Below are 57671 nucleotides of genomic sequence, written 5' to 3'. Positions count from 1 at the left end.
GGCGCATTGAGTCCCGAAGACAAAGAACCGGAACAAAACGATAGCAACAAGGAAGATACCGATAACTCATGACCGAGGTGCCAGAAGGTCACTTTTCTGATGTCATCGCTCCACTGTTAGCGCAGCATCCGCAGCAAAGTGGTGTGCTGCCATTAATCAACGCTCGCGAAGCTTTTGCGGCCCGCGTGGTGATGGCGCGCCATGTGCAATTCAGTCTAGATATTCAATACTATATTTGGCGCAATGATCGTACCGGTACCTTGCTGTTTGAGGCGCTACATGAAGCGGCGGAGCGGGGCGTTCAAGTGCGGTTGCTACTGGATGACCACAATACTGCGGGCCTCGATGCTGCGCTCATAGGGCTGCAAAGCCACCCTAACATTGACGTTCGGCTGTATAACCCGCTACGACTTCGTTGGCCTCGGTTTATAAATTACCTTGCTGACTTCACGCGCATCAATAAACGCATGCACAATAAAGTATTCATTGCCGATAAGCAGATGTTGATTAGCGGTGGGCGAAATATTGGCGACGAGTATTTTGGCGCCCACGACGATACGATTTTTGCAGATCTTGACGCGTTGATGATTGGCCCGGTAGTTGACGATGCGAATACAGAATTTGAAAACTATTGGAATAGTGTGTCAGCAACGCCCTTGTCGGAATTATTTACGCTGTCAAAGCCGCAAAGTCTTGCAACGCTTGAATACAGAGCCACAGAGCTAGAATCCGATCCGCATGCCCAGCGTTACTTTGATGCCGTGCGTAAATTGCCTTTTGTACAAAACTTCCTAAATCAACAAATCAAATTTGTCTGGGCCGATGTGCAGCTGGTTACCGACAACCCCAATAAAACCTTGGGGCTTGCGCAAGAGAATCAGTTGCTTGGCTACCAGCTGCAGCAAGTTATCGGTGACCCTCAACGTTGCGTGCGGCTTGTTTCGCCTTATTTTGTACCAACTCAGGCTGGTGTTTCGCACTTGTGCGCAATGGCTCAGCGTGGTGTTGCAATCACGATTCTTACCAACGCGCTGGAAGCAACTGATGTGGCTGTTGTGCATGCAGGTTATGCGAAATGGCGGAAAACACTGCTAAAAGCAGGTATTGAGCTCTATGAAGTACAAAAGGTTTCGCCGTTGGCGCGTAAACAAGAACGAAAGTTGCGGCGACAGCGTTTAAAAGGTAAAGAACGATTTGGTGGGGCGGCGTCAAGCTTGCACGCCAAAACCTTCAGTGTGGATAAAGAACGCGTATTTTTCGGCTCATTTAATTTCGACCCGCGGTCGTTAAAGCTAAATACAGAGCTGGGCTTCGTTATTCATAACGAGGCGCTGGCTAAGCAAATTGATCATGCCTTTGAACACACCATCCCAAATTATGCGTATCGCGTGCAGCTTGATGAGAATGACAAGCTATACTGGGAAGAACGATTAGGGCCAAGAATTACCCGATATAACACGGAACCTGGCGTATCGTGGTGGCGACGCTTAAGTATGCGTACGTTAGCGTTACTCCCCATCGATTGGCTGCTTTAATGGACAAAGCACAAGGAGCTGTTCATGCATCTTACCTTTTTAGGCGGCAGTGAAACCGTAACAGGATCAAAATACTTGCTTGAAACTGACACCACGCGTGTTTTGATCGATTGTGGTTTATTCCAGGGCTACAAGTGGTTGCGGCGCCGAAACTGGCAGCCCTTGCCTATGGGCATACAGGATGTTGACGCTGTTGTTTTAACCCATGCTCACCTTGATCATTCAGGGTTTATTCCAGTGTTGTATCGCCATGGGTACCGTGGCCCTGTGTTTACCCATCATGCAACGGCCAGGCTGTGCGGGTTACTGTGGCCGGACAGCGGAAGAATTCAGGAAGAAGACGCGAAATTTTACTACCGGCATAAACTCAGCCGACATGAGAATCCGGAAGCTTTGTATGATGAAGCTACTGCTGTAGCGGCGTTAAAATTGATTCAACCTGTTGATTTCAATAAGCAATTCACCATCGGTGATATTACCTTCTATCTTAATCCGGTTGGCCATATTTTAGGAGCTGCCAGTGTTATTGCTGAACACAAAGGCAAACGTATTGGTTTTAGTGGTGACATTGGTCGGCCCCATGACATATTGATGAAGCCACCGGCGCCATTGCCGGCGGTTGACGTGCTCTTGCTGGAGTCTACCTATGGTGATCGTCGTCACGTTGAAGACGACCCGTGGGAACAATTAGCTGATGTGGTGAATGAAACCGCCGCAGGGGGGGGCGTATTGCTGATACCGAGTTTTGCGGTTGGGCGTGCTCAATTGTTGCAGCATATGCTGGTGACATTAATGGCAGAACGCAAAGTACCGCGAATGCCAATTTTCCTTGATAGCCCTATGGCGATAAAAGCCTCGGACATTTATGGTGACTATCATGAGTTTCATCGGCTTTCAGATGCCCAATGTCAGGCCGCTGAAAAGGCCGTTATCTATACCTCGCATGTTGAAGATTCAAAAGCAATTGCCAAGCAAACTGGGCCGCACATTATTATCGCTGGTAGCGGCATGGCCACAGGCGGGCGTATTTTACACCACTTTAAACACTGGCTGGGTGACCATCGGGCCACAGTATTATTTTCCGGGCATCAGGCTGGCGGTACGCGCGGTGCGAAAATGGAGCAGGGTGTGGAGCATATTAAAGTGCATGGTGAATGGTTACCTGTCAAAGCCCGCATCCGTCGATTAGACGGTCTTTCCGGGCATGCCGACTACAAAGAAATTGGCGATTGGTTAGCGAGTTCTAAGCTACCACCAGACCTTCAAGTGCATTTGGTGCATGGCGAACCTGATGCGCTAGAGGCGATGTCGGACTATTTAAAGCAAACCACCTCGTATGACGTAAATATTGCGGCCTACATGGGCGTGTTGCATTTAGATAACGTGTAAACGACGTTAAACAAACAGCATAACAATCACGGTGGTAACCACTGCCATGAGCAGGTTGAGCATCATGCCCTCACGCACCATGGTTTTGATGGTAATGCGCTCAGCTGCAAAGACGATTGAGTTAGGTGGTGTTGCTACCGGTAGACAGAAAGCACAGCTACAGGCAATAGCTGCTGGTATCATCAGCATTTCCGGTGGCAACTCAAGCGCTCCGGCAGCAGCGGCTAGAACAGGCATCAGCAAGGTTGCTGTTGCCGTGTTCGAGGTCACTTCAGTTAACAGGCTTACTGAGATAGCCAGGCAGAATACCAACAGCCACGTTGGCAAGCCGCCAAGCCCAACCAGCGCGTCGCCGATAATGTTGCTTAAACCGCTACTAACAAAGCCTTGTGCAAGTGCAATGCCGCCAGCAAACAGTAACAGAATGCCCCATGGAATATTTACCGCATCACGCCACTCAAGCAGTGGTGTTCCTTCACGATCATGCCACACAAACAACGCCAGCACGCCCATAAAAGCAACTGTGGCGTCGCCCATATCACCTAAACCTAAGCCACCAGACCAACCGCCAAATGGTGCGGTGCGGGTCATCCACAGCACAATCACCGTACCAAAAACCATCAATACACGTTTTTCAGCGCTGCGTATGGGGCCGCTTTCGGCTATTTCGAGCATTCCTTGGGTTTTAAGGCCACGGGTTAACCACCATGCCATTAATGGAATACCTACCACTACTAACGGCAGCCCCACTTGCATCCAGCGGGTAAAACCAAAGCTTACGCCGGTATAACTTTCATACACCGAAGCGAAGATTAAATTAGGCGGCGTGCCGATTAATGTGGCAATACCGCCAACCGAAGCCGAATAAGCGAGCCCGAGCAGGAGTGCGCGTTGGAATTTTTGATCAGAACTGGCGTCGGCCAAGGCTAGCGCGACGGGTAGTAAGGCTAAAACCGCAGCGGTATTTGAGATCCACATTGACAAAAAAGCAGTAGCAATCATAAAGGCGAAAACCATGCGCCTAGCGCTACTGTTACCAAGTTTTCGCACTAAACCCAACGCAATACGTTTGTGAACGCCGCTCATTTCAACGGCTTTCGCCAACATGAAGGCGGCCATAAACAGCAAGATTATCGGGTTGCCGAGGGCACCGGACACTTCGTTCACACTGGAAATACCGCCTAAAGGTAACAATACGAAGGGCAATAGTGAGGTAGCAGGTAGGGCGATGGTTTCAGAAATCCACCACCATGCAACCCAAACAGTTGTCGCTAATGTCCATGCAGCTGCAGCGGGCATTGCAAAAATAGAATGCGTGAGGAAATAAACAAAAACAGCGGCAGCTGGGCCTGCGATACGGTGAAACATGGGGTTAGTTGCTCCGATTAATTTAAAAATAGGCTACCAGAGTTGCCGCTAATTTGAAATTTTTCCTCTTAACGCATAGGGTTAAATAACAATTTATAAAGGAGCGAGCAAGCATGTCGAGCGAAAAAGCGAAATGGAACTCCGCCATATTGGCACCGGTTTTCTTCCCGGCCGTGGCGGTTATTGCGCTACTTGTTATTGGTACTTTAAGCAATCCTGAGCTAGCTGGGGAGCTATTCAGTCAGGTCTTAGCATGGATAACCAAAGACTTTGGTTGGTTTTATATGTTGGCCGTTGCAATTTTCCTCGTTTTTATTGTCGTTGTTGCGGTATCGAAATGGGGGCGAATAAAGCTGGGGCCTGATCATGCCGAACCTGAATACAGTTTCCCCGCTTGGTTTGCGATGTTATTTTCTGCGGGCTACGGTATCGCGCTGCTATTTTTTGGGGTTGCCGAGCCTGTACTGCATTATGCTAGCCCACCGGTTGGTGCTGCCGAAACGGTCGATTCAGCGAAACAAGCCATGCAGATTGCTTATTTCCATTGGGGCTTCCATATTTGGGCTATTTACGGCTTGGTTGGTTTAGTGCTGGCATATTTCTCATTCCGTCATGGCTTGCCCTTGTCGATGCGTTCAACCTTGTATCCGCTTATTGGTGAGAAAATACATGGGCCAGCTGGGCATGCGGTAGATACCTTTGCTATTTTGGGCACCATGTTTGGTATCGCCACAACGCTTGGGCTGTCAGTTATCCAGATTAACGCCGGCTTGCATTATTTGTGGCCAGAAATACCCATCAGCAGCACGGTTCAGATTATTGCCATTGCCGTGATTACGGTATTTGCCATCATGTCTGTAGTCGCGGGTTTGGATAAGGGTATCAAGCGATTGTCCTATGTAAACATGACGTTGGTGTTGTTGCTGCTGTTCTTCGTGTTCTTCGCGGGCCCAACGGTTCATATACTTGAAACCTTTCTTCAAAATACCGGCTCGTATCTGAATAACATTGTTGAGCGTACGTTTAACTTACAGGCGTATTCACGCAGTGACTGGATTGGTAACTGGACCCTATTCATCTTCGGTTGGACGATTGCTTGGGCACCGTTTGTTGGTCTGTTTATCGCCAAAATAAGCCGTGGACGCACCATTCGCCAGTTCGTATTTGGCGTCATGTTTGTACCCACTATGTTTACATTCTTTTGGTTTAGCGTGTTTGGTGATACAGCATTGAGCCTGATCATGAATGAAGGCTATACCGCGTTAATCAGTGAAGTTCAAAATGATGAAGCCATTGCTTTATTTAAGTTGTACGAGCGTCTGCCATGGACCAACCTCCTTTCCATTGCAACGGTTATCCTGATTGTGACCTTCTTTGTAACCTCGTCAGATTCAGGCTCATTGGTGATTGACTCGTTGGCCTCTGGCGGCGTTGCAGAAACACCCGTGTGGCAGCGTGTGTTTTGGGCTACGGCAGAGGGTGTGGTCGCTGGCGTTCTGTTACTGGCCGGTGGTTTAGGAGCCTTACAGACCGCTTCAATAGCGAGTGCATTGCCGTTCGCGGTGATAATTTTGATTGCCGCATTTGGTATGTGGCGCGCTTTGGTCATTGAAGGGCACCAATATGCCAGCTTAAAAACCGCGATGCGTACGCATCGGCGCGGTGTTCACGCAGGGCCTTCGTATTGGAAAAAACGTTTGGCGGGCGTGGTTGATTTTCCGCGTCAAAAAGAGGTTCGCGACTTCATTGAACACACCGTTATGGACTGTTTAAACGACGTGTCGAAAGAGCTGGGCGGGAATAAATGGGACGCGATAGCAGATTATGAGCCTGACCATGTTCGTGCTGTACTTACTATTCGTCGTCAAGATGAAGTTGAGTTCAGCTATGAAGTTCGCATGCGCGCCTATCAGCGCCCGCAGTTTGCGATAAATGATAAACGCGACAAATCAGATGCGGAATATTATCGTGCGGAAGTTTTCTTGCGCCAGGGCGGTCAAGCTTATGATCTGTACGGTTATGAACCGAATGACATTATCAACGATGTAATTAACCAGTTTGAAAACTACTTGCAGTTCATGCACATATCACCAGGGAGCTTACCGTGGGATCTTGAACAACATGACGAGGATTTAAAACCGTCGAGTTAAAGCAGCGCTTGAACTAAAGGCGAGATTTTAAGAACTGGATTAAATCGGTAAGTGGCATCGGACGGGCGAAGTAAAAGCCTTGTCCGAAGCCACAGCCGAAGTCTTTCAAAAGAGCAAGCTGCTCACGTGTTTCGACCCCTTCAGCGACAACTTTCAAGCCAACCTGGCGAGCCATATTAATAATACCTTGAGTTATTGCACGATCACTTGAAGAATCTGACAGCTCCTTGATAAAAGCGCGGTCTATTTTTAATTTACTTACCGGCAAGGTTTTTAAGTAACTCAGCCCAGAGAAACCCGTACCAAAGTCATCAATGGATACACTAATACCGATTTCACGCATCCGTTCCAGCACGGTGATGGCGTTCGAGGTATTCTCCATCAAGATACTTTCGGTTAACTCGAGTTCAATCATATCGGTGCTGGTGCGGCTTTCAGCTAAAATAGATTCAACTTGTTCAAAAAAGTTAGCACGGTGAAATTGCAACGCTGATAAGTTTACGGCGACACGTTCTATGCCTAAATCATGCAATTCGTGAATATCTTTACAAGCTTGTTTCAACGCCCAGCGACCCGCTGGAATGATTTGTCCGGTTGCCTCGGCTAAAGGAATAAACTCAACCGGTGAAATAGCTGTACCATCTTCCAATGTCCAACGCATAAGTGCTTCAACTGCAACGATTTTATCATTGGATAAATCAACGATGGGCTGGTAATACAATTTGAGGCTTTCGGCATCGATGGCTTGCTGCAGTTGGCTGCGCAATAATATGTCCGATTGCGACATAGATTTACGCTGCTCAGTGTAAAACTGATAATGGTTGCGACCTTGCTGCTTAGCTTGAGACATTGCAATATCAGCTTGCTGAATCAATGACAGGGCATTTTTGACTGTTCGTTTAGATAACGTCACACCAATACTGGCGGTTAAATAAATCTTATGTTCACCAACCGCATAGGGCTCATCAATAGACGCCATAACTTGTTGTATAAAGCCTTCCACCTGCTCTTGGCTGGTTAAATGGGTGACCGCTATGACAAACTCATCGCCGCTAAAGCGCGCCAAGAAGTTTGGTGCCTTGATGCAGGCCTGAAGCCTTGCAGCAACGTGCTGCAAAATCTCGTCGCCAACCTTTAACCCTAAACTGTCGTTAACCGGCTTAAACCCATCCAAATCAACAAATAGAACCGCCAGCAGGTTGTCGTCCTTTAATTGCCGTTGTTGAGCAAGCATAGTACTGAGTTCGCGCTCAAATGCTGCGCGATTATACAGACCTGTTAAACCGTCATGGCTTGCTTGATATGCTAATTGTTCGGCTTGCTGCTGCACTTGAGTAATGTCTTTGCCGATGCCAAAGGTACCGATAACTTCACCACCAATAACGATCGGTAAATTGGTGATATTAAACACTTTTAGTGTGTGAGATGTATGCGTGGTGACAATCGCATCGTAACGTTGACTGCTTAATTCAGTGATAACTTGCTCAAAAATAGGTTGCACGCGGGCAAACTGGTCATCGCTTAAAAATGCATTGAAGTGCATGTTTAGAACGTCTTCTCGAGTTACCTCTAACTGCTCACAGAAAGCATCATTGACGTGCGTAAATCGACCTTCACAATCGAGCGAAAATACCGGATCTGGATGGTGGCTAAACAAACTTCTATAGCGTTGCTCGTTAATCGACAGCTCTTGACGCTGTTTGCGAATTTTACGCTGACTGAGCGCAATGCGCTGACTGTGATGGCGTAATGCTTTATTTTGCTCAAACATCAGCACGAAAGCCAAACTAAATAATAGCCCTAACGCAACAATCGCCGTACGCATGTTGGCGGCCCAGGATAGCTCCGAAAAATCATATAACGTTGCGGTTAATTCTAACCGTGGCCCATGGGATATTTGCAGTTCACTGCTCGCTAGAATTAATTCATTTTCATGTGGCGGCTTATTGATGTCGAAACTGCGTTCGGCATGCTGCGATAACCGGGTATAAACTTTGATTTGATCGTTGGTTAGCCGTGTTGCGGGATTTAGCATCGTGTCTAAGTCGAACACTGCGATTAGGTAGCGAACGTCATCTACCACGTCAGCAATCGGGAGAATCATCAATGCTACAGCGGATAGATCGCTGTGTACAAAATGCAATTCCGGAATAATAAAGTTGGTGTCGATATGATGTTGCTCAAGCCATTGCTGCACTTCGGGGTCAGCCAACACCTGTAAACTCGGCATTTTGCTGTCAGCACGGTGCTCCTGCCAAATCGTACCTTTATTGCCATCCAGAGCAGAGAGGCTGAGTAAATGCGGAATATCGCGTAGGTACGCTCGCACGTCTGCTCGGCGATCAAAATCGAAGTCATTTTCTGCGGCGACTTCCCAGCGTTCTGTCATCCGTTCCATTAATTGAACATTGACCATGGCCATAGTTGCACGCGCCGAAGCGAGCCGTGTTACTTCAACTTCCGCTTGAGCTTGAATGTTTTTAAGGCTTGAATAACCCATCAAGTACCAGACTGAACTGGTAAGAAAGACTGCGACAAAGCCAATGATCATCGCTTGTTTACTTGGCAGTACCGCTACCGGATTATCTTGCTGGGCAAGTAAGCTGTAGCCAACCCCCAGAATGAGAATGAGTACCGCGGCAACGCTGGTTATATCAGGGTGGGGACCCAACCACATGAAGCCGTTCGAGCTGGTATGCACAGCCAGCATGGCAAGCGCCGATAAGGTCACAAGTGCCGCTGTAACGCGTAACCAAATGCGTTGGATAGGGTGTTGTGGATTTAATGCGAGCATAATGCCAAGAACGATAAATAATACGATCATGGCGGGATAAATAGCTGCGTCAAGCTCGGCTAGCCAAGGCATGAAGAGTATTTTGTAAAGATTCGTAGCAACCAACAAACTGTGTAACGCTGCCGCAATAATAACGCCACTACCGATAAATTGTAGCACCCGTTTTTTAAACAAGAGCCCAGCAATAGCAAAGCTTATGGCAATACAGATAAGGGACGAATTGTTGGATAACATTTGGTCGAATAAACTTTGCGGTTCAACCACGGCATTCATCAACAAGCCTAGAACACCAATCGTTAGGGTAGCGACTAGTGCAGTAAAAAGCGTTGCTGACACAACGAGTGGATTAATTCGAACCTTCGACAATTGAGATAGTGCCCTATTAAACTTTTATGAACGTCTGTCGGGTCACTATAGGGGAGATGTATTTACAAGGTCAACATACTTAGTAACGCATGATCAATCTTGGTTCGCCAGGGCCCAAAAAGTCATCGATTTGATTCTGTGTAGAAAACCCCATTTTTTGATACAGCGCTATGGCTGCTAGGTTGGTTGGTGAAACGCTTAGCTTTAGGTGCTTAAACTTACTCGGCGATTGACTGATGTGGTTTATCAGATGCTTGACTAACACAGCGCCGATGCCTTGACCGCGGGCCATTGAGTCAATCAATAATGACATGATCCAAAGTTCACTATTGGTGCCAGGTGCGGCCAACAAATACCCCAATACCCGATTCGACTTGGTTGCAACAATAGTGAACTCGGGCCACTGCGCGATTGCTTGATAAAATAGCGCACTCGGGTAGCCCTCAAGCGCGTATGTATTGCGCTCAAGAGCTTCCAGCTGGGGCACGTCAGCCGCGCGTGCCTGCCGAATCGTCAAATCGGTTTGCATTAACGGCTAAACTGCACACTAAAGGTAACCGGAACGCTATAATCAATCCGCGCTAAACCTGCAATTTCACGTAGCTTGTCAATACCGCTAACTAAGCCGAATGCTTTGGTGTCGATAATAATTGGCTGTGTTGTGGTTGCCAGAAAGCGATTTTCGCTAAGGCGCGTTACCTGCATGTGCGCGCTTACCGTGTCAGAATCGCCAGCAATGTAAACCATCATATCGGCTGATAATGGCAAAGTTCCACCCACAGGCATGTCGAGTAACACGGTGTCTTCAAGTGTCGCTTTAGCACTTACAATAGGGTACTCATTGGAATTAAATAAGTGCTCAAGCATGCGTTCGTTACGAATAGGAATTTGTGTGTCTAGACTAACGACTGGAATTTCGATGGTGACGGTATTGTTTTGCCACTCACCTTGAAGTTCTGTAAAACGATGCACTTCAGCAACATGGTCATTTTTAACTGAAACAAAACTGAGTTCCGAGTTGTCACTGTCGAGCTGCCAAGTGTCAGCATGTGCGACACTCATGAAAAGACCAGCTGAAATAAAACTGCTCACCAAAATATTTCTTAGAGACATACTGTTACTCCTCTTGTTGGGCTATAAAAGATAGCATATACATCAAATTTACTCGAGCAGCTGGCACCATAATTCGTAATCTGATGTATGATGACTAACCACGCATTGAATAGGGAACAAATATAACTATGTATACGGATTCACTCACGAATTTGTTCAGCGAGTTTCAATTTTCGGAGCAATTGTTGCGGCCCGTTATCTCGACTCTGATCTTGATTGCCGCGATTGTTATCGCGCGTGCAATTCTTGCTAAATTTATTCGTAAAAGTGTCCGTTCAACTGACTTGCGTCGGCGTTGGTTTGTCCACACGCGTAATGCACTGTTGTTGCTGATGGTGGTTGGCCTCATGCTCATCTGGGCAGAAGAACTGCGCACATTAGCACTCGGAATTGTTGCCATTGCGGTGGCATTCGTCGTTGCCACGAAAGAACTCATCATGTGTTTAACCGGCAGCCTTGTTAAATCAAGCGGTAGCGCATTCAGTATTGGTGACCGAATACAAATTAAAGACTTCCGTGGCGATGTTATCGATCAAAATCTACTAACAACCACAATATTGGAAGTAGGGCCGGGCAAACATTCGCATCAGCGCACCGGACGGATGATCTCAATACCCAATTCGCTATTTGTTTCCGAGCCGGTGACCAACGAAAGTTATACGCATGACTTTGTGCTGCATGTATTTACCGTGCCGTTTAAGCGTGAAGACAACTGGCATGCAGCGCAACAAGCCCTCCTAGAAGCCGCCAATCGGCACTGTTCCGATTATGTTGAGCAAGCTCGGCGGTACATGCAACGTATGAGTGATCATCGCGGTATTGATGTGCCATCGGCTGATCCTCGCGTGACCATCTCGGTGCCGGCCGCCGGTGAAATTCACTTAATTGTGCGCTTCCCCACAAAATCAGGTACCCGCAGTTTCATGGAACAAACTATTCTTAATGATGTGTTTTTGAATAATGATTTCACCAGCACTGCGATAAAAGAATTGGAACAACAAAATCCAGATAACTGACCCAACCTGACGACGTAAATTTACCTGCGCTAGCGAATGTTATATTGCGTTTTGGCAAGAAGCGTCTTATTCTTGCTTAAAGTCAATAATCATAAGTAAATGTTAATAAAAGATTATCTATCTCCCGATAGATAAGTCAGGGAAAGGTGGTCAGGAAGGGACTCCTCTTTTTATTGAACTGCGGGTGTCACGGAGGTTCTATTGCATCGTTCAGTTGTTGTATTTGCGTGCGCTAACAGTATCTTGCTTGCCGGCTGTGGTGACATACACCCTGCCTGTGAAACGATCCAGGCCCGCTCGGCGCTGATGCAGGCCGTAGGAGCCGGTACAGTGGCAAATAAAGCGATTCACATCGAACATATCAGTACGTTGCGAACCAATTATGTAACTGGTGAGGTGCTCTGTGCTGCAACGGTGATTACCACGGACATATTCGCAAACAAGGAAAAATCAACGATTGGATTTAATGTGCAGTATGACGGCCAAAATCAGCTTCATGTGAGCGTGTACGGCACTAACTGAGACTCTTAAGAAAGTCGCTGGCGGGTGCAGGGCGTCCAAATAAGTAGCCCTGATAAAGGTCGCAGCCATGTGCAGCCAAATAGTCACGTTGCGCCTGAGTTTCGACACCTTCAGCGATAATCTTCAAATCAAGACTATGCGCCAATTGAATCATCGCGCGCACGATCGAAGCCATAGACGGTTGGGTGAGCATTTCACGAATGAAACTCAAGTCAATTTTTAACGTTTCGAATGGAAGTTCCGCCAAGTAAGCCATTGACGAGTAACCGGTACCGAAATCATCAATCGCGAAATGCACCCCAATTTTTTGCAGTTCATTCATTTTATCCGCAACTAAATCAACATCGTGCACCATGACACTCTCTGTGACTTCCAACTTCAGTAACTGTGGTTGAATACCGTGGTACTTGATTTGTGCGAGCAGCCCCTGAACAAAGTCGGGTTGTTGAAATTGGCGTCCGCTAACATTCACCGCCAGGGTAAGCTGCTGAGTTTCTGGTTGCTGTTGCCAGTTATTTAATATTTCGCAGGCTTGTTCAATGATTAAATGCCCCAACGGAATAATTAAGCCAGTTTCTTCGGCTAACGGAATAAATTCCGCTGGCGAAATGAATCCATGCTTGGGGTGTTGCCACCGCAGCAGGGCTTCAGCACCTACCACCTGATCGTCGTTATTCACTTGAGCTTGCACGTAAAGTTGCAGTTCTTGTTTCTCGATAGCCGGCCGAAGATCGTGTTCTAAGTTTATGCGTTGTGTGGCCTGCTCAGCAAATTTAGTGCGGAAAATTTCAATACCACTGTGATGGTGATCGTTTTTTGCGTGGGCCAAGGCTAGGCTAGCTTGGCCTAAAACTGTGTCGGCATCAGAGCCCGCACTAAATCGGGTGATTCCAACTGAAACTGTCGAAAGATGGGTAAAGTGACCTAACTGATAAGATTGTTCCAACTGCTTCTGGATATCTTTTATCAATCGCAAAACTGTATTTTCTGAGGCCGCCACATCAGTTTCATGCGGACACGGCAAAATGACGGCAAATTCATTGCCGCCAAGGCGCGAAGCGAAACTTGATGAGCTGGCTTCGGTGGTTAATATGTCACGCAGGCGTTTTGCGACTTGTTGTAGCATCAAATCGCCATAGCTAGCGCCATAAGTATTATTGAGTGCTTTAAACTTATCGAGATCAAAAATGGCCAACGCGAAATGGTAACCGGTAAGTTGCTGCAATCGGTCGAGCAACATTTGCCGGTTTGCTAAGCCGGTTAAATTGTCTTGGGTTGCCAGATTATGGATTATTTTGTTGGCGGCCTTTTGCGATTTAGCCTGCGTGTATATGCGCTTATCTACTTGGGTTCCAATCACAGCCGCGACTGCCGCCAGCATGGCCGCAAAACCAATGGTGTAGGCTAGCCATTCATCATGCTGATGGACACCGTTAGTGTTGAGGGTGGCATAAAAGCGAGCCGCAAACATCGCGGTATAATGCATAGCACTAATAGCAAGTGCGATAACAGCGGCAGGAAATAGTCTGCTGAACAGTCGCTCAAGCTCTGTGCGTTGTGCCCACTGCGCCATAGCACGATAGGTGAGCATGGCGATGGTGCCAAGCAATAACGCGACAACAATTGACTTCATAAACCAGCGCACATCGTATAACAGCACGCCATTAAATTGCATAGCGGCCATGCCAATATAATGCATGGCGCCAATGCCGAGGCCTAAAACTAAGCCTGCGAAAATTGTCTTGATTAAGCCAGCCTGATAGGGGGCATCCACTTTGACCTGAGTGGCCAAGGCATACCAATTTGCAAAAATAGCAGGCAGCACAGAAACTAGTGTAATGCCAACATGATGTTTCATAGCCACAGGAATCTGAAAGGCAATCATACCAATAAAGTGCATACTCCAGACTGTAATGCCAGCTATGCATGCACTTACAAATATCCAAATTCTTCGAAATTTCGGTTGGCGATAGGAGCTTGCTCGTGTGAGCGTCAGTAACGACGTATAAACGCCCAGTAAAGCAACGAAGTACGAAAGCAGCACTAATGGGAGATTATGTTCGCCTGTTACCAAGCTTTGATTTGCCTGGCCAAAATCGAGAAATGTTTTAAGCAACTCGGTCATACGTGCCTTAGAGATGTTTTTTTATATTACGTAGGATGATGTCAAGTGGTTCATTTATTGATTGTCGACAATAAATTCGATAAGGCGCTTGGAATTTGCTTTTATTCCTCGTAAAATGCGACTTATCATTTAAACATGTCGACAATTATGACAGAAACACTTCAGAGCCCGTTGTGGCGCTCGCCGGTAACATCGTCCGACCGCTTACTGCTTGAAATGCAACGCGCCATTGTTGAAGGCGAGATTGCAGCAGGCAGTAAAATCAGTGAGCCTGAACTTGCGCGAAAATTTGACGTAAGCCGAGCGCCATTGCGTGAAGCTATGGCGCGCCTAGAGCGCTGTCACTTAATTGAGCGTATTCCGAACGCTGGCGCTCGCGTTGTAACCCTGTCCGCTGACGGTTTAAAAGCATTATACCAGATCCGTGAGGAACTGGAGGGATTAGCTTGTCGGTTAGCGGCCGAAAACATGGATGAGCATGAAGTTAATCAGTTGCAAGAATTGTTGGACCAGCATTTAGCGTCACAACGCGTGCGTGAAGGTGAGAGTTATTATCAAGAAGCCGGTGATTTAGATTTCCATTATCGCATCATCTTGGGTAGCAAAAATCCTTATCTGATTAATATGTTGTGCGACGAGCTGTACTTTTTAGTGCGCATGTATCGGGTGCAACTGGGTATGAACGGGCCACGGGTATCGCGGGCATTTGATGAACACAAAGCAATTATTAATGCCATTGCGAGCCGCGATGGTGAATTGGCGGATCTGTTGATGCGCCGTCACATTGCTGCGTCGCGCGGCAATATTGAATTAAAACTGCAACAATTGGGGAAGTAACATGACACAGATTCATAGTGCTGGCGCAAAGTTTCGCCAGGCCATTGCCGACAACAAGCCTCTGCAAATAGTGGGTACAATTAATGCCTACACGGCGATGATGGCTGAGCGCGTGGGTCACCAAGCGCTATACTTATCAGGCGCTGGCGTTGCCAACGCATCGTATGGCCTGCCTGACTTAGGCATGACCTCTTTGAACGACGTTTGTGAAGACATTCGTCGCATCACCGCTGCTACCGATGTACCTTTGTTGGTTGATGCGGATACGGGGTGGGGTGGAGCTTTTAATATTGCGCGCACTGTTAAAGAAATGACCCGTGCTGGCGCTGCAGGTTTTCATATTGAAGATCAAGTCGCTCAAAAACGTTGCGGCCATCGCCCGAACAAAGAAATTGTTTCTCAAGTAGAAATGGTTGACCGTGTTAAAGCTGCAGTTGATGCTCGTATTGATGATAAGTTTTTTATCATGGCGCGTACCGATGCATTTCAACAGGAAGGTTTGGAAGCTGCAATTGCACGCGCTCAAGCTTGTGTTGAAGCCGGTGCTGATGCAATTTTCGCTGAAGCTGTGCATACCCTGGAAGACTATAAAGCATTTACCGATGCCTTGAATGTGCCGGTACTTGCCAACATTACTGAGTTTGGTGCCACGCCACTATTTAGCAAGGATGAGCTGGCGGACGTCGGCATTGAATTGGTGCTGTATCCGCTGAGCGCGTTCCGTGCCATGAATAAAGCAGCACTCAATGTTTATGAAAGCATTCTAACGCAAGGGCATCAAAAAGATGTGGTCGATAGTATGCAAACGCGTGCGGAGTTGTACGATTTTCTGAATTACCACGCATTTGAAGATAAGCTTGATCAATTGTTTAAAAAATAAGAGCGTTTTTCGTTATTCGTTCGCTACGCTGTTCGTGCGTGCTTCGCACTGTTCGAATAGCGCAGCGTACTAACAGCATCGCGGACGAAAGGCGAAGCGCACGAAACACGGGTTTTAATGACTAGGAGTTAATATGTCGGATAAGAAATTAACAGGCGCGGGTTTACGCGGGCAAGTAGCTGGCGAAACAGCATTATGTACAGTAGGTAAAAGCGGTTCGGGCTTAACCTATTCAGGGTATGACATCAAAGAGTTAGCCGACAAAGTAAGCTTTGAAGAAGTTGCATACCTATTAGCGCAAGGCGAATTGCCAACCAAAGATCAGTTAGCGCAATTTAAAGCACGTCTGAAGCAACAACGTGGTTTACCACAAGAATTAAAAGACGTTTTAGAGCGTATTCCGGCTGACGCACACCCAATGGATGTTATGCGTACTGGCTGTTCGTTCTTAGGTAACCTTGAGCCAGAAGAAGACTTTAGCCAAGCGGATGCGAAAATTGAGCGCATGCTTGCTGCATTCCCAAGTATCTTGTTGTACTGGTACCGCTTTAGTCATGACGGTAAGCGCATCGAAACGCAAACTGATGATGATTCAATTGGCGCTCACTTCTTGCATTTGTTGCATGATAAAGCACCGTCTAAGCTACACACTGACGTGATGAATACATCACTGATTTTGTACGCAGAGCACGAGTTCAATGCGTCGACCTTTACTGCACGTGTTTGTGCATCAACGTTGTCAGACATTTTCTCATGTGTAACCGGTGCAATTGGCTCGTTGCGTGGGCCATTGCATGGCGGCGCCAATGAAGCGGCCATGGAATTGATTGAGAATATGAAAGACGCCGACGATGCTGAGCAGACATTAATGGGCATGCTTGAGCGTAAAGAAAAAATCATGGGCTTTGGTCATGCTGTGTATCGTGAATTTGATCCACGCAATGACATTATCAAAGCATGGTCTGAAAAACTTGGTAAAGAATTTGGTGACAGCCGTTTGTATGACGTTTCTGTGCGCTGTGAAGAAGTTATGTGGCGCGAGAAGAAGTTATTCCCGAATGCGGATTTCTTCCATGCATCGGCGTATCACTACATGGGCATTCCGACGAAATTGTTTACCCCAATTTTCGTGATGTCACGTGTTAGCGGTTGGACAGCACACGTTAAAGAGCAACGTGCGAATAATCGTATTATTCGCCCAAGCGCGGATTATACAGGCCCAGAACCGCGTCCTGTACCTGCTTTAGAAGACCGTTAAGCAGATGAAAAAGGGGCACTTCGGTGCCTCTTTGTTAATGAACAGAAGGGGACAGTTATGAATTCTGAATTTCGTAAACAGCTCCCGGGCACCACACTTGAGTATTTTGATACGCGTGCCGCGGTAGAAGCCATTAAACCAGGTGCTTATGACGGCCTGCCATACACATCAAAAGTTCTAGCAGAGCAGCTTGTACGTCGCTGTAACCCTGAAGATTTAACTGCTAGCCTCACGCAAATTATTGAGCGCCGAAGTGACCTTGATTTTCCGTGGTATCCAGCTCGTGTGGTATGCCATGACATCTTAGGCCAAACCGCTTTAGTTGACTTAGCCGGTTTGCGTGACGCCATTGCGGACAAAGGCGGTGACCCTGCCAAAGTAAATCCAGTGGTGCCAACGCAGTTGATCGTTGATCACTCGCTAGCCGTTGAACATGCTGGTTTTGACAAAGATGCGTTCGAAAAAAACCGCGAAATAGAAGACCGTCGCAATGACGACCGGTTTCACTTTATTAATTGGACCAAAACAGCCTTTAAGAACGTGGATGTAATTCCTCCAGGTAACGGCATTATGCACCAAATTAATTTGGAAAAAATGTCGCCGGTGGTGCAGATACGTGACAACGTAGCATTCCCAGATACCTGTGTTGGTACTGATAGCCACACGCCAATGGTTGACGCCTTGGGCGTTATATCAGTGGGCGTAGGCGGTTTAGAAGCTGAAAGCGTCATGTTAGGGCGCGCTTCATACATGCGCTTACCGGACATCATTGGTGTTGAATTGACTGGCAAACTGAAGCCGGGCATTACAAGTACCGATTTAGTGCTCGCTATTACCCACTTCTTGCGTAAAGAGCGCGTTGTTGGTGCTTATCTAGAATTTTATGGTGCTGGCGCTGATGCGTTGTCAGTGGGCGATAGAGCAACCATCTCGAACATGACGCCGGAATATGGCGCAACAGCTGCCATGTTCTACATTGACCAGCAAACCATTGATTATTTGAAACTGACTGGTCGTGATGACAAGCAGGTTGAACTGGTTGAGAAGTATGCGAAGCACACAGGTTTGTGGGCTGACAGCATGACTGAGGCAAAATACGAACGCGTACTGACGTTTGATTTGTCGAAGGTTGAACGCAACCTCGCCGGCCCATCAAACCCGCATGCGTTATTACCAGCTTCGGAGCTTAGCTCACGTGGTATTGCCGCTGATTATGATAAACCTACCGATGGCACCATGCCGGACGGCGCGGTAATCATTGCTGCAATTACCAGCTGCACCAATACCAGTAACCCGCGCAACATGATTGCCGCAGGCCTGATTGCCCGCAACGCGAACAAGCTAGGTTTGACCCGCAAGCCATGGGTGAAAACCTCACTGGCGCCGGGTTCTAAAACGGTAAAAATGTATCTGGAAGATGCCAAGCTATTGCCTGAATTAGAAACCTTAGGTTTTGGTGTTGTTGGCTTTGCCTGTACTACCTGTAACGGCATGAGCGGCGCGTTAGACCCGAAAATTAAAGATGAAATTATTAAACGCGATTTATACGCCACAGCAGTACTTTCGGGTAACCGTAACTTCGATGGCCGTATTCATCCACACGCCAAACAAGCATTCTTAGCGTCACCACCGTTAGTTGTCGCTTATGCGATAGCAGGTTCGATTCGCTTTGATATTGAAAAAGATGTGCTTGGTTTAGACAAAAATGGCAACCCAGTGACGTTAAAAGATATCTGGCCAAGTGATGAAGAAATCGATGCGATTGTGAAAACAGCGGTGAAACCAGAGCAATACCGTACGGTTTACGACCCAATGTTTGATCTGAGCGTGGACTATGGCGAGAAGAACAACCCGCTGTATGAATGGCGCCCACAAAGCACCTACATTCGTCGACCTCCGTATTGGGAAGGTTCATTTGCATCGGCTAATAGCCTGAAGGGGTTACGCCCGTTAGCCGTGCTTGGTGATAACATCACGACTGACCACTTGTCGCCATCGAATGCCATTATGTTAGATAGCGCAGCCGGTGAGTATTTACACAAAATGGGTTTGCCGGAAGAAGACTTCAATTCTTATGCAACTCACCGTGGTGACCACTTAACCGCGCAACGCGCCACCTTTGCCAACCCGAAAATATTTAACGAAATGGTGCGTGACGAACATGGTGAAGTGATTCAAGGCTCGCTAGCGCGAGTTGAGCCAGAAGGCAAAACCATGCGCATGTGGGAAGCGATTGAAACCTATATGGAACGTAAGCAGCCACTGATCATTATTGCCGGAGCGGATTATGGTCAAGGTTCATCGCGCGACTGGGCAGCGAAAGGTGTTCGCCTTGCTGGTGTTGAGTGTATCGTCGCCGAAGGTTTCGAGCGCATTCACCGTACCAACTTAATTGGTATGGGCGTGTTACCGCTGGAATTTGAAGCGGGTACAACGCGTAAAACGCTAAACATTGATGGCAGCGAAACCTACGATGTTGAAGGTGATATCCAGCCGGGTGCGAAGATGACCTTGGTCATCAATCGTGCCGATGGTGAAACTGTCAAAGTGCCGGTGAAATGCCGTTTGGATACCGCTGAAGAAATGTCGATTTACACGGCCGGCGGCGTCTTGCAGCGTTTTGCACAAGACTTCTTAGCCGGTGAGGTTAGTTAGTATGGCGTTTCCTCCGCAATTGAAAATCGCCGCCACCTATATGCGTGGCGGCACTTCAAAAGGTGTCTTCTTTAAATTAGATGACCTGCCTCAAGCGGCTCAAACCGCAGGCCCTGCGCGTGACAAATTATTGCTACGCGTTATTGGTAGTCCCGATCCGTATGGCAAGCACACGGACGGCATGGGTGGGGCGACATCAAGTACCAGTAAAACGGTGATTTTGTCGCGCAGTGAACGTGCAGACCACGATGTCGACTATTTGTTTGGTCAGGTATCCATTGATAAGCCGTTTATTGATTGGAGCGGCAACTGCGGCAATTTAACTGCTGCGGTAGGCTCGTTCGCTATTAGTAACGGTTTGGTTGACGCTGCACGTATTCCTGAAAATGGTGTTGCTGTGGTGCGTATTTGGCAGGCGAACATTCAAAAAACCATTATTGCGCATGTCCCCATTACCAACGGTGAAGTGCAAGAAACAGGTGATTTTGAACTGGACGGCGTGACCTTTCCCGCCGCAGAAGTGCAAGTTGAATTTATGGACCCCGCGTCGGATGAAGACGGCCAGGGCGGCTCCATGTTTCCAACCGGCAATGTGGTTGACGAGTTTGAGGTGCCAGGCTTAGGCACGCTGCAGGCAACCTTTATTGATGCAGGTATCCCAACTATTTTTGTGAATGCAGCTGACATTGGATATACCGGTACCGAACTGCAAGGCGCAATTAATGAGAACGCGGATGCGCTGTTGATGTTTGAAAAATTGCGCGCACATGGCGCCGTTAAAATGGGTTTAATCGACGCCATCGACGAAGCCGCCGCACGTCAACACACGCCGAAAATTGCTTTTGTTGCACCGCCAGCTGACTATGTGTCTTCAAGCGGCAAACCCGTTAACGCATCAGACATCGACGTGTTGGTACGTGCGATGTCGATGGGTAAGTTACACCATGCAATGATGGGCACAGCAGCCGTGGCCATTGCAACCGCAGCAGCGGTTCCTGGAACCTTGGTGAATTTAGCTGCCGGTGGTGGTGATCGTAATGCTGTTGTGTTTGGCCACCCGTCAGGTACGTTACGCGTTGGCGCAGAAGCGAAAAAATTAAATGGTGAATGGACAGTGACGAAAGCCATTATGAGCCGCAGCGCGCGGGTGCTCATGGAAGGCTGGGTGCGTGTACCACAAAGCTAAACGTCTAGGACCATGATGCAAGAACGTGAATCAGTTCGGTTAAATAAGTTCATCAGTGAAAGCGGTATCTGCTCGCGGCGCGAAGCAGACCGCTTTATTGAACAAGGCGTGGTGACCTTAAATGGGCGCACCGCGGTGGTTGGCGATAAAGTTGGCGCCGGCGATAAAGTAACGGTGAATGGCCGTTTAATTGAAGCGCAGAACAAAGAAAAGTTTGTTTTCATTGCGCTGAACAAACCGGTTGGGGTGGTGTGCACAACCGACTCAGCCGAGCGTAACAACATTACTAACTTTGTTCGTCACCGCGAGCGTATTTTCCCAATTGGGCGGTTGGATAAAGATTCCGAAGGGTTGATTTTCCTTACCAGCAACGGCGACTTGGTGAATAAAATTCTTCGTGCTGGTAATCAGCATGAAAAAGAATATGTGGTTACTGTGCATCGGCCCATTACGCCTGACTTTATCTCAGGCATGGCGAGCGGCGTGCCCATTTTGGGCACGCGGACCAAACGCTGCAAAGTGGAGCAACTGTCCACCTTTGTGTTTCGGTTAACCTTAGTTGAAGGTATGAATCGCCAAATTCGACGCATGTGCGAATATTTTGATTATGAGGTTCGCAAGCTTGAGCGCACCCGTATTATGAACATACGGCTTGGCAATTTGCAGGTCGGGCAATGGCGAAATCTAACTGAACAAGAGTTGTCGCAGCTAATGAAGTCTATTGAAGGTTCCTCTGGTTTAGCGCCAGAAGGGCACCGCAGCCGTCGGCCAAAGCCCGGAACAGCTAAGCCTGGTGTAGCGAAAATAGGTGCGAAGCGTCGTCCGCCGGTGAAGGCTAAAAAAGGCTGGCCGTATGACTAAGCCAGTTTCAAAAAAGTGCCCCTGTGGTGGCGGTAAATATGCGAAATGCTGTGAGCCATTTCATGCTGGAACGAAGCATGCTCGAACCCCGGAAGAGCTTATGCGATCGCGTTATAGCGCCTATGCCCGAGGCCGCGAACAGTACCTGCGTGACACGTGGCATGCCAGCAGTCTGCCGAGTGATTTTAACTTATCCGATGATAATCCAACATGGTTGCAGCTGCAGATTCTAGCGACCGGTACCCATGGCAATCGTGGCTATGTGCATTTCAAAGCTTATTTTCAGATTGATGATGATATCGGTGTGATGGAAGAGCAGTCGCATTTCGTCCGTGAGAATGGGCGCTGGTACTACCTTGACGGCGAAGCAGTCGAATGAAGTCAGTTAATTTTTGATCAATGCGGAATCCCGACTAAAGTTAAAACAACTTAATTTTGAAGGGGTAACGCAATGACAGTCGTAAAAATTGGATCTATTGCTGTGCTAGTTTCCTTGCTTACGGGTTGCAGCAGTTGGATGGAAGAACACGAACGCGCAATGGACCGCGCCCGAGCGCACCAATGGAATGAGATGATGGACAAGCATCATAACGAACCGGGTGCGACTGGACCGAAATGGCAAATCCCCAACGCCAAAAGTCAGAGTTACCTCACCTATTTAGAACAACTTACGCAGCAAAATATCGATGGCTTGATGCAGGCGAGTGATGGCTTGAATTGTCAACTCGACGACGTGACTTCAAGTTTTGTTATGCATCAAATGACACCAGAAGCGATTGCTCGTGTGCGCCAGAGTACGGCGGATTTAGTGCAAACGGAGCAGCGCGGTCAGTCGATTACTGTGCTTTCCGGAGATTGTGCGCAAGGTAAGTTAAATGGACCAGTTAGCGCGGTGTATACGGATAATTCGTATTCGCGCACTGAGTTTTTCTCTGGCGAAACCCAAATAACAGGTCGTATTGATGGCCACTTCAAAGACGGTGTGCTGCACGGTGAAGCCCGCGTTATCACCATTGATAGGTCAAACTTTAATGGGTCATGGCGTGAGCTACGTTACTTTAATATTGGCGTTTATGACAATGGCAAGCCGGTTGGTGATCATGTGAATGTTGCTGGCAATGACGACGGACGATCCGTGACAGTAACTCAGCATTTAGAGCAAAACCGTGCATTAATAAATAGTTGGATGAATGGCCGACCGAATACGCGTTATCATACCTTGAATGGCCAAATTGATGGCTGGATGGAATTCGCCAGTGCCGTGTTGAAAGACTCCCCGTCATGCTACCGCGCGGGCAAGCAGCTGCCGGTTACTGCATATTGCCATCAAATAGCTCCAAGTTTGGTGCAACTTAAGCGCGTAGAAGCACCAGCTGACTATGCGCGGGTAGAATCGCACGGAGAAGTTGCCACAGCACCTGTTTCGAGAACGCCTGACGCTAACACAACCGCGGCCTCATCAGCATCCGCTGAGTCTTTCACTGGCGGAACATGGAACGTGCCAGCCGTCGGTTTTTATTCGTGGCTGAAGCCACCTTCAAACGCAACCTTGGCTAGTGCCAACGCGGCCTCTTATATGCCTAAGCTCACCACAATGCTTGCAGGGGATGTTGCTGCGCAATTGACCCCAGGCAGTCAACAAGAGTGTGTACTCGATGCCGATACTAAGAGCTACATTTTGTTTCAATTGACCGCTGATGAACATGCCGCGCAACGTACTGCACAGCGAAAACACAATTTTGATTACGACGATGGTGCCGCGGATATTATCGTTAGCCAGGGGCAATGCACGGACGGAACAATACAGGGCCGATTCGTGGCACATTATACGCATCCGCATCGGTTCAGTACGGGCGCCTACCAACAAATATCTGACATATATGGTCGTGTTGAAGGGCAGTTCATTGATGGGCGTTTGCACGGTGAGTTAAAACGTATTTGGCTGCAACAAGCCAAGTCAGGCTCCATGGCTGCCACCGATGTTGGCGCAAGTTTGGTGCAGTTTAACAGTGGCCAGCGGGTGCAAGATGAGCTGCAGTTGTTAGCGATACCGAATTCTCGTTCCACGCGGGTGATCAAAACCACCTATCGTTCAGATGGACGTGAGAAATTAGAAATCTGGCTTAACGGTAAGCGCCAAATTTCGTCGGTGATGCGCAATGGGCTCAACGACGGCTTTATTAAATACCATGACCCAGCACTGAACAACTTGGAGCAATGTTATCGCGATGGTGTTGTGCAGCAAAGTAATAGCTATTGCCAACAGGTTGGCTTCTAGCTGGTGGTGTGTTTGCTCGCTCGGCTAGGTGCCGCAAAAGGTTTGCGTTACAGCTTGCTCTTTGGCAGCCGGTTGCATTAGGTCGGCAAACTCGCTGCGTTCTAAATAGGGCTTACTGAGGGCTTTGTTCAATCGGTTAAACTCGATTAATGAGCCCTGCTCGGTTGCAGCATCAATAACGTGCTGCACCAAGTGATTGCGAGGAATGTACGCCGGATTGACGGTATTCAGTTTGGTTTTCAACGCTGTAATATCGCGCTCGCCAATCGCCGTCAGCCAATCTGCATGCCATACCTGCCAATCTGCGCTGTTGTTAAATAGTTTCTGTAAACGTTCCTGGTTGGCATCACCGAGATAACGAAACGCAAGGGTGAAATCAATGTGTTGTTGCTGCAACAGCGTTAAGTAGCGGGTAACTAACGGTTGTGCGGTTTCAACAGGTAACCCAATCTTAGCGCTCATATTTTGCCAGTAGTATTGCTCATAGATGTCCTGAAAACCTTCTATTTCTGCGGTACCGATAGCGACAGCCTGATCCGGGTCGTCTGCTAACAACGGCAACAAAGTTTCAGCGAATCGTGCAATATTCCAGAGCCCAATAGCGGGTTGATTCTGGTAGGCATAGCGCCCGCGTTTGTCGATGAAACTGAACTTGGTGGCCGGGTCATAAGCTTCCATAAATGCGCAGGGGCCGTAATCAATGGTTTCACCGCTTAGTGTCATATTGTCAGTGTTCATGACGCCGTGAATAAAGCCAATACTCATCCACTTCGCAATTAATTTCGCCTGGTTGTTCATGACCTGACGCAGCAGTGCCAGATAGGGCTGCTCGTCTGATACCGCATCAGGGTAATGGCGTTGCAGCACATAATCAGCAAACTTTTTTAGCAACTCAAAGTCTTTTAAAGCCAACACGTATTGTGCAGTACCAACACGCAGATGACTGGCAGCGACACGGGTCAAAATGGCGCCTGGTTCGGCTTGTTCACGCTGTACCAGTTCACCGGTCGCTACTGCAGCTAGTGCGCGTGTGGTTGGCACACCAAGCGCATGCATCGCTTCACTGACGATGTACTCGCGTAGCACAGGGCCAATTGGAGAGCGACCATCACCGCCGCGTGAGAATGGCGTGCGACCGGAGCCTTTTAGCTGAATGTCGAAGCGTTGTTGGTGTTTATCGACCACTTCAGTCAATAGCAGCGCGCGCCCATCACCTAGTTGAGGAACAAAATTTCCAAATTGATGGCCCGCATAGGCAAGCGCTGCCGGCTTTGCCCAGTCGGGCACTTGGTTACCAGAAAATATCTGCAAACCGTGTTCGGACAACCAAAGATTATCTGGCAGTTCGAGTTCCGCTGCCAAGGCTTCATTAAACGCTATCCATTGCGGTGCTTGCACTGGCGTTGGCTCACAAGGTGCAAATAGCTGATCGGAGATTTCTTGGTAACTGTGCTCTGGACGAAACGGCATAACAACAACCTTGGTGATTACGTACTTGCCGTTAGTTTATCATGCGTAAGAGGAGGGTGCAGTCCTTGGACTGCACCCTGCGTTTTAACATGGAGTTACCAATGATATGAGGCAGTTATGAAGCTGTGATCTTCTTCGCTGCTTACAATGCTGTAGCCAAGGCCAACACTGATATTCGATGTGACAAAGTAACGTCCGCTCAGGCTAATTTCCTGACTGTCTAGATTGCCGATATCATAATGGCGAATACTGGCATCCACTTCAAAGGCATCGACAAAACGATGGCGCACACCAACTTTTAAGTTCCAGCCTGAGTCATCTGCAGAAATATCAGGAAACGAAGTGTTTCTTACAACGATTTCGATCCAAGCAAGCCCTCCTGAAACATAAGCTGTGGTATTGCCTTCGTTATAAAATTTGTAACCGACGTTTCCGTATATTCTTGAAATATCGCTTTTTTCAACATAAATAACGTCGGTAGATTGTACAAAATTGTAATCTGAGGAGACTTTTGTGTAATCGGCGGTCAAGAACCAACTCTCGGCGAAAGTTTGGCTGAATGAAGCAGTAAATCCGTCAAGCGATTCATCCACATAATCAGCTTTTAAAGAACCGCCGCTGATAAAGTCAAAGCTTGGCGAAGATTCTGTTTGTGCAAAAACTGAGCTTGATGTGGCAGCTAGAGCGATTGCTAGCGCGCAATTTGTCCATATATTCACGGGATTTTCCTTGTGTTTTAGTCATCCCACTCAGTTTATGCCGCCCACGTATTCGCTACAACAGTTCCATTTGTAACTATTTGTAATAAAAGGGTTAAGAAGGGCGCAAGTCGCCGTGAAGGAACTTGCAAACAAATACGACTTTACCGTATTTATTGAATGACCATTTAATACAAACTTGTAGTGCTTCCATAACATCATCGTAATCACCAAACAGCTGCGTGCTGAGTGTATTGGTGATGATATGAACCTTATCGAATGTCGCCAGTTCATCAATAAAGCCGCGAATGGGCTCAATGTAATTTTCTGTTAGCGGGTACTTGCTGATATCTACGGTTAATTTCATCTGCGTATTCCTCCTGAAGACTTTCGCTAATTATATCACCTTGTAGGTAGTTCCCTTTATTCAAATTACCCATGATTTTCTTGTGGTTAAGTTTGTTGATCAGGATCAATTTTTTTAACCAGTGACCCTATAAAATGTGCGGAAATTACTAAGGAGAGCTGTATGAAAAAGTCATTATTGGTTTGTAGTTTACTTGCGGCAATTGGCGCAGCACCAGCATACGCGGACACATTTAGTGTGAATGTGGGTGCCATTGGTGTCATGCCAAACGATAGCAGTTCTAATCTACCTGTGGTTGAAACTGTTGCTGGCCTGGCAAATGGCAGCACCGGTGTTACCGTAGATAACAACACGCAACTAGGCCTTACTTTTGATTACAAAGTTACCGACAATTGGACGTTAGAGTTGGTTGCGGCAACGCCATTTAGCCATGAAATTCACGGTACAGGTGCTTTAGCGGGATTGAAAATTGGCGAAACCAAGCACTTGCCACCTACGTTATTAGCGCAATATCACTTTGATATCGGTTCAGATAACGTGAAGCCATTTGTTGGCTTTGGCTTAAATTACACCACGTTTTTTGAAGACAACGTATCGAATGAATTGGTTGATACGCTCGGCGCTTTAGGCGTTGCAACAGCTGGTGATCATGTTGACTTAGCTTTATCAGATAGCTTTGGTTATGCGTTGCAAGCCGGTGTGAACTGGAAGCTAACTGACAAATGGGGTGTTCATTTCATGGTGTCGAAGATGGATATCGATACTGACGCTGACGTGCGCCTGAATGGCACGACCATAGAATCGGTGGCTGTTGAAGTTGATCCCACCGTGGCCATGTTGGGCTTACGCTATACCTTCTAACTATGTATTGTACGAAAAGAGGAGGGGTGCAGTCCTAGGACTGCACCCCTTTTTTATTAAAGCTTCTGGGCGAGTCGTTCGCTTAACGCACGAATACGCTGGCCATCAAGCAAAACTAACAGCCCGGCGATAGGCCAGGCAATGTAAAATGCCGTGAACCAACGTCCCCAAAAACCTGAGTCAAAGCCCGTGTTTATCCACGTGATCAAACAGGTCATCAAAAGCGCCATGTAACAGCTCATTAATGCAGGGAAAATTAGCTTCTTCATAGTCATTTGCTACCGTAATTTAGTAATACCTTAAATACACTGGCGCAGATTCTATGAATAACCCTACTTAAAGTCAAAAGTTAATCGGTGATCGGCGCGAACAATAACGGCGTATACTAAAGCGAGCATTAAATCACTTCGAGGTAGCATTTGTGTCGACACAGCTGGTTTTATTTTTCGATGGCGGTTGTCCGCTTTGCGTGAAAGAAATGCGTCATTTAAAAGCAAAGGACAAGCAAAAAAAGCTGCGCTTTGAGAATATTTGGGCGTCTGACTTTGCCGAGCGTTATCCGCAGGTTGATATTGCTGAAGCGAATCGTATTTTGCATGGCCAAAAAGCAAATGGCGAAATGATTTATGGGTTAGACGTTACCCATGCCGCTTGGTCAGCCGTAGGGCGAGGTTGGATGACAGCTATGTTACGTTGGCCATTGATTCGATGGTTTGCCGATAAAGGCTATTTGTATTTCGCGCGTAACCGAAACGGCATCTCGAAACTTATTACCGGTAAAGAACGCTGCATGCAGTGTTCACTCGACGAATAGGTGAATTTCAGGCACAAAAAAAGGAGCGAATACGCTCCTTTTTATCAAACTAACAACGGCGATTAAATCGCTACGATGTTCTCAGCTTGTGGGCCTTTAGGACCTTGAGTGATCGAGAACGATACACGTTGGCCTTCGGCTAAGGTTTTGAAACCGGTGCTGGCGATTGCGCTAAAGTGAGCAAATACGTCTGCGCCACCTTGTTGCTCAATAAAACCAAAACCTTTCGCTTCGTTAAACCACTTTACAACGCCATTTACTGTATTAGACATAATATTATCCTGAAAATTTTAATTAATTAGCCGCCATAGCCAATGCCATGAACGGGATCATGCGGGGTAAAAAATGAAACTTAAAACTACAGGACGAAGATATACTGCTAATAATGCGACGTAGAGGAGATTTAACTTGCTGTTTCTTAACCAACGAGGGCCACTGTACGCCTATTCACAGCTAAGTCAAACTTTATTTTGGGCGAGTTACATATTAATAGATAAATTACTGTACAAAAATTGCACAATTCAAAATGTTGGACTAAACATAATGCTCCTAAAATTTTCGCGGAAGAGCGAAGGAGCACTGACATGAAATGTTCACATGGATTTGCAGTTTTGGCTTTGGTTGTTGGGTTTTTCTCAGGTTCGGCGATAGCGGGTAACGGTGTTGTTATTACTTGGCAGAACTCATCCGGTTATTGGTTTGCATGCGGCCCAGTGCAATGCAGTAGTTCGGGTTCGCGCAGCGAAGAAGAGGCGATGTCTTACGTTATCCACGAAGATAGACACGGTGTAAGCTTCCGCAATAAAAGCGGTCGTTGTTATCTTTACGATGCTTCAAATGTTGAGTCGTATGAAAATTCATCTGAAAAAGTTTATCGCTTAGCGAAGTGTTGATTCCTGGTATTAAAATTAATCCCCAAGGGCAGTTGGTGACTATGCCGCGTTAATTGCTTTTGGGGATTAGTTCATTAAACGATCGATTTCTGTTTTAGCGACCGTATAGCATTCGCAGCAAAGCTGTTCCAATTTGCGGCGGTTGGTAACCCATATATGGCCGCGATTATAATTAATAGCGCCGTGTTTATGAAGGCGCCTAGCAGCTTCCGTGACACTTTGACGACGTACGCCCAACGTATTAGCGATTAGCGCTTGAGTCATGGCTAGGTGGTTGTCTTTGACGAGGTCTAACGACAGCAACAGCCAGCGGCATAATTGTTGCTCAATATTATGATGCCTATTGCATACAGCAGTTTGCGACATTTGGGTTAACAGCGTTTGAATATATCGCAATACTAAGAGCATCAATTCACCATGACGATGAAATTCCTGCGCAATATGCTCCGTTGCCAAACGATAAGCAAAGCCAGAACCCTGTACCACGGCGCGGAGCGTGGTGGTACCGCCACTCATAAATAATGAGACCCCAACTAAACCATCATGTCCAACAACCGAAACCTCGGTAGAAGCACTGTCTTTCAAAACATGTACCAAAGAGACAATGCAACTGGTAGGGAAGTATACGTAGCGGATTAATTCACCGGACTCATGAAGCACTTTACCTAGCGGCATCTCAATAACTTCCAAATGCGGGAAAAGACGCTGTTGTACTTCTAAGGATAGGCTGTACAACAATTTGTTTTGGTTCGGTAAGTGAGTGCCCATCAGTGTAGTTGGATCTTTCACGGGCGTGATAATCGTCGCTGGCATGTAGGTAACCCGTCGGGAAGTTTAGCTGCGGTCATGACTTGTAATCCTAAGGTACTCAATTGTAACGGCTGAATCGATGAGATTACCCGCATTAAACACATCGCACTGTGCGATAACACACAGAGCGCACCCTAATTGAAAATATACGACACAGAGTGTCGCTAGCGTCAGGTATAGTATTGTTGTTTAAAAAATATTAAAAAATAATTAAAAAGAACATTAATGAAAGCAACCTCTGTTTACCAAATCATTCATCAGCTCATGCGCTTGCACACGCTACCTTGCGTTAGCTCAAGTGCAATGGACGATCGCCAAGGGCGAGTTGATGCATTACACGTCGCACTCGATGGACGCGGCTATAAAGGGCCGCGTCCGTCACGCCAATTGACGCGTATGACTGCTGATGTCATCAATGCTGCGCTCTATGCGACAGACCCCATGGAAACATGCTGCAAAGAGAATGATCGTATAACTGAGTATCAGGTAATCGCGTTGACAGTGCTTCAGAACATACAAAACGGAATGGTCATGGAGGCGGCTCTTGACCAAGCTTTGTGTGAAATTTTTGGAGACCACCTGGTAAACGGCGAGCAAATAGAACGCGTGATGCATGAACTCGTTGGAATGTCACAAGGGTGACAATGGATACAATCATTCCAACACGTCGTGGTTTTACAGCAAAGCTCCAGTGCCTTTAAGGCACTGGAGCTTTTAAAACTTAAAAATGATAACTAACACCAAAGTCAAAGCTACTCGCGTCGCTATCTAAACGGCTATAGCCGGCGAAAAAGCTTAAGTTTTGTTGTCCGTAATATCGGCCGCGAAGACTAAATTCTTGATCTGTTTCGTCGGCAATATCAATGTGGCGTACAGCAATATCGAATTCAACGTTCGATGCAAAACGTGAGCGCAAGCCTAACTGAGCGTTCACGCCAGAATCACTCTCGCTCATTTCACCAAGAAAAGTACCTGTTGAATCGGTGGCGTCGCCCGAAACCTTTCCACGTGTATAACCAACACTGCCGTATACGACGGTAGAACCGTTATTAAAAAACTTATAACCAAGATTACCGTGAGTTAACAAAGCTGATATTTCAGCGTTAACCGTACCTTGGTTGGTTACTAACGCGATCTCTTCTGAAACATCAGTGTGTTTTGCGCTGAAGAATACGTGCTCGTTAAACGATTTCTCAATGTGAATTCCGAATCCACTTAATGATGCGTCAGCAATGTCGTAATTCACATAACTTGCGCCGACATGGTCGAAACTAGGGGTTGTGTCTTCGTTGGCGAAGGCTAATGGAGAGATAACGAGTGATGAGATTGCTACGAGTTGAACAACTTTTTTATTGAATAACATGTAATGTCCTTATTAAAACTTCAATTAAGCTTTAAATAAGAACAACTTAGCTCTATTAAGTCAACCATAAATTCGACTGAGGGTAATGATTGCTACTGCGGGATATGAATTCTAGAAAAGTGGTGCGTCCGAGTAGACTCGAACTACCGACCCCTACCATGTCAAGGTAGTCTGGGGTGATTTTTATCTTTATACCTTAATGTACATTGCTTTACAACCATTGGTACATAAGGGCTGCAGCTATCCGTCATCTCAGCGTCGCTTAAAACCCATTAAGGTAAATTAGCATGGTCACCGCCAACTTGGTCACATGGTCTTGGCATGAAATCATGCTATTTTGAGCGGCAAAAAAGCATGATTTCATGCTATTTGGGATTTTGGTGTGTGCATAGATATGCATTTTAGTGAGTTTTTAGAGGGCGTTTGGTTCGTTGTGAAGTGCTATAATTAGCGCAAGCCTAAACGATGAGAAGGAGGATTTTGTCATGTTTAGTCGGTTGCTAAAACCGAGAACAACTTATAATTCGAACCTGTCAGAATTCGTGCGAAATGCAAAATCGCGCGAAAAGAAGCGTGTGTATGCTCGGGTAATTGATAAAGCAATTGAGGCGCAAAACGAAGTGATTGAACGCCAAAATGCAACGTCAAAGCATCGTTGATGAATTTAATACAAAACGGAGGCAACTGCCTCCGTTTTTGGTCTAGCTCTCTCCACTTACAAGTGATGTTGATCAGCGCTCCGCAAAGCCAAAAATGGTCCTGAGTCGCTTTGTTTCCTCGTCAAGTACTTCAGAAAATAAATCGAATATTACCCCACGTTTAATAATATACATTGGCGCGAAGAAAGCGGCGTTATTCAATTCCTTCATAAACAGCTCTACCGATTCATCAGTTACTGGTGTCACTGATGGAAAAACAGCAACAGGGGAGGATGCTTCGGCGAAATCTTCAAAGGAGATATCAAGGTTTCCTTCATCATCCAAATCGTATGTTGGCGGGTTTTCGCAATAATGCCGATATAGCTTAGGCAACAGGTATTGCCCAAACCATTCTGATGATTGCCACCAATCCAAGTCTAATGCCGATTCTGCAAAACTCATATAGTCTTTTATATCAAATATTGCGATAACCGGGAGCTGAGATAGCTGCTTGAAAGCCACATCAACGTCAGTATGTTTATGTAATACTTTCCAATGACTAAAGCCATAGCTTTTTGCAATCAAATCTAACGATTGTGTATGTGTAAGGTGTGGCTTGGCTTTCTTGAGCTCCTTGGCTTTTCGTTTTAGCTGCTCAATATCGCGCTCAGAAAAGTAAGGCACTGGCTGGTGTATTGGGGGATTACGTTCGTACATACTAATATCCTCAAATAGCGCTCAAGCACTGCCTGCGAATACTTTTGCTAAATGAAGTATCAGTTTATATTTGATTGAATGAATACGTCTTCCCTTGGGGTTTGCCGAAGCAGGCTGCTGGCGCAGACGAACGCCACTCGTAATAATTTAGAGCATCTTTATGGCCATGTCCACCATGTTATCCCTATGTATGGTTAAGCATGAACTACCTTAGCGGCCTTCAACCTCTAGGTCTTATTCTGAGAAGTTCAAATCTTTATTAGTAAAATGAAAGCCGCTCATTAAAAATGAGCGGCTTTGGGGTTTGTATCGGCCATGCCAATTTAGATTCACAATTAGTGCCGTTAGCTGTAGCACTTGCACTTAATCGTCCGACTTATCTTTATCCTTATGATGGTGCCATTTAAACGCGATCAAATAGCCGATAAAGAGCGCCAAAATCGGTGCGAGCAACACAAAAAAACCTTGAAGATTAGTCATCAATCACTCCCTTCAGGCCGCCTGTGCCGAACTTACGAGTTGTCCGGGCGCTGGAAACGACACGCCTTGTCGCAGAATATCGGCGGCGGGCGCTCCAAGGTTTTCATAATCCAAACTTAAACAATTATTCAAAGCGTCGATCTGTGCTGCAGTAAACACGTATGGCGTTACCGTTTTAGCAATGTGTGCGCGTCGTTGTACTGGCAGCGTAAAGGATACATTCGATGGATGCGGATTCAATTCACCAGATTTTACATGGGTGTAAATATCATCGGTGATTTCCCAAGCCCGCCATTGCTCACAAATAATATCGGGGTTAAGGCCGGCCAGTTCGTGAGAGTAGGTGGCATCAAATTCAAATCGATAATGTTTGGTGCCGTTTAATGATGTCTTGATGATATCGGGCTCCATGTAAAACTTGTACCAAATATCCAAACAAACATCACTATCTTGGCAAGCTTGAGGAATAAGCTGCATGCCAGGGCCAAGAGCTGCAAGCGCAGTTAGATACAACCGGTAGCCATAACCCTTTTTCTCGGCGGCAGTGGCTAGGGTTTCGATTTGCGCCTAATTATCGTCGCGCAGCTCGAACTGAAGAGCACCTAAAATTTGCTGGTGGTTGTCGATCAAAGCAATCAGTTGATGCTGCATATCAAACAGGCATTCGGTGTGTTCAGCATGCGCGAACGCCTTATCGAAAACGGTTTTTGAGTGGTGCATCGTTGTGGCTCCTTGTTGGTTGATTTAACTAATGCGTAACCACGCTAGCATGTTTCGAATTTGGCGCTACTGATTGGCAGAGCATGAAAATAGGGCGCTTCAGGGCTGTTAATCAAATGGGTTATGTGAGTCAAATGAGCTGAGTGAGTCGTTATGGATACTACTGTTAAAGAAATCGTCATCGCTCAAACTGCGGGTGAAATTGTCGTCATCGAACACTGAATGACTATTTGCTGGATTTAACGGCGAGAGCAGATTAGTTGGGTCGAGTAATTTGTCGTGCAGCATTGAGTGGTGACATGAGTGATGAAAAATGCGGTGACTTCTCAAACAAAATTGGCAACGGTGCGATGTTGGCTCATCATCACAATCGTGCAAATCCCGCAGCTCAGAGCTTAAGGGGCGTGTGTTCTTATCTTTAATCTGCTCACTAGCTTTTTTGATAGGTTCAGGAGTAAGCAAGTCTGGTGAGCGTTTTGCAGCAACGTCGCCCTTACCAAGTAGATAGCCAATAACCATGACGGCAAACGCAACCGAGATGATAATTCCCATGTGATTTCTCCATTTGAAACTCAGTGAATTTAGTCGCAAAATCTGATGCTATGGTTAACATGAGTAACATATTTTGAAATTGGCGCTACAATCTTGCAGAAGATAGGTTGAGGGATTTGAATGAACAATGCATCAACGGAAGAAAACACGAGTTCATTGAGCGAATGGATTATTGAACTTGCTCAAGGCCATTCTTGCGCAAGTATCGAGATTCCGGTACCCAAGGTGCAGCAAGAGTTGCGAAAGGGGATTAATGCTTGCGTGATTGACTCGCTACAACACTTCATTCCTATGCCGCTCATTATCGGTGCGCTTGGTTTGACTGAGCGTACAGTTAAGCTAAAAGTGGCAAATTAGATAAAATTGAACGCCTAGCAATCAGATACGTTGCTTCATCTTGTGCGAACGTGGTGTAAATTACTGTCATTTTTTGATGGCCATTGCGATTTATTGCTCATGTGGTTAGATAGTGAGGCGAGAGCGTTAGAGCAAACACAACCTCGGCTTTTAATGCAAACAGCCTATGGCCGCAATGTATTGCTTAAGTTAATCGATGAAATGCGTGTTTGTGGGATAGCCTGATGAGTTGTGAAGATTGACAGTTAACATGCCGTCAATCAAGGTGTTTAACCGTGCTTTTAAACTCTGACAAAGCGACTGGCTTAACGCAAGTGCATACTGCAAAGAATAACTATATGATTGGCTTACAGGACCACAGAGAGGGATCTATGACAACAACCCAAGCAATTATTATGACAATCACACCAGTGCTATTTGTAGCCATTGGTTTGGCAATGATTTATTGGCCTAAGAAAGATAAATAGGCTAGTAAATTTTCAATTTGAAAGGTTGCATATTAGGTGGGGTGATTTGAATAGGCGCCCATTTAGAGCGCCTATTCGATGACTAATAGTTTGACGGGCTATTAATCGAAACGTTCTTAATCCGTACTTGGTTATTCTTACTGGAAATCGACTCAAATGCAAGGAAACATCTGAAGGGATATTCATGTTAGCGATTTACACAGCAATACAAGAGAAACTCAGGGCTATTTAGAAATGTTGCGGATATTGCTGTTAGTCAGCTATGAGCGAAAACCAGTCATTGGTAGTTCGAGCAATTTTACTTCGTATTGATATACTAATGTCATGATTAAAGTTGATTTTGTGGTTAGACGATGAAAACAATAGGCAAGTTGGCTAAAGAACTTGGTTTAGGCGTAGAAACTATACGCTTTTATGAGCGAGAAGGCTTGATAAAACAACCTCAAAAACCTCAAAATGGTTATCGTGTGTATGACGACTCAATCACCAAACAATTACAATTCATTTGTAGGGCCAAAGCACTTGGCTTCACTCTAAAAGAAGTGGCTTCATTAATGTCAATGGGTGGCGATTGTGCCAGAGTTGAATCTTTAGGCTTGCAGAAGCTGAGAATAATTCAAAGTAAAATAAATGACCTTCAAGGCTTAGAAGTGGTCATAAAAGAAATGACTAATTCATGCCGCAACAATAACGACCAATCTCACTGCCCAATAATCGATTCGATAAAGTAGTATTGACTCCGTACTTACCTACGGAGTTTACACTCAAATCATTCAAATAATGTTAGGCGTTAAAAATGATTAATAAGATTTTAGATAAAGTTGGCTCAGGTGGCGTTTGGCTTGCAGCCCTAAGTTGTACGGGGTGTTTTCCAGCACTTGGTTCATTAGCATCAGCATTGGGGTTAGGCTTTCTCTCTCACTTTGAGGGGATTGCTGTAAATACCTTGTTACCTACATTTGCTACTCTGGCGTTGTTGGTAAATTTGTATAACTGGTATAAAAACCAAAATCATGCGAGAGGCACTCTTGGGGTTATTGGCCCTATAACGGTTTTGTTAACCCTCTATCCACTATGGCAATACGACTGGAGCACTTATTTGTTCTATGTAGGTATTTGTTTGATGATTGTAATGTCAGCGCTTGACATAGCTAAACCAGTGAAGGAGCAAACATGCAAGGTATAGAGCTAAAATCTACTATTACTTGCCCCGAATGTGGCTTCATTAAAACTGAAGAAATGTCAACCAACTCTTGCCAGTGGTATTATGAATGTGAATCTTGCAAAGTTCTTCTAAAGCCTTTGAAAGGCGATTGTTGCGTATATTGCTCTTACGGAACAGTAAAATGCCCACCAATTCAAGAAGGCCAAAGTTGTTGTAAGAGCTAAGTGACTGTCTCTTAAAGACACAGATAAATTTCAAGAACTAAATATTGAAATGTCAGCAATCATATCAAAGCGGTCTTGATCTAGTCACTGTATGAAGGGCTGCAATTGGCACACAGCGGACATAGCTTCGTCGAATTTTAACTATTAAGTTTTTATCCTACACAATATTACGTTTGCCACTTTTACCAACTAACCATACTCTTCAAACCTCGTGTCAACGCACAGGTTGTTAACTGCAGTTGACAAACCCCGGGGTAGTTACATACACACAACACCTCGATAATGACGAAGCCATTCAAGCATACTTGGATGCATGCGTGGAGGAATCTGATGGAGATCCGACATTATCAACTATCGCTAAGGTGGCATCTGCACTTGGTTTAACGTTAACCTTGCAGCCTAAATCAACGAGCACATACTAAGCTAACTTTATCCGTAATCTTTTTCCTACAGCCAATGAAGCACAACGTTTATTGAATGAGTTACCTAAGCATCTGCGGTTGATGGCTCAATTTTCACTGGCTACAGGTTTGCGTCAGTCGAATGTGAGTTATCTACGGTGGGATCAAGTGGACTTAGAACGTGGTTTTGCGTGGATTCATCCTGATCAATCAAAATCAGGAAAGGCGATAAACGTGCCACTCAATAACGATGCTTTATCGGTGTTGCAAGAAGTGCAGGGCGACGATGTTCACTATTGTTTTGTGTATCAAGGCAAACCAATTGAGCGCACATCAACCAAAGCATGGCATGCAGCGTTAAAACGAGCGGGTATTGAAAATTTTCGTTGGCACGATTTACGCCATACATGGGCAAGCTGGCATGTTCAACGCGGCACAAGCTTACAAGAGTTGCAGGAGCTTGGCGGTTGGTCATCGTATGAGATGGTACTGCGGTACGCTCACCTTGCGAGTCATCATTTGAAACGGGTGGCGGGCAATGTGGATGGTACAACTGGTACAAATCTGGTACAAAGCCAGAAAAAGAAAAGCCCCGCTATTTCTAGCGAGGCCTTATCAATAATGGTGCCGGAGGCGGAATCGATAAGATCTAATAACTTATTGTTTTATAGTGGATAAAAAATATTAAGATTCAAGCGTGTTACTTACCTTGTTACTAAAACTTCAGCTTTAGTTTTTTGATTGAAAGCTTTTTCACAAATGAATCTTTTAACTTTTTGGCTATGCCCAATACTCGCTTAACACGTTGAACATAGCTATAGTGGTCTGCAACTTGTGAACGTGTAGTGGCAAATAAATTCGTGCTTCTGATCAGAGATGAAAAGCTATACTTGTTGCTTTGGTTAAAGTGAATTAGCTATTTATCAACATTTTTCCATGGGCCGAACGCTATAAAGTAAAGAAGAATGATATTTGCGATAGGGATAACAATCAGAAGACCCAATGGACCAGGGTAGCCAACTCGTTGGCAGATACGCCATGCGGGAACAATAAAAATAGCTCCCACAATCAGCATCCATAGAAAGCCCATACCTGCGAACATTTCGTGATTCATCATTATTATTTGACATGCGCTAAAATGACGTTAGACTGAAGTTTATTAAATTGCAAAAAGCAGGGTGCTCGTGCTAATTCGAATTCTGTTATTAATGACAGTGCTATCGGTGTCGATGTCGTTTTCGCAAACGGCAGAAGCTCACGCATGTCATGATAACAGCCAAATGCAGCACAGCATGATGTACGAAGCCGACACAAACGATTGCGAGCATGAGACGCAAAAGCACAACTCGTGCTGTGCTGACATGACCATTCGGCATTGCTCCGGCGGCTCGGTTTTATTTGTCGGACAGTCTTCTTCGGTTAATGCCGCTGCAGTTAACCTCTCTGCCAAAGTCGATGCGACCATCGACACCTCAATTCGTGCTAAACACGCGTCTAATTTATTCCGTCCCCCAATAATTACCGCTTAATAAGTTACTAGAAATTTAACACACGCTCGGCGTGTTTCCTTAAAACTTATTAATCGGTGAATAATTATGTCTATCAAACGCAATATCGCTGTTTTGGCGATGCTGTTTTCCGTGTCTGTATCTGCAACCGATGTAGAAGAGCAGCAACTAACCGTTCTAAAAGATCCCAACTGCGGTTGCTGTGAAAAGTGGTTACAAGCTTTACCCGATAGCTTTAGTGTGTCCGTACAACATCCGAACAACCTGACCCAACGAAAACGTGACTCCGGTATTAGTGCCGAGGTCCAATCCTGTCATACCGCTATTTCTAGTAATGGCTATGTCTTTGAGGGGCACGTTCCTCCTACATTGGTTTCTCATTATTTAGCTGGGAAAAAGTCAGAAAATGGCATTGGATTAACTGTTCCTGGCATGCCGGTAGGGTCTGTTGGTATGGAAATGGGTACTCGGTTTCAACCGTATACGGTCTATGAAATCAAAAAGGACGGTTCAATTACACCTTATAAGCAGATAGCAAGTTTAGAGCAGCAGCAAGCACTCTCAAATGGAGGGCTTTAGATATGGGTTTTGGCGGCTTGAGTATGGTTCAGCTAGGAATTATACTAGTTATTGTCATTCTTCTTTTTGGTAGCAAAAAGCTACGAACCCTGGGCTCCGATCTTGGTAGTGCGATTAAAGGGTTTAAATCATCGGTTTCTGATGAGCCGTCTGGTAAGGAACAGGACGTTCAACGTTATCAAAATTTAACCTCAAAAGAGGAGCGTCATAATGAGCAATGAGTTTAACAAAGGGCGTCGAAAGTTTATTAAATCTGCATTCACTGTGGCGTCTGCTTTAGCAATCGCCAAAGTAGCCCCAACTTGGGCTGCTCCTCAGGGACGCAGTTTTAAAGATCAGATCCTGACAAACGATGAGATTGATCTGACCATTGCAAAGTCCCCACTGCTCGTGGGAAATAAAGTAGGAGCACCAATAACCATCAATGGCCAAATGCCGGGCCCTTTGATTCGTTTAAAAGAAGGGCAGCGAGCAAAGCTAAATGTGACTAACCGGTTGTCGGAAGACACGTCAATTCACTGGCACGGAATTATATTGCCGGAGAATATGGATGGCGTGCCTGGCGTATCTTTCGAAGGGATAAAGCCAGGACGAACGTTCAAATACCGCTACGATGTCGAGCAAAACGGAACTTATTGGTATCACAGCCATTCCGGTTTGCAGGAGCAATTGGGACACCTGGGGCCGTTAGTGATTGAACCGAAAGACGGAGACATTGGTGCTGATCGAGAACATACCATTATTCTCAGCGACTGGACATTCGAAGATCCGGATACCGTGTTTCGTAATTTGAAAGTAGCGGAAGGCTACTATAACTACCAAAAGCGTACGATATTTGAGACGTTCGAGGACGTGCGCCAGCATGGGTTAGAGAAAACCTGGAAGCAAAGAGAAATGTGGGGACAAATGCGGATGAGTCCTCGCGATATCGCTGATGTGACAGGGAGTACATACACCTACCTGATGAATGGTCGCGATTCAGCAATGAACTGGTCAGCATTATTTAAACCAGGTGAGAAAGTGCGACTTCGTATTATCAACGGCTCTGCGATGAGCTATTTCGATGTACGTATTCCTGGTCTAGAGATGACTGTAGTGGCGGCAGATGGTCAACCGGTGAAGCCTGTGTCTATTGATGAGTTTCGTATCGGAGTGGCTGAAACCTATGATGTCATTGTTCAGCCAAAGCATAACAAGGCTTATACGATTTTTGCGGAGAGCTTTGACCGTAGTGGCTATGTCAGAGGCACATTAACACCAGAAATTGGCCTTGAAGCAGAAGTTCCTGAGTTACGCGCGGTGCCTGAACGTGGTATGGCCGCGATGGGAATGGGGGCCATGGCGATGTCAGGAAATAAGGAAGAGAAAGGTATGATGAATATGAGCGGCACAGACGGTCATATGAATCATGAAATGATGCATAAAAAAGAGCTTCCTGTGGAAAACATTAAAATTGAGCACAGTGAAGGTGGTCACGGAGCTGCTGCCGCCATGATAGCTATGAATCCGACCAGTCGTCTCCATGAACCGGGCATAGGTTTGGATAATGTTGACCATAGAGTCTTAGTGTATAGCGATCTTATTGGCGCCCAAGAATGGCCAGATAAGCGGGAACCAGAGCGCCAGATTGAACTGCATTTGACCGGTAATATGGAACGGTATATGTGGTCGTTTGACGGGAAGAACTACACCGAAGTTGACGGCCCTGTGCAGTTCCGTCACGGCGAGCGCTTAAGGTTGGTGATGGTTAATGACACCATGATGGATCATCCAATCCACTTACACGGTATGTGGATGGAACTTGAAAATGGACAGTATCCTCGTCCTCGTAAGCACACCATTAGTTTAAAACCAAGCGAGAAAGTATCACTACTTATATCCGCTGATGCACCGGGAAGCTGGGCATTTCATTGTCATCTGCTTTATCACATGAAAGCGGGCATGTTTCGTGTGGTAAATGTGGCATAAGGAGGAAGGCTATGTACGCTAAATCATTGTTGTTCACTACAGCACTTTTACCCGTAGTGGCAATGGCGGGACATGCAGAGGAAGGCTGGCCTGAACCCGTCAAAGAATATTACACCGGGCAAGTACTGTTCGATCGGTTGGAATTAACGCGAACAGACGAGGAAGAGAACCTAGCCGTCTGGGACATGATTGCTTGGTATGGCGGTGACTATCACCGAGCTGTTTTCAAGAGTGAAGGGGAGAATGTTCAAGACGACGGTGAGCCCACTGACTTAGAACGTGCCGAACTGCTGTATGGGTATCTGGTGTCTCCGTATTGGTCGTTTCAGGCCGGTATTGGTACGCGAGGTACCTTATCGTCGGACGCGTCTATGGAAAATTATGCTGTCGTGAGTTTTATGGGGTTGGCGCCCTATTGGTTCGAAATGGATAACTCGCTGATGGTGAATGAAGAAGGCGACGTCCAATTTGTTAGCGAAACTGAGTACGAGTGGCAGCTCACACAAACATCGTACTTACAGCCTCGCATTGAGTTTACAGCCAACCTGACAGATTCAGACAAATATGAACGGCAAAGTGGCTTGAGCAACTTGCGTGTGGGGTTGCGTTATCGTCACGAAATCAGTCGTGAGTTTGCACCCTACATTGGTGTTTATTGGAACGGCGCGTTAGGCAACACGGCAGATGAAATGAAACGAATGGGTGAGGACACCACAGAAACAGGCGTGGTCCTTGGGGCCAGAGTTTGGTTTTAATTGATAATAAACAAAGAGGAAACAACATGAAAAACATACTTAAGTTAGCCTTCGGTACCACGTTATTTTTTAGTGCATGGGCCAGCGCTCACGTCGGCCTAACATCCAGTAGCCCGGAGGACGGTGCGACTTTGTCCGAGTCACCAACGGAAATTACGATGAATTTTTCCGGTGATGTTCGTCTGGCTAAAATTATGCTGCACTCAGATGACGGTAAAATGCATCCGCTGGACTTTTCGATGAGCATGACTCCCAAAGCAGCGTACGAAATTGCTGTTAAAAACAATTTGGCGTCAGGTGGTTATACGGTTTATTGGACGGCAATGGGTGGGGACAGTCATAAAATATCGGGTGATTTTAGCTTTGAGGTGAAATGATGACCCTTTGGAGTGTGGCCAGCGTTTTAACGTTGGCCTTTATATTCTGGCTTAACGCGGTGATGACCGCCTCGCCTTATATCGTTTATTTGTCCGGTTTAAAAAAGCAGTCTGAACGAAAGAATAGCCTTGTTGCGTTGCTTCTATTACTGGCAAGCCTTCTGTATTTTTTTCTGAAAGTCGGTAGTTTTGCTGCTGAAGGCTTTGCCGGCATGATTGACACGACCTACATGCAGTTTATATGGACCGGCCCTGTTGGGTTGTTCATGCAACTTCAGATAGCGGTTGCTATTGCTTGGATTGTTTACTCCGTTGTTAAGCTAAAACGTATAAAGTGGGTGCTATATGTTGTCGCCATTGGACTCATGGGATGGAGCTTTTTAAGTATTGGTCACGGCAGTGACGCCGTCTGGTGGGGAAAGCTAGCGCTTTTAACACACTTGTTAGTCGCTTGGGTTTGGTTCGGCAGTCTTAACTCATTGCGAAAGCTGGCAACGTCGGTACCGCTTGCTAAAGCGAAAGCCATTATGGAGCGTTTTGGTGTGCATATGTCTGCAGCGGTTCCAATACTCCTTATTGCGGGCTTGGTTATGTATCGTAGTGCAACAGGGCGATGGATGCCAGAGCTGCCGCTTACGTCGTATGACACGGTACTACTAGCGAAACTTGTGTTTGTGGCGCTGATTCTCCTTGTTGCCGCATTGCATAAATTAAAGTTCGTACCGCAATTAAATGATAACGCGGCCGCCAAGCGACTCAAAAACTCCATAACGGCGGAAATGGTATTGGCTGTCACTATTTTTACCCTGGCCTCTGCGCTAAGCAGCGCGTTTTCCCCTAGTTAATGTAAGGAATAATAAGAATGAAATTATTCATGAGTGTTTTTATGGTTTCGGTGCTGTTTATTTCAGCGCCTAGTAGTGCCGAGGAAGTATCTGAACCGACAGTTGTGCTTGATAGGTTTCGAACGGCTTTGACTGAAGGTGACACGGAAGTCGTTAAAGATGTGCTTTCCAATGATGTGTTTATCTTTGAAGGTGGTGGTGTTGAACGATCCTTGGCCGAGTACAGTGCTCATCACCTTAAGTCAGATATTAAGTTTAGCCAGGCGGTTCCTTCACAGTTGCTTGAAAGGACAGTACAAGAAGCCGATGGCCTTGCTGTGATCACTTCTCGGTATAGCGTTTCCGGGGAGTATAACGGGCGTGAGGTTGATTTAACGATGAATGAAACCGTAACCGTATCAAATACGACTGAGTCTGGCTGGAAAATTATCCGGATCCATTGGTCCAACTGAGTTCAATCACCGGAGCTGATTATGGCAGAACACGATCATGAACACGGACATCAGGATTATCAGAAAAGCAGTCTGAGTCTTTGGGGGGCGGTGTCGCTGGGGACTGGTGTGATGATTGGCGCTGGTATTTTTGCACTGACCGGACAAGTTGCTCAGCTGGCAAGAGAGTGGTTTGTCCTGGCGTTTGTGTGCGGCGGTATCATTGCCGGCTTTAGCGCTTACTCTTACGTTAAGTTGGCGAAAGCCTATCCGTCAGCGGGCGGTATTGCGATGTTCCTCAGTAAAGCTTATGGAAAAGGAAGTGTGACGGCGATATTCGCACTCTTGATGTACTTTTCTATGGTCATTAATGAAAGTTTAGTCGCTCGGACATTTGCGTCTTATACCAGCCAGTTAATTTCTTTTGAAGCGCAGTGGCTTATCCCTTTGTTGGCGGTGGGTTTGCTGGTCTTTGCGTTTTTTATCAATATTTTGAGTAATCAGTTTATTCAAACGTTCTCGTTTTTTATGGCCTTTGTTAAGACTTTAGGGTTGGTCATTTTAGCGGCTGGTGGTTTGTGGGCCTCAGGCATTCAGTTTGAATCGATATCGGCTATTCCAGAAGAAGCTACGGGTGGCGGTATTTTAGCGGGGATTGCTTTAAGCATACTTGCGTACAAAGGGTTTACAACAATAACCAATAGTGGCGGTGAAATTGTTGAGCCTAAGAGAAATGTCGGGCGTGCCATTATTATTTCGCTGATTATCTGCGCGTTAATATACGTTCTGGTCACTCTGGCGGTTGGCTCGAGCCTGTCCATAGATGAGATTGTGAAAGCGAAAGACTACGCGCTTGCTGAAGCAGCCAGACCCGTCTATGGCGAGACCGGACTATGGGTGACGGTCGCTTTTGCAATTGTAGCAACGGTATCAGGAGTGATTGCCAGCGCGTTTGCCGTTTCAAGAATGTTAGCCATGTTGACCAATATGAAGCTTGTTCCACACAGTCATTTTGGCATGCCAGGTTCCATTCAGAAGCATACGCTGGTTTACACCATTGTTATGGCTATGATCTTAGCGGCATTCTTCGATTTGAGTCGAATTGCGTCACTGGGCGCTATTTTTTATATCGTGATGGACATTGCGATCCACTGGGGCGTATTACGGCATCTAAGGCAAAAGGTGAATGCCAATATTTACATACTTGTCAGCGCAATCACGCTAGACGTCATCGTTTTAGTCGCTTTTATATGGGTGAAATGGACGAGCGATCCGCTGGTGATTTGGGCGTCTCTTATCGGTATGGCATTGATTGCCGCTGGTGAGATTTTGTTTTTACGTAAAAAGCGTTAAGAAAAAGAGCGCTATGCGCTCTTTTTCTAGTTCATTGTAAAAAACATCCAGACAGCCATAGCGACCATCATGAGGTTTTCAGTGAGCGAAATGAAGCCTAACGGCACATTACTGGAGCCACCGACACAGGCACATTTTAGCTCGCGTTTGTCGACATAAACGGCTTTAAACACCGATATAGAGCCTACGATGCCGATGAATAATGCGACGGGTATGGATATGACATGGGCGAATTCGGCTGCCATTAACAGACCCGCCAAGCCTTCGGCATAGGGATAAATACGGCCATAAGGCACCCATTTTTTGGCGAGAAGATCGTAATTGAGAAACATGGTAGAGAATTTCTCTACGTCCTGGAGTTTGAGCAAGGCCAGAACCACCATAGAGAAACTGATGAACCACTCGATGGTTTGTACGGTAAATACGCGACCAAAAGACAACCACGACGTGGCTACAGAGAGGAGTGCCGTCATAATAAATAATGCAATAACGGGCCGGTAACTGGTTGCGTCAGGGTCAGGAAGAGGCTTTCCAAGAAAGGCTCGAACCTCCTCGTACCCACCGATACGTTTATCACCAATAAACACTTGTGGAGTGGTATCGACGTCGTGCTTTTTCTTGAATTTGTCGGTTTCTTCTCGGCTTTCCAACAGGTTGTCGTCCACATCGTAACCGTTGGCTTTAAGTAAGTGCCTGGTTTTTAAACCAAAAGGGCATTGGTGGTCAGGTGTCGACATTCTGTAAAGCGTGGCTTTTTGAGTTGATTGACTCATAGTGACGTCTCCTTACTTAAAAATGGTACATCTATATACGCATTATAGTCGCTGGAGGATTAGCATCTCTAATTGTGAGATTAAAAATTCATAAAAATTGAAAATATATTTTAAATTTTGAAAAACTGGACAACTTTTTTTGATGGCTTTTTAACCGTTTATAAGAGCTGATTTTAAAAGAGTTAGGATATTTAAGGGGGGTAAAAGTTGAATATACAAGCTCTACAAGCGCTGCTATTAAAGAGCTTTGTATACAACTTTAGTTTTTTTGGGTATACGGATTTAATGGTTGATGGGGCACCTTCACCCCATCAATCTGATACCACCCTCAGATGGTTGATAGATCGACTCCGTAGTTGAGTTCCTCTGCGAAGTCCGGCAGTCCGTAACCGATGGTTTTCTTGTAGAAAGGAGAGACCTTCGCAGTCGGTGCCTTCTTCTTGTGCTTCGTGGTGTAGAGCATTCGTGCCCGCATCACCTCGAAGGAGTAACCGCGCCCTTCACGGTTCTTGTCCTTGGCCAGTCGGTTGATGGACTCCGTGTAAGCGTTGGTGACGGGCATGTCCGTCTCGAAGTAGGTCATGGTCTCTTCGCGCCAGTTTCCCACTGCCCTGACCAAATCGCTCCAGACTTCCTTTTGGCCCTTCGGGATGGTGGCTATCCACTCGTCCAGGGCGGCTTCTGCCTGGAGCCGTGTGGTGGCGTCCCAGATGCCGTAGAAGCGCTCCTTGTGCTCGTAGGCGGCCAGCAGTTGCGGGAACGCGCCTGTCCAGGTCTCCATGATGAGGCGCTCCCGGTCTGAGACTTCGTGAGCGCGTTTCAGCAGGATTTTCCGGTCTCCCTTGGCCGCAGTGTCATACGGAATCCGTCCACCATCTCCGGTAGCTGGGGCCTGAATGTTGTCTTGCAGGCCCGGCAGGTGTATCGGCGGCGGACCACCCAGAGAGTGACCCGCTTGCCGTGGATGGGCAGATCACGATAGGGAACGTCACGCTTGCCGAACCGTACGAACTCACCCTGCACGCCGCATTCCTCGCAGGCGATGGGATCGGGCACGTCCGCCTGGAAGTGCATTTCGTCGTCGGTTGATTTGCAGCCCAGTACTTGGTATTGCGGCAGGTGAAGGATGTTGTCGGGAAGTTCGGTCATGGTGTTGTATAGGCGTAGGTGTCAGTCAGATCCATCCGACTCGGCATTGGTGTTTGCTTTTTTACCCAACAAGCTGCTGGAAACGAAAAGTAAGGCACCGAGGACAATTGCAATATCAGCCAGGTTGAAGGCCGGCCAATGCCAGTCTCGCCAATAGAAATCAAAGGAATCCACAACATAGCCGCGAAAGACCCGGTCAATCAGGTTGCCCATGGCGCCACCGAGGATAAGACTGTAAGCGATGGCTTCTCCTTTATGACGATTTTCAAGGATCAGCTTGATCAGAAAAATCGAGACCACTACCGCGATTCCGATAAAAAAGTAGCGCTGCCAGCCTCCACCATTCGCAAAAAGACTGAATGCGGCACCGGTGTTCCATAGGTGCACCCAGTTAAAGAACGGGGTCACCGAAACATACTCGCCATAGGCCATTGATTGCTGCACCAGCCACTTTACAGCCTGATCAGACGCTGCCAGCAGGCCCGATATGGACAATAGGGCATACGGCGAGAGCTTTTTGCCAATAATGAGCATTATTTAACCCTTCAACGCCAAAATGCGTCTGGCACCGTTAAGTACAATGCCCCCCGCGATGGTGCCGATAATCAGATCCGGATAATTGGAACCGGTCCACGCGACCAGGGCGCCGGCGGTGATGACCCCCAGGTTGATCACCACGTCGTTGGCCGAGAATATCCAGCTTGCCTTCATGTGCGCCCCGCCTTCCCGATGTTTGGATATGAGCAGCAGACAACTGGTATTGGCAATCAATGCGACGAATGCGATAGCCATCATCACCAGCGATTCAGGCTCACTACCGAATACAAAGCGTCTCACCACCTCTACGAGCACGCCCACAGCCAAGATCAGTTGCAGTACACCAGCAAGATGCGCGGCACGTACCTGCATTTTCACGCTATGTCCAACCGCATAAAGGGCAAGCCCGTACACCGCCGCATCGGCAAAATTGTCCAGGGATTCTCCAATCAGGCCGGTGGACCGGGCGATCAGACCGGCAGTCATTTCCACCACGAACAGAAGTGCATTGATGCCGAGCAACCAGCGCAGGGTCCCGGATTCTTGCTTAGCAGAAGCTGCCGAAAACTCGGCGGCCTTGATGGTCTCCGGATTTGCAGCGACGGTTTCCTGAAGCGAGGCGCCTAGCCCCAAGGTCTTCAGTTTCGAGGTGACGGGCTCGACCTCGCCGTCATGCACGACCTTCAGCCGGCGGTTCGACAAGTCGAAGGACAGCGCCCGAATCTCCTCAAAGCCGTTCAGGGCTAGGCGAATCATTCGTTCTTCTGATGGACAGTCCATCTTCGGCACGGCATAAACACTGACCCATCTCCCTGGCGCCTCGGAGGAGGCCTGTATATCGGTATCCGCTGCGGACGTTGCATCACCGCCACAGGCGCCACCACAGGATTTGCTCATGATACGACTCCACTTGAACAATGTTGTGGTACCATTTTAAACTATAAAGCTACTATAAGGTCAATAGAGTAAAGAATCCGTTGGGGAGGAGGCTGATGCGCATTGGTCAGTTGGCGCAGTTGGTAGGGGTCGAAACACAGACGATCCGCTTCTATGAACAGCAGGGCTTGTTGCCGCCGCCTGATCGGCAGGACAACGGTTACCGTGTCTATACCGAGAAGCATGGTGAGGGGCTGGCCTTCATCCGTCGCTGCAGAATCCTGGGCCTGTCACTGGCTGAGATTCACGAACTACAGAGCTATCAGGACGACCCTCATCAGCCTTGTACCGCCGTCAACGCCTTGCTCGATGATCACATCTCTCATGTGCGGTCGCAGATAACCGCTCTGCAAGCGCTTGAGAAACAACTCGTTTCACTGAGAGCGAGTTGCAACGATGACCGGGAAGTTGAGGCGTGTGGGGTTCTTGCTGGAATTAGCGAAGGAAACATGCACCAGCAGTAGGTGAAGCATCAACCAGATAATCCGATGAGATGCCGGTCTGTCTCACTCTCATGCAAAGGTAAGATCAACCATTTAATCCGCTTACCCCAAATTATGAAGTAAAGTTACATAATGAGGGGGTTAGTGATATAGCTTTAACACTCGATTCAAAGCGTCAACTGACTCCATCCATTATGGAGCTTACCTTTGTGAGTTCAGAGCCCGTTAATTATGAAGCCGGGCAGTTTATGCAGTTTCGTATTCCACACTTAAACGAAATATTGTCACGACATTACTCGGTTGCTACGCGGCCTCACCCGACTCGATTTGTGTTTAACGTACGACAACTGCCCCCGCCAAGTGAAGGGGTGCCCCCAGGCATCGGTTCAAACTACTTGTGTAATTTAGAGCCTGGCGCTCATGTCGATGCTATTGGACCATTTGGTGACTTTCAGCTGACGAAACAAAATAATCACACGCAAGTCTTTATCGGAGGCGGCGCCGGTGTTGCACCGTTAAGAGCGTTAATACAAAGTGAGTTAGCAGCAGATTCTCCTCGTCGTTGCATATTCTTTTACGGCGCACGATATGAAAAAGAGCTCTGTTATAGGGATGAGTTCGAAAGAGATGAGCGGTTAAATTATATACCGGTACTTTCAGAGGTTGCTAAATCAGATGAGTGGGCCGGGCACACTGGCTTTGTGCACGAAACCGCAATGAAATGGTTGGCAGATGAAAACAAAAACACATTGGACGTTTACGTGTGTGGTCCTCCACCAATGCTGAAAGCAACGTTAAAGTCTCTTGCTGACTTTGGCGTTCCGCGAGAACAAGTAAGGTTCGATGACTTTGGTATTTAGAGCTTGAAAGCGCCTGAGTTAGCAATAAATCTGGGTGGTGATGTAGAAGTCGTATTACCATCTGGGTTGACTACCTCGTTATGGGTACTTCCTTTAATTGATTGATCTTTATCAGCCAAAAGAGATATACTGCAAGCATGTTTTTATAGTGAAGCTTCGCATGTATCGTTTAATCATTGCCCTACTGCTATTAGCAGTAACAACAATGTCATTTTCACAAACTATCAGTACGGAAAAGGCATGTATGCACGATTCTACTGAGCAAGTTTGCGATCTTGCGGGTTGCGAAGTGTCACATTCTCTTACCGATAACTGTTGCTCTGATTCAATGATGCGACATTGTTACAGCCCGTCGATTACTGTCGTTTATTCTGAGCAATCCACCGTTCCGCCTATTGAGAAGCTGGTTTTTAACGCTTCCTCATTCTTAGATACGAATATTAAAGAAAAGCACTCTCTCTCGCTATTTCGGCCCCCAATCTACTCTTAAAAAGTACTAAATTTCTCGCTCCTGGCGCGTTTATCGTCCAGGTAAAAGCACAGCTATAAGCTTTGGTTCGGTCATTGTCGTTACGACGTCGTTCGTCGTCCTCGTTACGGTTCGACTCATAACTTGAGTCTGTGTTTAATTTAAAAATTCACAGTTTTTGAGAGTAACAATATGAAACTTTTAAGAAGAATAGCTTATTTAAGTGTTCTGACTGTAGTGGTGCCAAATGTCGTTAATGCACAAGAGCCGCTTTTGAATTTGCAAGAAGCAGTGAGTATCGCTGTACAAGAAGATCCTTGGTTAACGGCAAGTAAGCAAACCCAAGAAGCATTCGCGAGTGAAGCAATAGCCTCTTCCAGTTTGCCTGACCCTCAAATATCGCTCACGGCTGCCAGTTTCCCGGTTGACAGTTTTAGTTCAAGACAGGAAGGAATGACCCAGTTAGTCGTCGGTGTTTCACAAACATTTCCCAGAGGAGACACATTATCGTTGTCTCGTAAGCAGAAAAACCAATTAGCTCAAAAACAACCGTTTTTGAGAGCGGATCGTATTGCAAAGGTCAAAACAACGGTCACGAAGTTGTGGTTAGATGTTTTTTTCTCTCAGCAAAGTATTCGCTTGATTGAATCGGATAGAGCGCTTTTTGAACAGTTAGTGTCGACGGCTAAGGCGAGTTATACCAGTACCGAGGGAAAAGCACGGCAGCAAGATGTTATTAGAGCCCAACTTGAGCTTACACGCCTGGATGATAGGTTGACGTCACTGCGACAAAAAGAGGAGCAACTTCAAAGCGAATTGTCGGAATGGATAGGTGTTATAGCGAAATCAAGGTTACCGGATGACCTTCCGAGTCTTACGCTGAAGAAGACATTGCTATCACCTTCGACAATACCGAAACAAGCCTTGTACGAATTGATAAAAGAACACCCGGTTTTGCAAGCGACCGATCAAGACATTTTGGCGTCGGAGACGTCTGTCGAGCTCTCTCAGCAAGGCTATAAACCGCAATGGTCAGCCAATCTGAAATATGGCCATAGAAACGACGATCCAAGCGGCAATGACCGTGCCGACTTGCTGTCAGTCGGGGTTACGTTCGATGTCCCTTTATTTACTGATAACAAACAGGATAAGCAGGTACGCTCAGCAAAGTTTAAAACGGAAGCAAAAAAAACTGAGAAGTTATTGGTTGCCAGGCAGTTAATAGCCAATTTACGCAGTACGTTTTTACAACTGAACCGTTTGAATGAACGTGCTGCCCTATATCACGAAGAGCTACTTCCACAAATGTCCGCCCAGTCTGAAGCCGCATTGACTGCCTACAACAATGATGATGGCGACTTTGCCGAGGCGGTACGGTCACAGATTGCGGAAATCGACGCAAAAATTGATGCATTAGCAATCGCCATCAACCGCCAAAAATTGATTGCCGAAGCAAACTACTTATTACTTTCAGGAGTGTAAAATGAAAACAGTCACCAAATCTCTTATAAGTTTAGCTGTAGGCTTTGCAGTTGGCGCTGGCGCTATTGGCTATGTAATGCAATCGACTGAAGTGTCTGATCGTTCATCGGGCAATGCAGAAAAAGAGCCGTTATATTGGGTGGCTCCGATGGATCCCAATTATCGTCGAGACAAACCAGGAAAGTCTCCAATGGGGATGGACCTTATTCCTTACTATGGCGATGATGCAGAAGAGAGTTCACCCGGTACGGTGAGAATTGATCCCGATGTTATTAACAACCTTGGGGTTACAACTGCAACCGTCACGTCCTCGAGACTCAACCTGGATATCGAAACAGTTGGCTATGTTCAGTTTGATGAGAACCGAGTGCTGACAGTAAGTCCCCGTGTTGAAGGCTGGATTGAAAAGCTTTTTGTAAAAGCGGTTGGTAACTCAGTTAAAGCCGGCGAGCCTTTATACAGTATTTACTCTCCTGAAATGGTTAATGCGCAAGAAGAGCTTGTATTGGCCTCGCAAAGAGGTAATCAGGTTCTACTAGATGCTGCTGAAGAACGCCTAAGAGCTCTGCAAGTCTCTGAACCTGAGATTAAGAAGTTAAAAGAGACTCATAAAATTCAGAAAACAATTACGGTAAAAGCAAAGCAGTCCGGGGTATTGGATAAACTGACTGTGCGTGAAGGTGCGTTTGTAAAGCCGAGTATGAACTTAATGACGATTGCCCAACTGGATAAAATATGGGTTATTGCAGAAGTCTTTGAGCGGCAACTGAACCAGGTTGAGGTAGGTAATAAAGTTCAAATGGATCTTGAGTATGCTCCGGGTAAAGACTGGGAAGGAAAGGTTGATTATGTCTATCCGTCACTTAACCCTAAAACTCGGACGGGACAAGTTCGAATTCACTTCGACAACCCAGATGGTTTTTTAAAACCGGGCATGTTTGCGAATCTTAACATTAAGGCTGGTTTAGGCGACAAAAACTTAATCATCCCTAAAGAAGCGCTTATCCGAATGGGTGGTTCGAACCGAGTTGTACTGGCACTGGGTGATGGGAAATTTAAATCAGTTAATGTTGACGTTGGGCGGTTAGGTAGCTCGCGAGTTGAGATTTTATCGGGTCTTATGGCAGGTGATGAAATTGTTACATCGGCTCAGTTCTTAATTGACTCTGAGTCCAGTAAGTCTTCCGACTTTAAACGTATGAACCACGACTCTAACACTGATAGCGAGAGCCACGACACTATGTTAAATGAAGCTGTATCAGTCGAAGCTGTCTGGGTCGAAGCAACAGTTAAAAGTGTTATGCCTCAACATTCGATGGTTACGCTGAATCACGGTGAGATTCCTGAGTGGGACTGGCCTGCAATGACGATGGACTTCGATGTTGCTTCGGATGTTGAACTTTCTCAGCTTAGCACGGGGTTATCCTTGCATGCGGAAATAACGCAAGTCGGGAAGCAACAGTACCAGCTCACATCGATTCATATTCCTGAGCAAAAACAAGTGACAGAGCAGGAGCATAACCATGATTAAGTCAGTCATTCGATGGTCAGTGAGTAACCGTTTTTTCGTTCTTCTGGCGACATTAATCCTCGTGGGTGTTGGTGCTTTTGCGGTTAAGAATACGCCCGTAGACGCACTGCCGGACTTGTCGGATGTCCAGGTGATCATTAAAACCAGCTATCCGGGTCAAGCGCCGCAGGTGGTAGAAGATCAAGTAACCTATCCATTAACAACCGCTATGCTGTCTGTCCCCGGCGCTAAAACCGTCCGTGGATATTCGTTTTTCGGCGACTCCTATGTGTATGTCATTTTTGACGAAGATACAGACGCTTACTGGGCGCGTTCGCGAGTACTGGAATATTTGTCTCAGGTTGCTCCGACACTGCCTTCTAATGCAAGACCGCAATTAGGCCCTGATGCAACAGGGGTTGGTTGGGTGTATTTGTATGCCTTGGTTGATCGTACGGGTAACCACAATTTGAGTGAGTTACGCAGTATGCAGGATTGGTTTTTAAAGTATGAACTGCAAACGGTCGAGGGGGTTTCGGAAGTTGCCGCCCTCGGCGGGATGGTAAAGCAGTACCAGGTGAAAGTGGATCCGGAGAAGCTGCGCGCATTCGATATTCCTCTTGCTCACATACAAAATGCTATCCAGCGAGGTAATCAGGAAGTGGGGGCGTCGGTGGTTGAAATGGCGGAAGCTGAGTATATGGTCCGGGCCTCAGGCTATATTGATGGTGTGTCAGACTTAGAGAGTATCCCGCTTGGCGTTGATGAAAATGGCACGCCATTATTGCTTAAAGACGTTGCTGATGTGGGTGTGGGCCCCCAAATGAGACGCGGTATCGCCGAACTCAACGGTGAGGGAGAAGCCGTGGGTGGTATTGTGGTAATGCGTTTCGGAGAAAATGCCCAAAAAACGATTGATGGCGTTAAACAAAAGTTGGAAGAATTAAAGTCTGGGCTACCAGAAGGTGTCGATATAGTCACTGTCTATGATCGTTCGGGGCTTATCTCGGATGCCGTGGAAAGTCTCTGGAAAAGTTTAATAGAAGAACTCGCTATTGTCGCGTTTATCTGTGTGATATTTCTCTTCCATGTCCGCTCCTCGCTGGTTGCCGTTATCAGCTTGCCTTTGGGTATTTTAACCGCGTTTATTGTCATGTATTGGCAAGGAATTAACGCGAATATTATGTCACTTGGAGGGATCGCAATCGCTATTGGCGCTATGCTCGATGGTGCCATCGTCATGATTGAAAATATGCATAAGCATATGGAAAAAACGCCACTGACAGCAGAGAACCGCTGGCGGGTGGTTGCCGCCTCTGCTTCAGAGGTGGGCCCTGCTCTTTTCTTTAGCTTGCTCATTATTACCGTCAGCTTTATGCCGGTATTTACCTTAGAAGCCCAGGAAGGGCGGATGTTTTCTCCGCTTGCTTTCACGAAAACTTACGCAATGGCAGCCAGTGCAGCCTTAGCGATTACCGTTATCCCCGTGTTGATGGGATATTTTATCAGAGGAAAGGTAACACCTGAGGGGAAAAACCCGCTTAATCGGTTATTGATCGCCGGGTATAAACCGCTTTTAAAAGGCATTTTGAAATACCCCAAGACAGCAGTTGTCGGAGCGCTTGTTATCCTGGCCGTTGGTGTCTGGCCGATTGACAAAATTGGTAGTGAATTTATTCCAGATTTGGATGAGGGCGATTTGATGTATATGCCCACTACCTATCCCGGATTATCAATTGGTAAAGCAAGGGAGCTGTTGCAGCAAACCGACAAGCTCATAAAAACGGTACCGGAAGTGAAGACGGTTTTTGGCAAAATTGGTCGAGCGGATACCGCCACTGATCCGGCACCCCTAACGATGATTGAAACCTTTATTCAACTGAAACCGAAAGATCAGTGGAGAGACGGTATGACCACTGAGAAGTTGAAAAAAGAACTGGATGCGCTTGTAAAGTTTCCGGGGCTGACCAATGCGTGGGTTTACCCCATTAAAACTCGCATTGATATGTTATCGACAGGTATAAAAACGCCGGTAGGTATAAAAGTTGCCGGAGCTGATCTTAATGAAATTCAGAAGATCGGTCAGCAGCTTGAAACGATACTTGATGATGTCGATGGTACGGCTTCTGTTTATTCAGAGCGAGTGGCTGGTGGACGCTATGTCAAAGTCGACATAAAAAGAGAGCAGGCTGCACGTTATGGCTTGAACATTGAGGATGTTCAGCAGGTTGTTGCCACGGCTATTGGCGGAATGAATGTTTCAGAGACCATTGAAGGGCTTGAACGTTACCCAATAAACTTGCGCTACCCTCAAGATTACCGTGATTCGCCGGAAGAATTAAAGAAGCTACCTTTAGTTACGCCAAACGGGCAGCGTATTAGTTTGGCGGATGTGGCTGATGTCTACGTTGAACTTGGACCGCCGGCAATTAAAAGCGAAAACGCAAGACTTAATGGCTGGACTTTTGTCGACATTGAGGGAGTTGATGTCGGCACTTATGTTGAAAAAGCAATGAAGGTTGTAGAACAAGAACTCGAGTTGCCAGCAGGGTATTCAGTTACCTGGTCCGGGCAGTACGAATATATGGAAAGGGCAAAGGAAAAACTGACTTACGTGATTCCGTTAACGCTCGCGATTATTATCGTTCTTTTATATATGAACTTTCGAAACGTTACAGAAATAGCCATTATATTGGGAACTTTGCCTCTCGCATTGGTGGGGTCAATCTGGCTAATGTATCTTTTAGATTATAATTTCTCAGTTGCTGTAGCGGTTGGCTTTATAGCACTAGCGGGGGTTACCGTAGAAATAGGGATATTAATGCTGACTTATCTTAATCAGTCCTATAACGAATACGAACAACGCCAACTAGAGCAAGGTAAAGCTTTGACTAAAGACGGTGTTTCTCGCGCTGTAATGGAAGGGGCTGGGCTTCGTGTTCGTCCTGTCATGATGACGGCCGTTTCTACAATTGCTGGTTTATTGCCTATAATGTTTAGTACAGGGACTGGGGCTGAGGTGGTTAGTAGAATAGCGGCGCCAATGGTTGGAGGAATGATCAGCGCTGTTATCTTAACCTTGCTCGTATTACCTGCTGTTTACTATTTGTGGCGAAAGAAAGACGTTAAGGTTTGATGATACCTTACTCTGTAAATATCACCTGCGCACCTTTGATCTCGATCAATGATGTGCAGGTGGTAGTATGCTAATTTATAGCATGTGGTAAGCCCCTAGTTCACTAGACACTCAGTAGCCTCGTTTTTAAATCGTTTTTCATACTCTACTGGTGAAAGCTGATCATTAAAACCATGTCGGCGTTTCACGTTATAAAACATTTCGATGTAGTCAAAAATATCGCGACGTGCATCATCTCGATTTGAATACACCTTTCGTTTAATACGCTCACGCTTTAGAAGTTGGAAAAAGCTTTCTGCAACCGCATTGTCATGACAGTTTCCGCGACGGCTCATGCTTCCTTCTAAATTATGGCTTTTAAGGAATGTACTCCAGTCGTGACTCGTGTACTGACTTCCTTGATCCGAGTGAACGGTAACGGTTTGTTGGGGATTTCTCCGCCAGACCGCCATGAGTAGCGCATCAAGCACCAATTCTTTGGTCATTCGCTGTTGCATCGACCAGCCAACCACGCGACGTGAGAATAGGTCGACCACTACCGCGAGATAAAGCCAGCCTTCGTGAGTTTTGATATACGTGACATCAGTCACCCAAGCTTGGTCTGGTTTATCCGTGCTGAACTGACGATTAAGTCTGTTCGGCGAGACGACATGAACACTACCGCCGCGATGACGTGGTTTATTGTAACCGACCTGAGCCTTAATTTTGCTAAGCTTCATCAGTCGGTGAACGCGATTGATGCCAATGTTTTCGCCGTACTCACGCATATCGCTGTATATTTTTCGATAGCCATATACACCACCTGATTCGAGCCAGAATTGCTTGATCAGGCCAGCCTGACGCGTATCACGCTTCTGGCGCTTTGAGCGAGGCTTTTTGAGCCACGCATAAAACCCACTAGGGTTCACTTCCAGAAGTCGGCACAGCTTTCGTACTGGCCAGCAGTCCTTGTGCTCTTTGATAAAGGCGTACCTTAGTCGGACTGCTTCGCGAAGTACGCCGCTGTAGATTCAAGTCATCAACGCAACACCCTTGTCAATCATGTGTGACGGTGTCGTAAAGTTCAATGTTTTTCTCGGTCTCTCGTTTAATTGGGTCGCTACTGTCAACAACGGGTGAAAACTGATCCACTTTTGTCCTAAAAACAACGGAGTAAAAGTGATCCACCCTTAGCTAATTTTATACTTCAGACGCCGACTACAAAGTGATCCACAAAAGTGCTTACTCAGC

General features: G+C 46.5%; 57 protein-coding genes and 2 pseudogenes (1 of these 59 running past the window's edge). 38 read left to right on the top strand and 21 right to left on the bottom strand.

Features of this window, described 5'->3' with window-relative positions; all coding sequences use genetic code 11:
* The 3 genes in view from EGC76_RS04525 to EGC76_RS04515 are tightly spaced (at most 24 nt apart) and all read left to right on the top strand, a layout consistent with a single transcriptional unit that may run on beyond the window.
* Positions 1-72 carry the 3' end of a hypothetical protein gene (locus EGC76_RS04525; RefSeq protein WP_128351822.1) on the top strand. The gene continues 153 nt to the left of window position 1, outside the view, so the window shows 72 of its 225 coding nt (coding positions 154-225); the start codon falls outside the window, past its left edge; the stop codon is at positions 70-72.
* Positions 69-1535 (top strand): phospholipase D family protein, encoded by a 1467-nt coding sequence (locus tag EGC76_RS04520; protein ID WP_128351821.1) that lies wholly within the window; start codon positions 69-71, stop codon positions 1533-1535. Before EGC76_RS04525 ends, EGC76_RS04520 begins: the two co-directional genes overlap by 4 nt.
* A 24-nt stretch (positions 1536-1559) precedes the next feature.
* Positions 1560-2924: an MBL fold metallo-hydrolase RNA specificity domain-containing protein gene (locus EGC76_RS04515; protein WP_128351820.1), complete on the top strand. Its 1365-nt coding sequence runs from the start codon at positions 1560-1562 to the stop codon at positions 2922-2924.
* 6 nt (positions 2925-2930) lie between these two features.
* On the opposite strand, the gene EGC76_RS04510 is transcribed toward EGC76_RS04515, so the two are convergent.
* The gene (locus EGC76_RS04510) at positions 2931-4292 is read right to left on the bottom strand and encodes an SLC13 family permease (protein WP_128351819.1); all 1362 of its coding nucleotides are present in this window, start codon (positions 4290-4292) and stop codon (positions 2931-2933) included.
* A 113-nt stretch (positions 4293-4405) separates the two neighbouring features.
* Here EGC76_RS04510 and EGC76_RS04505 point away from each other — a divergent pair, with 113 nt between their 5' ends.
* Complete coding sequence (locus EGC76_RS04505; RefSeq protein WP_128351818.1) at positions 4406-6442, top strand: BCCT family transporter; 2037 nt, start codon at positions 4406-4408, stop codon at positions 6440-6442.
* Between the two features lie 13 nt (positions 6443-6455).
* On the opposite strand, the gene EGC76_RS04500 is transcribed toward EGC76_RS04505, so the two are convergent.
* From EGC76_RS04500 to EGC76_RS04490, 3 genes are all read right to left on the bottom strand, one after another.
* Positions 6456-9572 (bottom strand): putative bifunctional diguanylate cyclase/phosphodiesterase, encoded by a 3117-nt coding sequence (locus EGC76_RS04500; protein ID WP_164876791.1) that lies wholly within the window; start codon positions 9570-9572, stop codon positions 6456-6458.
* 109 nt (positions 9573-9681) lie between these two features.
* Positions 9682-10131 (bottom strand): GNAT family N-acetyltransferase, encoded by a 450-nt coding sequence (locus EGC76_RS04495; protein ID WP_128351816.1) that lies wholly within the window; start codon positions 10129-10131, stop codon positions 9682-9684.
* Positions 10131-10715: a YceI family protein gene (locus tag EGC76_RS04490; RefSeq protein WP_128351815.1), complete on the bottom strand. Its 585-nt coding sequence runs from the start codon at positions 10713-10715 to the stop codon at positions 10131-10133. Before EGC76_RS04490 ends, EGC76_RS04495 begins: the two co-directional genes overlap by 1 nt.
* A 128-nt stretch (positions 10716-10843) precedes the next feature.
* Here EGC76_RS04490 and EGC76_RS04485 point away from each other — a divergent pair, with 128 nt between their 5' ends.
* Both EGC76_RS04485 and EGC76_RS04480 read left to right on the top strand, forming a co-directional pair.
* Positions 10844-11731, top strand: a complete 888-nt coding sequence (locus EGC76_RS04485; RefSeq protein ID WP_128351814.1) for a mechanosensitive ion channel domain-containing protein — start codon at positions 10844-10846, stop codon at positions 11729-11731.
* Positions 11732-11932: 201 nt separating this feature from the next.
* Positions 11933-12253, top strand: coding sequence for a hypothetical protein (locus tag EGC76_RS04480; protein WP_128351813.1), 321 nt, complete (start codon positions 11933-11935; stop codon positions 12251-12253).
* On the opposite strand, the gene EGC76_RS04475 is transcribed toward EGC76_RS04480, so the two are convergent.
* Positions 12246-14378 carry a putative bifunctional diguanylate cyclase/phosphodiesterase gene (locus EGC76_RS04475; protein ID WP_128351812.1) on the bottom strand — a complete coding sequence of 711 codons (2133 nt, stop codon included), beginning with the start codon at positions 14376-14378 and terminating at the stop codon, positions 12246-12248. The two genes, EGC76_RS04480 and EGC76_RS04475, sit on opposite strands and share 8 nt — an antisense overlap.
* 147 nt (positions 14379-14525) lie before the next feature.
* Here EGC76_RS04475 and EGC76_RS04470 point away from each other — a divergent pair, with 147 nt between their 5' ends.
* The 8 genes from EGC76_RS04470 to EGC76_RS04435 all read left to right on the top strand — a co-directional run bounded on the left by EGC76_RS04470 (position 14526) and on the right by EGC76_RS04435 (position 24333).
* A complete protein-coding gene (locus EGC76_RS04470; protein ID WP_128351811.1) occupies positions 14526-15215 on the top strand; it encodes a GntR family transcriptional regulator in 690 nt (229 codons plus the stop codon).
* Position 15216: 1 nt separating this feature from the next.
* Positions 15217-16095: a methylisocitrate lyase gene (gene prpB, locus EGC76_RS04465; protein ID WP_128351810.1), complete on the top strand. Its 879-nt coding sequence runs from the start codon at positions 15217-15219 to the stop codon at positions 16093-16095.
* Between the two features lie 133 nt (positions 16096-16228).
* On the top strand, positions 16229-17353 hold the full coding sequence (prpC, locus tag EGC76_RS04460; protein WP_128351809.1) for a bifunctional 2-methylcitrate synthase/citrate synthase: 1125 nt from the start codon (positions 16229-16231) through the stop codon (positions 17351-17353).
* A 57-nt stretch (positions 17354-17410) separates the two neighbouring features.
* Entirely contained in the window at positions 17411-20008 is a 2598-nt protein-coding gene (gene acnD / locus EGC76_RS04455) for a Fe/S-dependent 2-methylisocitrate dehydratase AcnD (RefSeq protein WP_128351808.1), read from the top strand.
* 1 nt (position 20009) lies between these two features.
* On the top strand, positions 20010-21194 hold the full coding sequence (gene prpF, locus EGC76_RS04450; protein ID WP_128351807.1) for a 2-methylaconitate cis-trans isomerase PrpF: 1185 nt from the start codon (positions 20010-20012) through the stop codon (positions 21192-21194).
* Positions 21195-21206: 12 nt separating this feature from the next.
* Positions 21207-22055, top strand: a complete 849-nt coding sequence (gene rluF / locus EGC76_RS04445) for a 23S rRNA pseudouridine(2604) synthase RluF (RefSeq protein ID WP_246013899.1) — start codon at positions 21207-21209, stop codon at positions 22053-22055.
* Positions 22048-22434 carry a YchJ family protein gene (locus EGC76_RS04440; RefSeq protein ID WP_128351806.1) on the top strand — a complete coding sequence of 129 codons (387 nt, stop codon included), beginning with the start codon at positions 22048-22050 and terminating at the stop codon, positions 22432-22434. The genes rluF and EGC76_RS04440 overlap by 8 nt, the downstream gene beginning before the upstream one ends.
* A gap of 72 nt (positions 22435-22506) precedes the next feature.
* Positions 22507-24333: a hypothetical protein gene (locus EGC76_RS04435; protein ID WP_128351805.1), complete on the top strand. Its 1827-nt coding sequence runs from the start codon at positions 22507-22509 to the stop codon at positions 24331-24333.
* Positions 24334-24357: 24 nt separating this feature from the next.
* On the opposite strand, the gene EGC76_RS04430 is transcribed toward EGC76_RS04435, so the two are convergent.
* From EGC76_RS04430 to EGC76_RS04420, 3 genes are all read right to left on the bottom strand, one after another.
* On the bottom strand, positions 24358-25803 hold the full coding sequence (locus tag EGC76_RS04430; RefSeq protein ID WP_128351804.1) for a protein adenylyltransferase SelO: 1446 nt from the start codon (positions 25801-25803) through the stop codon (positions 24358-24360).
* Positions 25804-25898: 95 nt separating this feature from the next.
* The gene (locus EGC76_RS04425; RefSeq protein ID WP_128351803.1) at positions 25899-26522 is read right to left on the bottom strand and encodes an outer membrane protein; all 624 of its coding nucleotides are present in this window, start codon (positions 26520-26522) and stop codon (positions 25899-25901) included.
* A 94-nt stretch (positions 26523-26616) separates the two neighbouring features.
* The gene (locus EGC76_RS04420; RefSeq protein ID WP_128351802.1) at positions 26617-26868 is read right to left on the bottom strand and encodes a YkoF family thiamine/hydroxymethylpyrimidine-binding protein; all 252 of its coding nucleotides are present in this window, start codon (positions 26866-26868) and stop codon (positions 26617-26619) included.
* A gap of 162 nt (positions 26869-27030) precedes the next feature.
* Here EGC76_RS04420 and EGC76_RS04415 point away from each other — a divergent pair, with 162 nt between their 5' ends.
* Positions 27031-27729 carry an OmpW/AlkL family protein gene (locus tag EGC76_RS04415; protein ID WP_128351801.1) on the top strand — a complete coding sequence of 233 codons (699 nt, stop codon included), beginning with the start codon at positions 27031-27033 and terminating at the stop codon, positions 27727-27729.
* A 56-nt stretch (positions 27730-27785) separates the two neighbouring features.
* On the opposite strand, the gene EGC76_RS04410 is transcribed toward EGC76_RS04415, so the two are convergent.
* Entirely contained in the window at positions 27786-27998 is a 213-nt protein-coding gene (locus tag EGC76_RS04410) for a DUF2798 domain-containing protein (RefSeq protein WP_484297934.1), read from the bottom strand.
* 152 nt (positions 27999-28150) lie between these two features.
* Between EGC76_RS04410 and EGC76_RS04405 the strand changes: the two genes are divergently transcribed.
* Positions 28151-28543 carry a thiol-disulfide oxidoreductase DCC family protein gene (locus EGC76_RS04405; RefSeq protein ID WP_281277719.1) on the top strand — a complete coding sequence of 131 codons (393 nt, stop codon included), beginning with the start codon at positions 28151-28153 and terminating at the stop codon, positions 28541-28543.
* A 62-nt stretch (positions 28544-28605) separates the two neighbouring features.
* On the opposite strand, the gene EGC76_RS04400 is transcribed toward EGC76_RS04405, so the two are convergent.
* Positions 28606-28815 (bottom strand): cold-shock protein, encoded by a 210-nt coding sequence (locus EGC76_RS04400; RefSeq protein WP_128351799.1) that lies wholly within the window; start codon positions 28813-28815, stop codon positions 28606-28608.
* A 312-nt stretch (positions 28816-29127) separates the two neighbouring features.
* Between EGC76_RS04400 and EGC76_RS04395 the strand changes: the two genes are divergently transcribed.
* Complete coding sequence (locus EGC76_RS04395; RefSeq protein WP_128351798.1) at positions 29128-29436, top strand: hypothetical protein; 309 nt, start codon at positions 29128-29130, stop codon at positions 29434-29436.
* 66 nt (positions 29437-29502) lie between these two features.
* On the opposite strand, the gene EGC76_RS04390 is transcribed toward EGC76_RS04395, so the two are convergent.
* Positions 29503-30204 (bottom strand): Crp/Fnr family transcriptional regulator, encoded by a 702-nt coding sequence (locus EGC76_RS04390; protein ID WP_181950949.1) that lies wholly within the window; start codon positions 30202-30204, stop codon positions 29503-29505.
* 267 nt (positions 30205-30471) lie between these two features.
* On the opposite strand from EGC76_RS04390, the gene EGC76_RS04385 reads away from it, so the two are divergent.
* Positions 30472-30888: a hypothetical protein gene (locus tag EGC76_RS04385; RefSeq protein WP_128351797.1), complete on the top strand. Its 417-nt coding sequence runs from the start codon at positions 30472-30474 to the stop codon at positions 30886-30888.
* A 79-nt stretch (positions 30889-30967) separates the two neighbouring features.
* Here EGC76_RS04385 and EGC76_RS04380 read toward each other — a convergent pair whose 3' ends face one another.
* The 5 genes from EGC76_RS04380 to EGC76_RS04365 form a co-directional block, all read right to left on the bottom strand.
* Entirely contained in the window at positions 30968-31609 is a 642-nt protein-coding gene (locus EGC76_RS04380; protein WP_128351796.1) for an outer membrane beta-barrel protein, read from the bottom strand.
* Positions 31610-32340: 731 nt separating this feature from the next.
* Positions 32341-32964: a glyoxalase superfamily protein gene (locus EGC76_RS04375; RefSeq protein ID WP_128351795.1), complete on the bottom strand. Its 624-nt coding sequence runs from the start codon at positions 32962-32964 to the stop codon at positions 32341-32343.
* 492 nt (positions 32965-33456) lie between these two features.
* Positions 33457-33921 (bottom strand): hypothetical protein, encoded by a 465-nt coding sequence (locus tag EGC76_RS04370; RefSeq protein WP_128351794.1) that lies wholly within the window; start codon positions 33919-33921, stop codon positions 33457-33459.
* A 90-nt stretch (positions 33922-34011) separates the two neighbouring features.
* Positions 34012-34164, bottom strand: coding sequence for a hypothetical protein (locus EGC76_RS11890; protein ID WP_164876790.1), 153 nt, complete (start codon positions 34162-34164; stop codon positions 34012-34014).
* Between the two features lie 108 nt (positions 34165-34272).
* Positions 34273-34716, bottom strand: a complete 444-nt coding sequence (locus EGC76_RS04365) for a hypothetical protein (RefSeq protein WP_128351793.1) — start codon at positions 34714-34716, stop codon at positions 34273-34275.
* A gap of 120 nt (positions 34717-34836) precedes the next feature.
* On the opposite strand from EGC76_RS04365, the gene EGC76_RS04360 reads away from it, so the two are divergent.
* From EGC76_RS04360 to EGC76_RS04285, 15 genes are all read left to right on the top strand, one after another.
* Positions 34837-35073: a hypothetical protein gene (locus tag EGC76_RS04360; RefSeq protein WP_128351792.1), complete on the top strand. Its 237-nt coding sequence runs from the start codon at positions 34837-34839 to the stop codon at positions 35071-35073.
* An 820-nt stretch (positions 35074-35893) separates the two neighbouring features.
* Entirely contained in the window at positions 35894-36271 is a 378-nt protein-coding gene (locus EGC76_RS04355; RefSeq protein WP_128351791.1) for a MerR family transcriptional regulator, read from the top strand.
* A 65-nt stretch (positions 36272-36336) separates the two neighbouring features.
* Positions 36337-36726: an organomercurial transporter MerC gene (gene merC / locus EGC76_RS04350; RefSeq protein WP_128351790.1), complete on the top strand. Its 390-nt coding sequence runs from the start codon at positions 36337-36339 to the stop codon at positions 36724-36726.
* Complete coding sequence (locus EGC76_RS11975) at positions 36714-36929, top strand: GDCCVxC domain-containing (seleno)protein (protein ID WP_128351789.1); 216 nt, start codon at positions 36714-36716, stop codon at positions 36927-36929. Before merC ends, EGC76_RS11975 begins: the two co-directional genes overlap by 13 nt.
* A gap of 239 nt (positions 36930-37168) precedes the next feature.
* Positions 37169-37351, top strand: a complete 183-nt coding sequence (locus EGC76_RS12070) for a hypothetical protein (protein ID WP_128351788.1) — start codon at positions 37169-37171, stop codon at positions 37349-37351.
* 9 nt (positions 37352-37360) lie between these two features.
* Positions 37361-38008, top strand: a complete 648-nt coding sequence (locus EGC76_RS04335; protein ID WP_128351787.1) for a site-specific integrase — start codon at positions 37361-37363, stop codon at positions 38006-38008.
* 506 nt (positions 38009-38514) lie between these two features.
* Positions 38515-38859 carry a hypothetical protein gene (locus EGC76_RS04325; protein WP_128351786.1) on the top strand — a complete coding sequence of 115 codons (345 nt, stop codon included), beginning with the start codon at positions 38515-38517 and terminating at the stop codon, positions 38857-38859.
* A 66-nt stretch (positions 38860-38925) separates the two neighbouring features.
* On the top strand, positions 38926-39417 hold the full coding sequence (locus tag EGC76_RS04320; protein ID WP_110076779.1) for a DUF411 domain-containing protein: 492 nt from the start codon (positions 38926-38928) through the stop codon (positions 39415-39417).
* Between the two features lie 2 nt (positions 39418-39419).
* Positions 39420-39638 carry a twin-arginine translocase TatA/TatE family subunit gene (gene tatA, locus EGC76_RS04315; protein ID WP_126758658.1) on the top strand — a complete coding sequence of 73 codons (219 nt, stop codon included), beginning with the start codon at positions 39420-39422 and terminating at the stop codon, positions 39636-39638.
* Entirely contained in the window at positions 39628-41385 is a 1758-nt protein-coding gene (locus EGC76_RS04310) for a copper resistance system multicopper oxidase (protein WP_128351785.1), read from the top strand. The genes tatA and EGC76_RS04310 overlap by 11 nt, the downstream gene beginning before the upstream one ends.
* An 11-nt stretch (positions 41386-41396) precedes the next feature.
* Positions 41397-42140 carry a copper resistance protein B gene (locus EGC76_RS04305; RefSeq protein ID WP_128351784.1) on the top strand — a complete coding sequence of 248 codons (744 nt, stop codon included), beginning with the start codon at positions 41397-41399 and terminating at the stop codon, positions 42138-42140.
* A gap of 26 nt (positions 42141-42166) precedes the next feature.
* A complete protein-coding gene (locus EGC76_RS04300) occupies positions 42167-42517 on the top strand; it encodes a copper resistance CopC family protein (protein WP_011234483.1) in 351 nt (116 codons plus the stop codon).
* Complete coding sequence (locus tag EGC76_RS04295) at positions 42517-43362, top strand: copper resistance D family protein (RefSeq protein WP_034732803.1); 846 nt, start codon at positions 42517-42519, stop codon at positions 43360-43362. Before EGC76_RS04300 ends, EGC76_RS04295 begins: the two co-directional genes overlap by 1 nt.
* A gap of 17 nt (positions 43363-43379) precedes the next feature.
* On the top strand, positions 43380-43814 hold the full coding sequence (locus EGC76_RS04290; protein WP_006956244.1) for a YybH family protein: 435 nt from the start codon (positions 43380-43382) through the stop codon (positions 43812-43814).
* 21 nt (positions 43815-43835) lie between these two features.
* Entirely contained in the window at positions 43836-45146 is a 1311-nt protein-coding gene (locus EGC76_RS04285; RefSeq protein WP_092841993.1) for an APC family permease, read from the top strand.
* 26 nt (positions 45147-45172) lie between these two features.
* Here EGC76_RS04285 and EGC76_RS04280 read toward each other — a convergent pair whose 3' ends face one another.
* The 4 genes and pseudogenes from EGC76_RS04280 to EGC76_RS04260 all read right to left on the bottom strand — a co-directional run bounded on the left by EGC76_RS04280 (position 45173) and on the right by EGC76_RS04260 (position 48502).
* Positions 45173-45919, bottom strand: coding sequence for a MauE/DoxX family redox-associated membrane protein (locus EGC76_RS04280; RefSeq protein WP_034732797.1), 747 nt, complete (start codon positions 45917-45919; stop codon positions 45173-45175).
* Positions 45920-46247: 328 nt separating this feature from the next.
* Positions 46248-47068 (bottom strand): annotated as a pseudogene (locus tag EGC76_RS04270) (transposase).
* A 21-nt stretch (positions 47069-47089) separates the two neighbouring features.
* Entirely contained in the window at positions 47090-47602 is a 513-nt protein-coding gene (lspA, locus tag EGC76_RS04265) for a signal peptidase II (RefSeq protein ID WP_003821921.1), read from the bottom strand.
* A gap of 3 nt (positions 47603-47605) precedes the next feature.
* Positions 47606-48502, bottom strand: coding sequence for a cation efflux transmembrane domain-containing protein (locus EGC76_RS04260; RefSeq protein ID WP_004364974.1), 897 nt, complete (start codon positions 48500-48502; stop codon positions 47606-47608).
* Between the two features lie 95 nt (positions 48503-48597).
* On the opposite strand from EGC76_RS04260, the gene cadR reads away from it, so the two are divergent.
* The 5 genes from cadR (at position 48598) to EGC76_RS04230 (ending at position 56441) form a co-directional block, all read left to right on the top strand.
* Positions 48598-49005 carry a Cd(II)/Pb(II)-responsive transcriptional regulator gene (gene cadR / locus EGC76_RS04255; protein WP_004364961.1) on the top strand — a complete coding sequence of 136 codons (408 nt, stop codon included), beginning with the start codon at positions 48598-48600 and terminating at the stop codon, positions 49003-49005.
* Between the two features lie 128 nt (positions 49006-49133).
* Positions 49134-49844, top strand: coding sequence for an FAD-binding oxidoreductase (locus tag EGC76_RS04250; protein ID WP_281277724.1), 711 nt, complete (start codon positions 49134-49136; stop codon positions 49842-49844).
* A gap of 661 nt (positions 49845-50505) precedes the next feature.
* Positions 50506-51795: a TolC family protein gene (locus EGC76_RS04240; RefSeq protein ID WP_128351782.1), complete on the top strand. Its 1290-nt coding sequence runs from the start codon at positions 50506-50508 to the stop codon at positions 51793-51795.
* 1 nt (position 51796) lies between these two features.
* The gene (locus EGC76_RS04235) at positions 51797-53326 is read left to right on the top strand and encodes an efflux RND transporter periplasmic adaptor subunit (protein WP_128351781.1); all 1530 of its coding nucleotides are present in this window, start codon (positions 51797-51799) and stop codon (positions 53324-53326) included.
* A complete protein-coding gene (locus tag EGC76_RS04230) occupies positions 53319-56441 on the top strand; it encodes an efflux RND transporter permease subunit (RefSeq protein WP_128351780.1) in 3123 nt (1040 codons plus the stop codon). The genes EGC76_RS04235 and EGC76_RS04230 overlap by 8 nt, the downstream gene beginning before the upstream one ends.
* Positions 56442-56536: 95 nt before the next feature.
* Here EGC76_RS04230 and EGC76_RS04225 read toward each other — a convergent pair.
* Positions 56537-57439, bottom strand: a pseudogene (locus EGC76_RS04225) (IS3 family transposase); the annotation flags it as partial.
* Positions 57440-57671 lie beyond the last annotated feature (232 nt).

Source organism: Pseudidiomarina gelatinasegens (genome assembly GCF_004025325.1).
Classification (GTDB): Bacteria; Pseudomonadota; Gammaproteobacteria; order Enterobacterales; family Alteromonadaceae; genus Pseudidiomarina; species Pseudidiomarina gelatinasegens.
This window is presented reverse-complemented; position numbering and strand designations above follow the sequence as displayed.

Excerpts from the sequence above, each read along its gene's own strand:
- cadR (WP_004364961.1), top strand. The coding sequence starts at position 48,598 with ATGCGCATTGGTCAGTTGGCGCAGTTGGTAGGGGTCGAAACACAGACG.
- EGC76_RS04230 (WP_128351780.1), top strand. The coding sequence starts at position 53,319 with ATGATTAAGTCAGTCATTCGATGGTCAGTGAGTAACCGTTTTTTCGTT.
- EGC76_RS04355 (WP_128351791.1), top strand. The coding sequence starts at position 35,894 with ATGAAAACAATAGGCAAGTTGGCTAAAGAACTTGGTTTAGGCGTAGAA.
- EGC76_RS04485 (WP_128351814.1), top strand. The coding sequence starts at position 10,844 with ATGTATACGGATTCACTCACGAATTTGTTCAGCGAGTTTCAATTTTCG.
- EGC76_RS04510 (WP_128351819.1), bottom strand. The coding sequence starts at position 4,292 with ATGTTTCACCGTATCGCAGGCCCAGCTGCCGCTGTTTTTGTTTATTTC.
- EGC76_RS04260 (WP_004364974.1), bottom strand. The coding sequence starts at position 48,502 with ATGAGCAAATCCTGTGGTGGCGCCTGTGGCGGTGATGCAACGTCCGCA.
- EGC76_RS04435 (WP_128351805.1), top strand. The coding sequence starts at position 22,507 with ATGACAGTCGTAAAAATTGGATCTATTGCTGTGCTAGTTTCCTTGCTT.
- EGC76_RS04300 (WP_011234483.1), top strand. The coding sequence starts at position 42,167 with ATGAAAAACATACTTAAGTTAGCCTTCGGTACCACGTTATTTTTTAGT.
- EGC76_RS04430 (WP_128351804.1), bottom strand. The coding sequence starts at position 25,803 with ATGCCGTTTCGTCCAGAGCACAGTTACCAAGAAATCTCCGATCAGCTA.
- EGC76_RS04490 (WP_128351815.1), bottom strand. The coding sequence starts at position 10,715 with ATGTCTCTAAGAAATATTTTGGTGAGCAGTTTTATTTCAGCTGGTCTT.
- EGC76_RS04360 (WP_128351792.1), top strand. The coding sequence starts at position 34,837 with ATGAACAATGCATCAACGGAAGAAAACACGAGTTCATTGAGCGAATGG.
- EGC76_RS04380 (WP_128351796.1), bottom strand. The coding sequence starts at position 31,609 with ATGTTATTCAATAAAAAAGTTGTTCAACTCGTAGCAATCTCATCACTC.
- EGC76_RS04390 (WP_181950949.1), bottom strand. The coding sequence starts at position 30,204 with ATGGGCACTCACTTACCGAACCAAAACAAATTGTTGTACAGCCTATCC.
- EGC76_RS04305 (WP_128351784.1), top strand. The coding sequence starts at position 41,397 with ATGTACGCTAAATCATTGTTGTTCACTACAGCACTTTTACCCGTAGTG.
- EGC76_RS04415 (WP_128351801.1), top strand. The coding sequence starts at position 27,031 with ATGAAAAAGTCATTATTGGTTTGTAGTTTACTTGCGGCAATTGGCGCA.
- EGC76_RS04370 (WP_128351794.1), bottom strand. The coding sequence starts at position 33,921 with ATGCAGCTTATTCCTCAAGCTTGCCAAGATAGTGATGTTTGTTTGGAT.
- EGC76_RS04240 (WP_128351782.1), top strand. The coding sequence starts at position 50,506 with ATGAAACTTTTAAGAAGAATAGCTTATTTAAGTGTTCTGACTGTAGTG.
- EGC76_RS04365 (WP_128351793.1), bottom strand. The coding sequence starts at position 34,716 with ATGGGAATTATCATCTCGGTTGCGTTTGCCGTCATGGTTATTGGCTAT.
- acnD (WP_128351808.1), top strand. The coding sequence starts at position 17,411 with ATGAATTCTGAATTTCGTAAACAGCTCCCGGGCACCACACTTGAGTAT.
- EGC76_RS04440 (WP_128351806.1), top strand. The coding sequence starts at position 22,048 with ATGACTAAGCCAGTTTCAAAAAAGTGCCCCTGTGGTGGCGGTAAATAT.
- EGC76_RS04515 (WP_128351820.1), top strand. The coding sequence starts at position 1,560 with ATGCATCTTACCTTTTTAGGCGGCAGTGAAACCGTAACAGGATCAAAA.
- tatA (WP_126758658.1), top strand. The coding sequence starts at position 39,420 with ATGGGTTTTGGCGGCTTGAGTATGGTTCAGCTAGGAATTATACTAGTT.
- EGC76_RS04505 (WP_128351818.1), top strand. The coding sequence starts at position 4,406 with ATGTCGAGCGAAAAAGCGAAATGGAACTCCGCCATATTGGCACCGGTT.
- EGC76_RS04495 (WP_128351816.1), bottom strand. The coding sequence starts at position 10,131 with ATGCAAACCGATTTGACGATTCGGCAGGCACGCGCGGCTGACGTGCCC.
- EGC76_RS04420 (WP_128351802.1), bottom strand. The coding sequence starts at position 26,868 with ATGAAATTAACCGTAGATATCAGCAAGTACCCGCTAACAGAAAATTAC.
- EGC76_RS04400 (WP_128351799.1), bottom strand. The coding sequence starts at position 28,815 with ATGTCTAATACAGTAAATGGCGTTGTAAAGTGGTTTAACGAAGCGAAA.
- EGC76_RS11975 (WP_128351789.1), top strand. The coding sequence starts at position 36,714 with ATGCAAGGTATAGAGCTAAAATCTACTATTACTTGCCCCGAATGTGGC.
- EGC76_RS04280 (WP_034732797.1), bottom strand. The coding sequence starts at position 45,919 with ATGAGTCAATCAACTCAAAAAGCCACGCTTTACAGAATGTCGACACCT.
- EGC76_RS04470 (WP_128351811.1), top strand. The coding sequence starts at position 14,526 with ATGACAGAAACACTTCAGAGCCCGTTGTGGCGCTCGCCGGTAACATCG.
- EGC76_RS04395 (WP_128351798.1), top strand. The coding sequence starts at position 29,128 with ATGAAATGTTCACATGGATTTGCAGTTTTGGCTTTGGTTGTTGGGTTT.
- EGC76_RS04310 (WP_128351785.1), top strand. The coding sequence starts at position 39,628 with ATGAGCAATGAGTTTAACAAAGGGCGTCGAAAGTTTATTAAATCTGCA.
- lspA (WP_003821921.1), bottom strand. The coding sequence starts at position 47,602 with ATGCTCATTATTGGCAAAAAGCTCTCGCCGTATGCCCTATTGTCCATA.
- EGC76_RS04385 (WP_128351797.1), top strand. The coding sequence starts at position 30,472 with ATGAAAGCAACCTCTGTTTACCAAATCATTCATCAGCTCATGCGCTTG.
- EGC76_RS04290 (WP_006956244.1), top strand. The coding sequence starts at position 43,380 with ATGAAATTATTCATGAGTGTTTTTATGGTTTCGGTGCTGTTTATTTCA.
- EGC76_RS04520 (WP_128351821.1), top strand. The coding sequence starts at position 69 with ATGACCGAGGTGCCAGAAGGTCACTTTTCTGATGTCATCGCTCCACTG.
- EGC76_RS04410 (WP_484297934.1), bottom strand. The coding sequence starts at position 27,998 with ATGAAGAAGCTAATTTTCCCTGCATTAATGAGCTGTTACATGGCGCTT.
- EGC76_RS04285 (WP_092841993.1), top strand. The coding sequence starts at position 43,836 with ATGGCAGAACACGATCATGAACACGGACATCAGGATTATCAGAAAAGC.
- rluF (WP_246013899.1), top strand. The coding sequence starts at position 21,207 with ATGATGCAAGAACGTGAATCAGTTCGGTTAAATAAGTTCATCAGTGAA.
- EGC76_RS04475 (WP_128351812.1), bottom strand. The coding sequence starts at position 14,378 with ATGACCGAGTTGCTTAAAACATTTCTCGATTTTGGCCAGGCAAATCAA.
- prpB (WP_128351810.1), top strand. The coding sequence starts at position 15,217 with ATGACACAGATTCATAGTGCTGGCGCAAAGTTTCGCCAGGCCATTGCC.
- EGC76_RS04295 (WP_034732803.1), top strand. The coding sequence starts at position 42,517 with ATGACCCTTTGGAGTGTGGCCAGCGTTTTAACGTTGGCCTTTATATTC.
- EGC76_RS04375 (WP_128351795.1), bottom strand. The coding sequence starts at position 32,964 with ATGTACGAACGTAATCCCCCAATACACCAGCCAGTGCCTTACTTTTCT.
- EGC76_RS04320 (WP_110076779.1), top strand. The coding sequence starts at position 38,926 with ATGTCTATCAAACGCAATATCGCTGTTTTGGCGATGCTGTTTTCCGTG.
- EGC76_RS11890 (WP_164876790.1), bottom strand. The coding sequence starts at position 34,164 with ATGCACCACTCAAAAACCGTTTTCGATAAGGCGTTCGCGCATGCTGAA.
- prpF (WP_128351807.1), top strand. The coding sequence starts at position 20,010 with ATGGCGTTTCCTCCGCAATTGAAAATCGCCGCCACCTATATGCGTGGC.
- EGC76_RS04235 (WP_128351781.1), top strand. The coding sequence starts at position 51,797 with ATGAAAACAGTCACCAAATCTCTTATAAGTTTAGCTGTAGGCTTTGCA.
- merC (WP_128351790.1), top strand. The coding sequence starts at position 36,337 with ATGATTAATAAGATTTTAGATAAAGTTGGCTCAGGTGGCGTTTGGCTT.
- prpC (WP_128351809.1), top strand. The coding sequence starts at position 16,229 with ATGTCGGATAAGAAATTAACAGGCGCGGGTTTACGCGGGCAAGTAGCT.